We start from the raw sequence: 42,726 nt of genomic DNA, 5'->3' as shown, positions 1-42,726 counted from the left end.
TGTCACGCCGGGGGTCGCGGGTTCGAGTCCCGTCCACTCCGCCACTTATTAGAAAAGCCCTGCTAGAAATAGCAGGGCTTTTTTATATTTGAAGAAAAGAGTTTTGCTTGTAGATTGTACGAGTGCTGTAAAGGCATCGAGACCCTACACTTCACGCTATTCCGGCACATATTAGAAAGCCTAGTCTGACGACTAGGCTTTCGTCGTTTCCGGCATCTGAGTTTATTATTCGTCTCCGACTTTTGTTGAAGCGTTTTTCGTTGCTCACGAACTCTGATATTCCAACACTTATTATAAAAGTCCTGCTCTTTCTAGAAGCGCTTGATTACGTTAGTTGATATTTGTGGCTATCGATTCAATGATTAACCTTTAGAGAATGTCTTAGTGAGGTTGACTTCCTACTAATTTGAACTGGTTGATAAAGATGTCTCGTCTTTAGTCACAAGGTTTTGCTGGTTCGGCAACTCTTGCTATATCTCTACTGCTTAATAGATGAACCTATTAAGCAGTTACGTGAAACCCGCGGATTTAGCGTTTTATAGTTGGAATATTGATGGCCATTTAATTGCTAATTCAGCGTGATTTAACGTGGCTTTCGGTCTGTTGGTGAATATCTTTAAATGTCTTCTCTCAAAGTGAGCTCCTTTTACTCTTCAGCTTAGAGGCGTCACTTTTCTTTATGATTCCTCTCGAGCCTCTTCTTAGGGCTTGTTTATAAAAATCGCAAAACTACATACAGACACAATTAAAGTAGTTCTCTGTGTGTTTGAGAGGCTCCATTGCGTAATTTAATAGTTAGTTTGGTGGCGTAGCGTTGGACGCGTAGGGTTCGATGAGATGTGTTGTAGAAGTTATCTAGGGGTAAATAACAGATACAAAAAAGCCGATGCTAGACATCGGCTTAGTTTGAGTCGTTTTGAATTACGCTGGTTGAACGAGAGCGAGTGCTTTACGAGAAACCTCGTGAGCTGCTTTCGTTAAGTTTTGCTTCTCTAGGGCATCAGATAGGTATCCGTAATCTGAAACATTTGAGCGAAGTGCTAGTGCTTTTTCAAAGTGACTTTGTGCTTCTGCCCACTTCTGTTCTCTTAGGTAGAATTGAGCCAATGCGCTGTGTGCTTCGGCATTGCCACCATCTTTACTGATAGCACGCTCTAGCATCACAACTACTGGGTGGTGATCGGCAAGATTTAGCTCAGGAAGCAACATATAGAGCTCATTTGAACCACTCTTCGCAATGTTTTCTTTAATCACTGTGAAGGCTTCTGAATCAGCTTTACGAGCGATCAGTTGCTTCACAAAACAAGAAACAAGGTGAGAGCTTTGTTTTTGCTTTCTTGAAAGCTTATTCCAATGACTGATTAAACCTTCGCTACCTTGCTGCTGTGCCACATCGTGAAGCAAACCACATTGAGCTTTCTGTTCCAGCTCAACTTGTTCATCAGGTGTAAGAAGCTTGTTCTTAGCCAGCTTAGGCGTTAGCTCTAACAGTGGCTGCCACAGCTTAAGCTGCATGTAAGTGGCTTTTAGCAGGCCAAGTACGGCGGTGTTATTCGGGTACGAACCTTTCAATGTTGAAAGTGTATCGAATGCGGCTTCGTAGTTCGACTCACTGATCTGTTGTTTTGCTTTCGTTAGCTCAACGGCCAATAGAGAGTCCTCTTGTTGGCTAGCAAGCTCAATGTACTTATCACGCTCACTTGTATTGCCTTGTTCGTGAGCAGCTTGAGAAGCGACTAAATAACAAAGTAGCGGCATGTCGTGGTGGTTAGCCCAACGAGTTACCTTCTTCTCTGCGCCTTTCCAGTCACCTTCAAGAAGCTTGATGATGCCTTCATTGGTATAACGACGAGAGCGCTTTAGTTTACGAACACTGAACCAGTTCCAAGTTGTCGAGCTTGCGTACATAAGCTTTTTAAATAGGTACTCTAAGCCGAATAGAGCCGCTAGAAGAGCAATGACAAAGATAACCAGTGTTGTCACGCTCATCTCAATGGTTTTATTCGCAATTGAGATCAGAACGTAGCCTTGTTGACCAGAGAACTGAGTACCAACAATTAACCCAGCACCTAGAACGAGAAGAAGAAAAATCCAACGAATCATTATTTTTCCTCCGTGGTCATAACGGTGACTTCACGACGTAGGCGTTCACGTATCACGTCTGATAACTCATTTTGAGACTCAAGTTTCACAGGGTATTTCACAGAAATATTCTGCTCGCTCAGCTGCTTAATTGCCTTCTCAAACTCAATCACTGAGTTGTTATCTTGGTTTAGGTACGACTTCGACCACTCGTTAGCTGTTTGTAGTGCAGCACTGTAGACATCACCTTGTTCTTTGTAGATAGCGCGAATTGCGGTCTCTAGTTTGCCCTTGATATTCTCACGCAGGTAAAAGTGTTGCTCAGGAGAGAGTAGAGGAATAACTTCACCATCACGACTGCGGAATGTGATGAAGTTTTCTGAAAAGTCTTTCATCGACGTCATCAGGTTGTTCTGCCAGTCATTAATATCTTGAGATACGGCTTTTTTCTCAACAACGGCAGCCTCAGGCAGGATTGCATTGGCAAGCGGCAGCGTATCGACTTGTTGTTGTAGGCTTGTGATGCGTAGAACTAAGCCATCACGGTCGATAAGAGGAATAGTGCGAAGCTTAGTAATGTCATTGGTCATTGATTGACGAAGAGAGACCAAGCTTGGGTCATTCAGTGCGGCGATACGTTGATCGGCGCTTTCCATTAGTTTGGTTGCACTAACGGCATCATGCTCTAGGAACAGTTTACGTCCTGCTAGTTTCACAAGGTAATCAGCTTCAGCAAGCAACCAGTCATTTGGACGGCGACCTTTAACATCAGCAACCGCTAGCTGTAGGCTTTGAATGCTCTTCTGTTGCTGAGATTGCACGACTTGAGTTTTCTCCACCGCATGTGATGCTTCTTGGATAGTCTCTTGCTTGATGGTTTGTAGATCTTTATTTACCGCAGATTGGGTATTTTGCAGTTGTGCTTGAAGAGCAGCGATTTGAGCCGAGTATTCAGCGCTCTTTTGCTGCATTTGAAATGCGATACCGCCACTGAAGATAATTGAAATCGCGATCGCAATAGCGCCTAGTTTTACACCGCGCTTACCTTGCTTTTCTGCTCTCTCTATTTGCTCTTTATGCTCAGCTTGAGGCTGTTCATTTTGAGCGGTATTTGACGCAGAGGCATCAAGTTTTTGTTCAGGCTGTTTTGTCTCTGTAGAGTCAGCTTTTTCGTTTTCAACAACTACTGGCTGAGTGTCTTGTTTCTTTTCAGGTTCAATATGCTCATTATTTTTTTTGCTTGTCATGCTTATTTCCTGTTCTAGCTAGGGCCGGAGAGCAGCCAGTAATATTTGGTTCGTAGCACTGTGAGTATTGGTCACGTTTGAGAAGCCGAGTTGTTGTGCTCGTTCTACAATGCGCTGGCTTGGGACAAATAAATGTCTTGTTGAAAGCCAAGCCAAATACTCATCAGGGGTAATTGAGCAGAGATACTCCAATTGTTCCTGACTAGTGATGACAACTTTGGACGTTTTTTTGTTTATCCATGTTTGATAGGTATTGTGGTCGCTAATAGGAATATATTCTCTACGGTAGGTCTCACAATAAGAGACTTTTGCACCTCGATTGAGTAGAGAATCTCTAATGAGCTCACGCCCACCATTTCCACGCAGTATCAAAATGGATTTATTATCTACGCCATTAAGTTCAGTAAGTTTGAGAAGATGTTCACTATCACTCACTTTGGGATAGTTTACTTTTTGTTTACTAACTTTGCTTAAAACGTGCGCAGTTTTTTGACCAACGCCAAGATAAAGCGGCGAAGTTGGCCAAATAGATGAAGTTTTCGAAAGGATGTTTTGGGCAGCGGTCACGGCGTGGTGACTGACTGCAATAATGATATCGCTGTTATTAAGCTGGGTGCTTAAATCCGATGAGTGTGGATTATCAACGATACGAATAAGCGGATGATGGATTGCTTGAATCCCTTCATCCGCTAGTTGTTGGCAAAGCGATTGTCCCTCTGAACCGGGACGAGTCACCAACACTGTCATAGTTATTCTTGGTCTGCGTATAGCTTGGTTAAGATTTCTCTCGCGCCATCATCCAGCAATTGATTTGCCAGAGTAACGCCAAGTGCTTCTGCATCTTTGCGAAGGCCAGAGATCTCACCACGAACCATTTTAGAACCATCTGGTTCGCCTACTAATGCACGTAGCCAGATATTATCGCCATCTAATAATGAGTAGCTACCGATAGGAACCTGACAACCACCTTCTAGAGTTAGGTTCATTGCACGTTCGCATAGCACACGATCGGCTGTGTCTTTGTGGTTCAGTGGCTCAAGAAGCTTGATTAGACGTTCATCATCTAGACGACACTCAATACCAACAGCGCCTTGCCCTACAGCAGGTAGAGACTGTTCAGGTTCGATAAAGCTACGGATACGCTCTTCTAGCTCTAATCGCTTAAGGCCAGCTGCTGCCAACACGATAGCATCGTATTGACCATCATCGAGTTTACCTAGACGAGTACCAACGTTGCCACGCAGTTCTTTGATGATGAGATCTGGGCGGTATTCTAGCAACTGACATTGACGACGCAGGCTGCAGGTACCTACGACAGCACCTTGTGGTAACTCATCGATGTTGTTGTAAGTATTTGATACGAAAGCATCACGAGGATCTTCGCGCTCACAAATAGTTACTAGACCTAGACCTTCAGGGAAGTCGACTGGTACGTCTTTCATTGAGTGAACCGCTAGGTCAGCACGACCTTCTAGCATTGCTACTTCAAGTTCTTTAACGAATAGCCCTTTACCGCCTACTTTAGCAAGTGGCGTGTCTAGGATGATGTCACCTTTGGTCACCATAGTTACCAACTCAACCTCTAAACCAGGGTGAGCAGCTTGCAGTGCATCCCTTACAAAGTATGCCTGCCAAAGGGCAAGAGGGCTTTTTCTGGTCGCGATACGGATTGGTGCTGAATTTGTCATGGTGTTTCCGATATAGGTTCTGTAATAGGCTAATCCTACCATTGTGAGGCGAAAATTCTTACTGTTTGATCATTCGATACTTTGATAGCAGAGGGAATTTCATGAGTTCACCAAAATAGTGTGATTGGTATCTCATTTGAAACATGGGCTATTATTAGAAATAGTCAATAAAGAGGACACTACGGCGCCGCGAGTTTTACTTTCAGTCATCAAGGGATTCGTAAGTATGACGGCGTCCTTTGCTTTACCGATAAGGGTAAAAGTGTTAAATTGATCACGTTTTGTTGCTGCTTTCGTTCAGTAACTAAACAGAAGTACACTTAATCTCAAACCAAGGACTTACCTTGCAGGCTTACACTCAAACTTTGATTCAACGATTAGACAATCTAAATCAGCAGCGCATTGATCGTGCGTTGGCGTTGATGAATGTGCAGGGCCAGCGAGTTTTTAACCTTATCCCCGCGCTGCTTCACTTCAATCACCCGATGATGCCTGGTTATTATGACCAACAAGTTCCTTTTGGAATTCGTAGCTTCACGCTCAATGAATTCCAAAAGCAATTTGTCTCTGATACTGAATTAACTCTGGGCGGAAAACTTACCGAGGCCGCTGAACCAGCAATCTTGGGTTTGTACACCATGGGTAGTACTTCGTCTATTGGTCAAAGTACCTCAAGTGATCTTGATATCTGGGTGTGTGTATCTCCAGATATGGATGGCGCATCTCGCGATAGCCTGACCAATAAATGCCTGCTTATTACTGATTGGGCTGAAACCTTAGGGGTTGAAGCGAACTTCTTTTTGATGGATGAAGAGCGTTTCCGCTCGAATCATTCTGAAGAGATGACCGGTGATAACTGTGGTTCTTCACAGCACTTACTACTGCTTGATGAGTTCTACCGCTCAGCCGTTCGTTTGGCTGGCCAGCGTTTGTTGTGGCAAATCATCCCGCCAGAAATGGAGGAGTGCTACGACGAGTATGTCCAAGGTTTATGTAATGATGGTTATCTTGATTGCTCGCAGTGGATCGATTTCGGCAAGCTGAACAGTATTCCTGCTGAAGAGTACTTTGGTTCAAACCTATGGCAGCTCTATAAGAGTATCGACTCACCGTATAAATCGGTGTTGAAGGCGATCCTGTTAGAAGCTTATTCATGGGAATACCCAAACACCCAGCTTCTTAGTATTGACACCAAGCGTCGTTTCTTCGCAGATGAACCTGATCTGTATGGCATGGATAGCTACTATCTGATGCTTGAAAAGGTCACTCGCTACCTAGAACGTATCAACGACCATACTCGATTGGATTTGGTGAGACGCTGCTTCTATCTTAAAACCCACGAGAAGTTGTCACGAGATGCGGGTATTGGTTCTGTCGCATGGCGTCGTGAAGCCTTAACCGAGATGACTAAATCTTGGAACTGGGGACATGAAACCATTGCTGAGCTCGACAACCGCCGTAACTGGAAGGTTGAGCAGGTTAAAGTGGTACACCATGCGCTGCTTGATGCCTTGATGCTGAGCTATCGTAATTTGATTCAATTTGCACGTCGCAACGACATCACTTCAGCTATCAGCCCGCAAGATATCAGTATCTTGGCACGTAAGCTTTATGCTGCGTTTGAGGTGTTACCAGGCAAAGTGACGTTACTGAATCCACAAATATCCCCGGATCTCCATGAGCCAGATTTGAGCTTTATCGAAGTCCGTCAGGGTCAGTCAAATAAAGCGGGTTGGTACTTGTACAAACAGCCTTTGATTGCACATCGCATTCTCGGTCAGCCTTCACTTGAGCACCATGAGTACTTGAGTAAGTTGGTTGCTTGGTCGTTCTTTAATGGTTTGATTACTGAGTCGACGCGTTTGCACTCTGTGGTTCGAGATGCTCATATTGATATCGATAAATTTTATCAAATGGTGAGCGATCTACGTAATACCTTCTCTTTGCGTAAGCGTCGTCCGAGTATGCAGGCACTGGCGAGCCCGTGTGAGATAAGCCAACTGGCGATGTTCATCAACTTTGAAAATGACCCGACGTCTGAATTAAGTGGTCGCGCATTAAAAGTGGATCTTAAGAATGCCGATATTTTCAGTTTTGGTGAAGAAGGTAAGAGCTTAGTCGGTAGTGTTGATCTGGTTTATCGGAACTCTTGGCATGAAGTTCGTACACTTCATTTCCAAGGCGAAACCGCGATGTTGGACGCGCTGAAGACGGTACTGGGTAAAATGCACCAGGATGCGTTGCCGCCAGAGTCGGTCGATGTGTTCTGTTACAGCAAAAACCTACGCGGTGTGATGCGTAATATGGTGTATCAACTGCTTGCCGAGTGTATCGACTTGCGATTAAAACCGATTGAGCCAGAGAAACGCCGCCGATTTAAGGCTATTCGCCTGGCAAACAAAATGTTTGGTCTGTTCTTTGAACGTCGTGGTGTATCGGTACAGATGTTGGAAAACTCGGTCGATTTCTATCGTAGTATCTCGACGAATAAGCTGAAGGGCTCACCTTTACTGATGCTCGATAAAGAGCAAGAGTATCAGCTACCAGAAGTGGTTGATGGTTTTGCGAGTGAAGGTTTAATTCAATTTTTCTTTGAGGATACCGACAAAGGTTTCAATATTTATGTATTGGACGAGTCGAATCAGGTTGAGGTGTATCACCAGTACAGCGGTGAAAAAGATGAGATGATCGCAAGCGTGAATTCTTTCTACACTTCAGTAAAAGATGAGTCGAAGGTGTCGTCTAAGTTGATTAACTTTAACCTACCTCAGTACTACCAAATTGTTCACCCTGAAGAAGGTAACTCTTATGTGGTGCCATATCGTAACGATGCGACTTTAGCTTCTCGGAGCTCAAAGATAGTCAATATCTAGTCTTACCAAGACTGATTGATATTAAAAAAGGAGTGATTGATTCACTCCTTTTTAGTTTTGCTTACAAATGATTAGACCCAATTAATCTCTTCATCTGCGTGCTTTTCGCACTCTTCTTTGACCATCTCAAACAACGCCATGCCCGTCTTTGAACATGTCCACTTGTCGTCAACTAGCTTGAAGTGAAAGCCGCCAGATTTAGACGCTAACCAGATCTCACGCATTGGTTCTTGGCGATTGATGATAATTTGGCTGCGGTTTTCAAACTCCAACGTCATTACGTTACCAGTCACTTCATAATCAATATCTGCCTCTGATTCATCGATCGCTTCTTCGATGTTTTGCATCTGTATATCGACCAGCTTATGAAATTCAGTCTCGTTCATCCTTTCTATCCTATTGCTTTTCCTGAGTGTGGTGCGATTATAGGGGGCATTGAGTTAATAATCACGATGTGCAAAATGAAAAAACTAATTACCGCTTTGTTTATGGTGTCCGTTATTGGACTTTCTGGTTGTGGTCAAACGGGTCCTTTGTATGATCCTGATGAAGTTCAACAGACTGAACAATCACAATAAGTGAAACACGCAGAAATCGTTATTTATAAGGGATAAGAACTTTGGATTACTTCAACTATCAGGAAGATGGCCAGCTTTGGGCTGAGGACGTCGCACTTTCACAACTAGCAGAGCAATATGGTACACCGCTGTATGTATATTCTCGTGCCACATTAGAACGTCACTGGAACGCATTTGACTCATCGGTAGGTGAGCACCCGCATTTGGTGTGTTACGCCGTTAAAGCTAACTCGAATCTAGGCGTGTTGAATACCTTAGCTCGTTTGGGTTCTGGTTTTGACATCGTTTCTGGTGGTGAGCTAGAGCGTGTGGTTGCTGCAGGTGGCGATCCGGCGAAAGTTGTTTTCTCTGGTGTCGGCAAAACAGCCGCAGAAATGAAGCGAGCGCTTGAGTTGAACATTAAATGTTTCAACGTAGAGTCTGAGCCAGAACTGGAGCGACTGAATAAAGTGGCCGGTGAACTTGGAGTTAAAGCGCCGATTTCACTGAGAATCAACCCTGATGTTGATGCCAATACTCACCCTTATATCTCTACGGGTCTGCGTGATAACAAGTTTGGTATCGCCTTCGATCGTGCTCCTGCTGTTTATGCGTTTGCTAAAACACTCGATAACTTGTCTATCCATGGTATTGATTGCCATATCGGCTCTCAGTTAACGGATATCGAACCTTTCATCGATGCCACTGATCGCTTGCTTGCGTTGATCGATCAACTACGAGCTAACGATATCAACATCAAGCATCTTGATGTTGGCGGAGGTTTGGGGGTGGTTTATCGTGATGAATTACCACCACAGCCCTCTGACTACGCGAAAGCCTTGTTGGCTCGCCTAGACAATCATTCTGATCTAGAGCTGATTTTCGAGCCAGGAAGAGCGATTGCGGCTAACGCTGGTGTATTATTAACAAAAGTCGAGTTCCTTAAGCCAACAGAGCATAAGAACTTTGCCATTATCGATGCGGCAATGAACGACCTGATGCGCCCTGCACTTTACCAAGCTTGGCAAGATATTGTTCCAGTTAGCCCGCGTCAGGGTGAAGCTGTGACTTACGATTTAGTTGGCCCTATATGTGAAACGGGTGACTTCCTAGGTAAAGATCGTGACCTTGTTCTTGAAGAGGGCGATTTATTGGCTGTTCGTTCAGCAGGTGCTTATGGCTTCGCTATGTCATCTAACTACAACACTCGTTCGCGTGCGGCAGAAGTGATGGTTGATGGCGATAAAACTCATTTGGTTCGTCAGCGTGAAGAGCTTACGAGTCTGTGGGAACTTGAAAACATTCTTCCGGAGTAATTTTAAGCGTTATGCACTTCCACTTTTCTAAAATGCATGGTTTGGGCAATGATTTCATGGTCGTGGACTGCATTACTCAAAATATTTTCTTTTCTCCAGATTTGATCCGTCGTTTGGCGGATCGTCACACTGGTGTGGGTTTTGACCAGCTACTTGTAGTTGAAGCTCCCTATGATCCTGAAACTGACTTCCATTATCGCATATTTAATGCAGATGGCAGTGAAGTTGAGCAGTGTGGCAATGGTGCACGTTGTTTTGCTCGATTCGTTCGCATGAAAGGCTTAACGAATAAGTACAGCATCAACGTGAGCACCAAGAAAGGGAAAATGGTTCTTAAGATTGAAGACAATGATTTAATCACTGTCAACATGGGTATTCCTGAGTTCGAACCGGGCAAGATTCCATTTAAGGCGAAGCAGCCAGAAAAGACGTATATCCTAAGAACGGATGTACACACCTTGTTCTGTGGTGCTGTTAGCATGGGTAACCCACATGTGGTTACCGTAGTTGATGACGTCGATACAGCAGATGTGGATACCTTAGGTCCGCTGCTTGAATCTCACGAACGTTTTCCTGAGCGTGTTAATGCTGGCTTTATGCAAGTGGTTAACCGTGAAGAGGTTCGCTTGCGCGTCTACGAACGTGGTGCGGGTGAAACTCAGGCGTGTGGCAGTGGCGCATGTGGTGCAGTTGCTGTTGGTATAACACAAGGCTTACTGGCTGAGAATGTGAAGGTTCGTCTACCTGGTGGTGACTTACACATTAGCTGGCAAGGCCCTGGGAAACCTCTGTTGATGACTGGCCCAGCAACGCATGTGTTTGATGGTCAGCTTTCTTGCTAATAACGATATAACAAATAGATTTATAAAAAATAAAGGATAGGTTTTGTCTTACGTTGAAGGCGACACTCTGACTGCAGAGGTGGTTGCGGAATATTTACGTGATAACCCAGATTTCTTTCAAAACAGGAAAGATTTGGTTGATCGCCTTGCTATTAATAATGTTGAGCAGGGCGCTGTTTCTCTGGTTGAGATTCAGCTTAAACGTCAGCGTCATAGAATCGAAGAGCTGGAAGAAGAGATCACTGGCCTGATGTCACTAGCGGCGAATAACGATAAAACTTTCTATGAATTCATGGATCTGCAAACTCAAGTGTTGAAATGCAGTGACTTCATTCAGGTTATCAAGGCTGTTGAACAAAAAGCGTTGGAACTAGGGCTTAAGGCTCATGTACGAGTTCTCTCACAATTAGGTTTTTATCAGCTGAATGAAGAGCGTTACTCGAAATTTTCACTTAACCATTTCAATGGCAAAGATGCTTATCTAGGGCGATTGAGAAAGGCAGACAGACACGATTTGTTTGGTGATTATCCAGTTCCAGAGCTAGGCTCTTATGTAGTGCTACCCCTTGCTAAGCGATCTCCACTGGGTGTACTCGCTTTTTCTAGTGAAGATGGCGGACACTTCCAGCCTCATATGGACACGCTCTTTTTACGCCATTTAGCACTTGTTGTCGCTCATTTGGCGGACACCTTACCTTGGCAGATAAATAATGAGCCTAGAGCCCAAAATACCTCTTCCTAATAGCCTTCAAAAGCCGCTCTCTCGCTTCTATGAATATCTTAGAAGTGAGAAGGGACTCAGCTTACACACCCAACGTAACTACAAACAACAACTTGAAACCATGGCCGCTCATTTAGTCACTCTTGGACTAAAGGATTGGTCTCAAGTCGATGCGGCGTGGGTAAGACAACTTGCAAGTAAAGGCATGCGCGAAGGAATGAAAGCGAGCAGTATTGCGACTCGCTTATCGTCACTACGCAGCTTCTTTGATTTCCTTGTCTTGCGTGGCGAAATGACCGCCAATCCTGCTAAAGGGGTTTCAGCACCTCGCAAACAGCGTCCTTTGCCTAAAAACCTCGATGTTGATGAAGTCGGGCAGCTGCTTGACGTAAACGAGGATGACCCGCTATCGATTCGTGACCGAGCGATGATGGAAGTGATGTATGGTGCTGGACTACGACTGGCCGAGCTGGTCGGTATCAATCTTAAAGATGTGTTGGGTCGACAAGGCGAAATCCGAGTGATTGGTAAAGGCGACAAAGAACGCAAAGCGCCTTTTTCTGGTTTAGCGAAAGAGTGGGTTGATAAATGGCTCAAAGTTCGTGGTGCACTAGCTTCGCCGGGTGAGCCTGCACTGTTTGTCTCGAAGTTAGGGACTCGTATCTCTCATCGCAGCGTGCAAAAGCGCATGGAAGAGTGGGGCAAGAAGCAATCTGTCGCGAGTCACATCAGCCCGCATAAACTGCGTCACTCCTTTGCAACGCATGTACTGGAGTCGAGCCAAAACCTTCGTGCGGTTCAAGAGTTGCTCGGGCATGAAAACATCTCGACAACCCAAGTGTACACTCACTTAGATTTCCAACATTTAGCACAAGCTTATGACCAAGCTCATCCAAGAGCTCGTAAGAAGAATAAAGATTAGATTAAAGGTTTAACTATGCGAATTTATCGAGGGTTAAAGCCCATCAAAGCCATGACCTTTGATTTGGATGATACCTTGTACGACAACTGGCCTGTGATCATGAAGGTTGAGAAAGAGATGGCGCAGTGGCTTTATCAAAAGCATCCTGTGTCTGCTTCTCTTTCATTAGAAGAGTGGCAAGGTATCAAACAACAAGTCGCCTCTGAAAACCCAGCGTTAAAGCATGATGTCACCGTGTGGCGAGAAACACAGATTAAGCGTGGTTTGTTACAACTGGGGTATTCTCAGCAGCAAGCAGAACAAGCGGCTCGTGAAGGCATAGAACACGCTTTGTGGCTGCGTAATCAGGTGGATGTGCCACAAGAAACGCATCGAGTGATGGCTGAGCTGAGCCAACGTATTCCTTTAGTTGCGATTACTAATGGCAATGTCGACCCACATAAAATTGGCTTGGGGCAGTACTTCCAATTAATCCTTAAAGCCGGTCCTGACGGCAGAGCAAAACCCTACCCAGATATGTTTGATAAAGCTCAGCAATACCTAAACTGTGACGCTGAGAATATTCTCCATGTTGGTGACCACCTTATAACCGATGTCTATGGAGCTAAGACAAATGGTTTCCAAGCATGCTGGTTTAATGATACGGGTTCCAATTTATATTCTTCCCCGAAGGCAACAGTGTTGCCTGATGTTGAAATAGAGCAACTTAGTGATCTTATGCGATTAATTTAATGGCCGTAGTAAGCTTATTGTGTCGCATTTATGATATTGAATTGTTACATTAGTCACAATTCAATGCCTGTTTAGGCTAGGATAATTGGCGACTACTTTTTATCGATTTATTTCAGTCATAGCAGTGGTTGCGGGTTCTCATTTCACTCGATTTCGAACAAGGGTTGGCATGCAAACATTTACATTTCTCGCAAATACTGAGGAGTTATTTAAGTCTCAATTTGATCAGCGAGAGTGGTGTGACAGCAAACAGTACCTTATTCAAATTTTCTCTGCTCAGTCCTCTGATATCGCTCGTCGAATTGCCAATGCAGCCCTCAATCGCATAGGGCATGCGACGTTAATCGGTCAGAGCGCCCGTTATGTTATCTGTGATAACAGCCTGAAGCATGAATGTACCTTAGTCGTCGTCAGTGAATTTAACGATACCCATTTAACGTCTACAGTTCAGACGTTTACCGGAAACCCCAATCAAGATAGCCAAGATCTCGCTTCTCAATTAAACCTTACAGAAGAAACCAAAACGGTTATCAGCTTGTGCGATCAGGTTGAAGGGCGTGACTATCCTATTTATAGCGCCTTTGAGAGTCTACCTTACGCATTACCAGTTGCTGGTGGGCTGTGCCACGAGAATGAATATGGCCGTTGGGTCATGCATAATGAGCAAACCTACCAACATGCTTGTGTTGCGGTTGCATTGACTAACCCTAGCTTAAAGGTTTGGTCGGACGCGTATTCTGAGTGGAATCCTATTGGGATGAAATTGCGAGTGACACACGCAGTTGGAAAGCGTTTATATGCGTTGAATGACAAGCCGGCTATAGAGGTGTTCAAACATTACCTTGCTGATGGTAAAGATCTCCCTTTTAGTCAGTTGATGAGCTTCCCTCTGTATCGAGAGCTCGGCAGAAAGAAGTGCATCTCGACGCCTCTACGTATTAATGATGATGGTAGTATTGAGTTTGATAGCCCTTGGCATGTCGGCGAAGAGGCCCAATTTTGTTATAACCATCCTTCTTTGACCGCAGAAAAAGTGCGTCACGGCGCTGAGATGCTTGCCGTACATCAGCCTGAATCTGTGATCATCTATAACTGTGTATCTCGACTAGAATTTATCGACAGTAAACTTGAGCTCAAACCATTTGAAGGGATAGTAAACGCGTGTGGTGCATACTGCATGGGAGAACTATATCGCAACGACGATCGCCAAGAGATACTGCATCACAGCCTTACCTATATTGCGATGAGAGAGTCGGACGAGATTAATGAGTTTCGTTGCGAAGATTTCAAGCGAGACTCAACGGTATCGCCACTACTCAACTTAGTCAGAAATGCGGTCGCAGACCTCGACAGTATGAACACTCAGATGGAGAACAAACTCCATCAACAAGCACGTCGCTTAACTGAAAGCTACCGTATTGACTCTCGCACTGGGCTACCTAACCGTATTGTATTAAAGGAACGCCTCAATACGATTTTATTCAATGAACATCTGTTGACGCTGAAGCTGACTAATTTTCATCAAGTTAACGAAAAATACGGTTATCAAGTGGGTGACCAATTACTGCTTGATCTGTCGAATCATTTTGTCGACCGATTGCACCTTAGTGTGGCTAAGGAATCCAAGGTAAAGGTTGAACTGTTCAGTATTGGTGTCGGTGAGTGGGCAATTATCTTTAACGCGAGTGTCGATAGCGTGAAGATAGAGCAACGTTTCGTCGAGTTTGCTGATGGTATTGAGCATATTAATTTTGAGCCATATGGATTAACCGACATAGACTACCTTTCGGTTTCTCTGTGTGGTGGTTTCGCTAGTCGCTGTGATTTCTTAGCTGATAGCGGTGATGAGATCTTGTTGAAAGCGATTGAAGCTCGACGCTACGGGGTGCGGAACAATACTCACATCACTAATGCCAAAAACATTCAGGTGAGTGAGGAAGATCGTAAAGAACAACTAGGCTGGCTGAGCTGTGTAAGCCGCGCAATCTTAGATCAGAACATTATCACCTACTCACAGCCGATTGTAGCGTCTGGTACTCACGAAATGATTGGCCAAGAGTGCTTGGTCAGAATCATGGAGTCGGATGGTACCATTGTACTCCCTGGTAAGTTCTTACCCATTATTGCTGACACGCATCTCTATACTCGCCTTAGCCGGCACATGATTCGAAACACCATTGGCTACATGGCAAATAAGCAGAGTTCTTTTTCAATCAACCTATCCCCACAAGACTTACTGAGCGATAAGACGCTTGAGGTTCTCGAGTCAGCGATTAGTGGTATGAACGACCCCACTAGACTTGGTCTAGAGGTTCTCGAGTCTGAACAGATCAAAGATTATGGCCGCATGATAGAAGTGTGTGATCACTTCCGTGCTCTTGGGGCGAGAATCATTGTTGATGACTTTGGTTCTGGTTATTCCAATATTGATGAGATCATTAAACTTGAGCCGCAGATCATTAAGCTCGACGGTAGCTTGATTCGCAATATCGACAAAGACCCAAAGCAAAGGAATATCGCCTCTCAATTAGTACGCTTGTGTCAGGTGTTTAACGCCAAAACAGTTGCCGAATTTGTCCATAACCAACAGGTTTGTGAAATTGCAGAGCAAATGGGTGTCGATTATCTGCAAGGTTATTACTTTGGTGAGCCTAAGCGACTGTTTTAGTTGTTAAAGCCCTCAACGTCCTAATGTGACTTGCTTTTAAAGCACTGCACGGGCACAGATGATGGCTCTTTAGTGGAATGAATGATGTCTAACTAGCGTCACATTATTTATAAGACGATTGTAAGTATTCCGTGCAAGCTTTATCTATAATAAGCACAATAACAAATCATTAACGTAACGATTAATGTGAATATGCAATCGACCTCTTTCCAGATACAAGACATTAAGTGCACCCAGCGTGAATTGCAAAAGATAGATTTTCATCAACATGACAATCTACTGATTCAGGTGTTTTCTTCTTTCGAGAAAGATTCGGTGTTGGCTGCCTGCCAAGTAATTCAGTCGACTTTCCCCAACGCCAAATTGATTGGTTGTAGCGCTAATCACTACATCAGCCAAGGTGTGATCCTGCATAAAGGTCTCTATGTTATTGTTACTCGCTTTGAGGCGATGTCTTACACTTGTGGTGTTGTCGAATATAGCGAGCAGCCTCGACGGGATAGCCAAGCGATGTGGCAGCAGCTTGAATGTAATGCTGATACTCAAAGCATTATCTGTTTCGCCGATCGCTTGCAGATAAATAACCAAGATCTATTTTCAGCGTTTGAGCAGTCGATATATTCATTACCTATTTGTGGCGGTGCATCGACCATTACAGAGCATGGACGATGGGTGATGCTCGATGGTATTTGCTATGAAAATGCCTATGTCATGTTAGCACTGCACAGTGTTGAACTCGCAATTACTAAGGGGTATTACTGCGAATGGAACCCCATTGGTCGTACCTTCCGAGTGACTGGCGCTCAAGATAATCGGCTAGCTGAATTGGACGGTATACCTGTCCGAGAAGTCTATAATCGTTACCTCGCTGACGGTCTCGAAATCCCTTTTGAGCAACTGTATAACTTCCCCTTGATGGTCGGTGAACCCAAAGACCAGAACACTCACTTACCGCTCAAGGTAACAGAGGGTGGAGAGATAGAATTCAGTGGGTCGTTTCAAGTTGGTGATGAGGTGCGGTTTTGTTATGACCATCCTTCATTGACCCTAGAGCAAATCCGATTGGGCGTTCAACAGATTGCTTCCCATAAACCAGAACAGTTTTTTATCTACAACTGTACCTCTCGCATTGATTTCATTGATGGCAACCAAGAGGTTGAGGTTTTCCAAGCATTAGCGGACACCTATGGCGTGTACTGCATGGGAGAGCTCTATCAAGATAATGGCCAGCAACGAATTTTGCATCATAGCCTCACTTATCTTGCGCTTAGGGAAGGTGAAGGCAAGGCGGTATTACCATTAGAGACACAACCCGCGACCAATATTTCCCCTTTGTTTTCATTGATACGAAATGCTCTGCTTGATGTCGATGACATGAACAACAGCATGGCGAGTAAGATTCAACAGCAAGCGACCGCATTGACCGCGAGCTACCGAATTGATCGCCGTACAGGTTTACCTAACCGAAGCGTACTGCGTGAAAAACTGTCAAAAATGAGTACCGATAGTCATTTGTTGGCTTTGAAAGTCACGACATTTGGCCAAATCAATGAGAAGTATGGCTATCGAGTAGGTGACAAGCTTCTGCATGATTTAAGCGAGTATTTTCAAAAGGCGCTGTGGCAGTTCTTTGATGAGGGGTGTCAGCTCTATAGCATTGGTATTGGTGAGTGGGCGGTGGTGTTTGATAGCTGGGTGGGGCAAGAACATATTCATCAGCGTTTTTCTGAATTTGCAGACCAAACGGAACATGTGAATTTTGAACCAACGGGGTTGCCTGATATTGATTACCTGTCGGTATCCATCTGTGCGGGCATAGCCAGCCGTCGAGATTTTCCTACGACCTCGATTGATGATTTGTTGTTGAAGGCGATTGATGCTAGGCGCAGCGCCGTGAGTCAGAACAAGCATCTAGTGAGCGCCAAGACGCTCATTCAATTGGAGAAGCATCGCCAAGAGCAGCTTGGCTGGCTGTCGTGTGTCAGTCGCGCGGTGCTTAATCAGAATATTGTGGCGTGCTCCCAACCTATTGTCTCGGCGCACAGCCATCAGGTAGAAAGCTACGAGTGCTTGGTTCGAATTGAAGAAGATGGACAACTGATTGTGCCGGGTAAGTTCTTGCCAATCATAGAAGGAACTCATCTCTATACACGTTTGAGTCGCCAGATGATAACGCGTACCTTTGATTTTATGAGTCAGCGAACCGATTCGTTCTCAATTAACTTGGCGCCACAAGATTTTAGCAATGAGAAAACCATTCTTCACCTTGAGCAAGCCATCAAGAAAATCAGTCACCCACAGCGTATTGGCTTAGAGGTGTTAGAAACGGAACAAATTCAGGATTACGGTCGCTTGATCGAGGTGTGTAATCACTTCCGCGACCTTGGTGTGAATATTATTGTTGATGACTTTGGTTCCGGCTATTCGAACATTGATGAGATATTGAAGTTAGAACCACAAGTCATAAAGCTTGATGGCAGTTTAATTCGGAATATTGATAAAGATAAGAAACAGCGCAAGATCGCTCAGCAACTGGTGAGTTTGTGCCAGATACTGAACGCTAAAACAGTTGCGGAGTTCGTACATAATGAACCGGTGTGTCGAATCGCAGAGGATATGGGTGTCGATTACCTTCAGGGTTACTACTTTGGTCAACCGCAGCGTTTGTTCTAATCGAACGAGTTAAATTTCTTTCAAAGAGCAGCCAGAGTGTCGGTTTCACGTGAAACACCGATCGGTTCAATAGATTAACGTTAGATGTAAAAAGGGTGAGCTTATGGCTCACCCTTTTTGTTTCAGTTTTACGTTACTTACCGCAAGCCTCTACGTGGCTTCCTCTATTTGAGTGAATGACCACATTTATCCGCTTGAAACACCTTTAGGTAGTGTTGGTAGTAATCGTTAATCAACTTAGCCGGTTCGATTTCACCTAACGTTTTTAGCAACTCAACGCCAACTTCACAGGTACACAGGTGCCCGCTGTCTTGATTGCGGCGTAAGGTGTATGACGATTCAGTCGTGATATCGAGATGGATTTGAGGAATGGTGTTTAACCACGCGCTCTTGTTGAGCATTTTCTTCGCTTCCTGCCATGTGCCATCCAAGATGATGAATAACGGCTTACGGTCTCCAGCTACAGATGACACGGCTTGCTGGCACTCAATACTGCTGTCACTTGGAAACAGCAAAAAAGGCTGCAATGTTTTGTCTTCGAGTAAGGCAATCAACTCTTCTGGTGGTGTTTTTCGTTGCCATACGAAGGACTGACATTGCTGAATAGATTGCTCAAGTAACTTTCCGGTATTGGTGTCTCTCGACAGTTCATTCTCATGAGTGAGCAGTACAAGATCAGTTTGGCTTTCAACACTTGGTATGCGATGACAAATACATTGATGAGTGAAGCCACAACCACCGCAAGCTTGTTGATTACTCATAGTTATAGCTTAACTCCGCTTTGTGCGGGTGATACGCCATCAGCAAATAGAACCACATCACTGATATCAGCATCATTTGCAACTGGAGCAACACTTGGATTCAGTGGGTAGCTAACACCGGTGTAAGACAGTGTGTGTTTCGCAGGTGTTGCTCCACCGCCGCTGACATTGAAGATCAGATCCTGCCAGCCATGACTTTGCGATTTACCTAAGCGTATATCGCCCTTAACCAGTGTCACTCGGCTATTGAATCGCCAGTTGTCTTGGTGGTTTTCAAAGATAAGCAACGTACAGCCACCTGAACCACACCAATCGAGTTGAGCAAACAACTCTTCCTTACCATCACCGTTCAGATCGTAGGTCAGCCAACGGTACTGAGTGTTGTCTGGATCGGTATTGTTGATCTTAAAATACTCGCGGATCGCTTGGTCGACTTTTGGATCAAGTTGATCACTGGAGTTGACCTGCTTAGCGGTTAGATCAACGTTAGCGGGGGTGTTTGCTTGCGCTTGCGCACTCTTAGCTTCGAATAGCACCAGACCGCCATTGGCAATCGGATAGACCACGTTGCCCACTTTCTCTTTTTCAGCGATTAGCTTGCCATTATCGAGTGTGAAGATACGCTCGGAGATCAAATACTGTTGCTGGTGGCGAGTCATAACCACTTGTACCTGATTTTGGTTCAGTTGCTGCCAGAAGCCCTGCTCAACAATAGAAGGGTCTCCATTGCTGTATGAATAAGTCGTGATAGCACTGTGGTCATTGTTGAGTTCAAGGTTGATAGAGAACCCTGAGTTTTGCGTTGAGCTAGCGAAGTAGAGTCCGCTCCAGTCCAATGTTGGATCTTGGTTTGAGACCGTTGCACAGCCATTATAGTTACTGTCATTGAGGTTAAGCTTGGCATGCCATCCATAGATAGAATCACTCATGCCGTCGCTGCAACTCTCTTTTGTAAGGTTGAGTTTGCCTTGCGCTGCTTTACCCTCTAATTGGTAATCACGACTGCTTGGTGTGGTGTGGCTTGATTCAATATCGAGGAGCTGTGGTTGTTCGCCCATCTTGGTGTATTTGAGCTGGTCTTTATCGAAGGTTGCTGACCAGAAGGGTTCATTACCGAATACTCGTGTTGAACGCAGTGGTTGGTCACAACGATTAGGGTTTTCTGCGGTTAGGATATTCACTTGATCAACCACGAAACGTGCCGTGAAATCTGCGTTATACCCTGTTTGGCTCGGTACGGTTAGATGACCAATCAGCTCGCCGTATAAGGCTTGGTAAGGTCTCGTTGAGAGCCCTTGCGCTTCTAATGCGAGTTCTGGTGTTAAATCTAACCAGTATTGTTGTTGGCTACCGCAAGGGGTGAAGGTTCGGCTTTCATGACCTACCACAACTTGACCACGCATGATGAAGGTTTGCGGTTGAATGCTCAGTGGTTCATCCAAGGTTGCTGGTGGTAATTCAGGTTGTTGCGGCGTATCTGGTGCCGTTACACAGCCTTGCAAAGCGAATGCGACTAGCCATGTCACTGGGTTTTTCATTACCTTCATGTTATATCTTCCTCGGAGCAACCGTTAATTGGATTTATTATGGCATATTGGTTATTTAAAACAGAACCCGACACCTTCTCTATTCAGACTCTAAGAGTACAAAAAACCTCTTGTTGGGAGGGTGTACGCAACTATCAGGCTCGAAACATGATGCGTGATGACGTCAAGCTTGGAGACTTGGTGATGATATACCATTCATCATGTAAAAAAGTTGGCGTGGCGGGGATCGCGAAAGTAACCAGAGAAGCCTACCCAGACCACTTTCAGTTCGACCCAGAGAGTAATTACTACGACCCTAAGTCTTCGCCAGACAATCCGCGCTGGATAATGGTTGATGTTGAGTTTGTGCGAGTGACTGAACGCTTGATTCCTTTGGCAACACTTAAAGCCATGCCTGAACTGTCAGAAATGCCACTGGTTAAACGGGGCAACCGATTATCGATCATGCCGGTTACCGAACAAGAGTGGCAGGCAATATTAAGCAAAGAAATACTGGGTTCTCGATAGCGTTAGAGAGAGCTTTTTACGTAAGGTTCAAAAAAGGCAGCCAGTTGGCTGCCTTTTTATTTATACAGATCTCTTCGACGAGACGATATTAGAGTAGGTGCTTTTTTAGATAGTGAGCAACGGCGTCGTCTGTGTTGCTGCCAATCACTTCATTGTCTGGTAGAGCTTTCATCACTTTTTCATGTGATGTGCCCATGATTAGACCTTTACCCGCCATCGCCAGCATCTCTGCGTCATTCATGCCATCACCAAAGGCAACACAGTTATCCAGTGTCAGGTTCAATGATTTCGCAACAGCGTCTAAGGCGTGGCCTTTAGATACTTCAGCGGCCATCACTTCTAAACACCAAGGTGTTGAGAAGGCGATGTTCAGTTTGTCTCCAAACGCACCTTTTAGCTTTTGCTCAAACGTGACCAGATATTCGTGGTCTTGCTCTGGATGTGTGAAGAAGACTTTGGCAATGCCATCACTTGGGGCATTATCAGCTTCAAATCGTTTGTAGCTAAAGCCAGACTCACTATGGAACTTAGCGAGCATTTCGTCTTCACGGTCGAGTAGCCAATCTTCATTCTGGTACATATGAATAAAGATATTTGGATCTTGGCGAACAATATCAATAACCGGTTGAACTAATTTCTGAGGGACGTCCTGGCTATACATCAGTTGATCGTTCTGGTCGTGTACGCGAGCACCGTTTGACGTGATCATATATGCCGGAATCCCTGCGATTTGACGAATCCCTGCTACGTCGACGTGATGGCGACCCGTAGCGAAGATAAAGGTGTAACCTTGCTCGTGTAACTTCTTAAGCGTTAGTTTGGTAAAGTCGCTTAGCTGATGGTTGGGAGCCAAAAGCGTACCATCTAAATCAGAAGCAACAATTTTCACGGAATCTTTAAGTGCAGGAATAGTCATTTAACCCTCATTGCAAAATGCTTAGCAAATATCAATACTAGCCAACGCTAGCATCGTTTTAACTACAATATCTCTAGGTGGAAATTGTATGCCAATTTCATGCAAGAAAAGAGGGCAAAGCTCACTTACTTCTCTTCCTCTTTAGCGCTTATCTTCTTGGTCGGTTACTTAGCCTATTAGCCTATTAGCTTATTAGCTTATTAGCTTATTAGCTTATTAGCTTATTCGATCTAGGCAAAAAACTGATTGATAGCATCCAGTGTGTGATTACGGTATTCATCTTGCTCAAACAGCACCTCATGCCTAGAACCCTCAATCACCTTAAACTGGCAATCAGAGTTGGTTTTTTTTAGCTTATTGATGAACTTAACTTGAGCTTCGTTACTCACAATCTTCTCTTCCCCTGCCTGAATCAATAGCAGTGGGATCTTGATTTGACGAGTTTGTTGTATTGCCTGCTTGGCTGCCATTAACCCTTGCCATACCCAGCGAGTACTAGGTCCGCCAACCTGCAAAGAAGGGGAGCCGTCATACAGGCAACGGAACCACTGATAGCGCACCTTACTGTGGCTTAATAAGTTATTTTCGAAGGGCTTAGAGTAATATGCCTGTTGCCCGGGGGCATAAGTCGGCTTGGCATAAAAAGCGGTGAGAGCTTGTCCAACAAGCATTGCGATAGGCTTGAAGTACCATTCAGTATTGATCCCAAACATCGGAGCGCACAGAGTGACTTTGTCAAACGGGTGGTTGGGATGAGTTTGCAAGTAGCGAGTGGCGATTGTGCTGCCCATCGAATGTGCGAGCAGGTAGCGATTGGAATACTTGCTAAGATCAAAACTGGCAATAATGTCAGACATATCTGATACGTAATCATCAAACTCGTGAATGTGACCAATGTCAGAGTCTGTTACCATACGTTCCGACTGACCTTGACCTTGGTGGTCAAATGAATAAACGTCATAACCTTGCTGATAGAAATCATAAAAGAGCTCTTGGTATTTTAAGCAGCACTCGATGCGACCATTTGAAATAACAATAGCTTTGGTGTGTGTCGGAGAAGTTAAGCTACACCAGTACAACCTTTTTTTACCAGATGATGTAACATAACCATCCTTTCGTTGTTGCCAAAGGGTGGAGATCGGGTGTTTAATCGCTTGCTCGAACTCAGGTTCTTGCGTGTATGAAAACAGGGTGGCACTGTGGTTTTCCATGGGAAATTACCTGAACTGATGCATGTGAGAGCGTCATCGCTACTAATGTTGTTAGATTAAAGAACTAGTAAGGAAATGCAAATGGATACTCATGTTTGGCTTGCTTATGTCGTCACGGCGATTTTGTTTAGTTTGGCACCGGGCTCAGGTACCGTTAACTCAATCAGCAATGGGCTCAGCTATGGAACCAAGAAGTCACTTGCGTCGATCGTAGGCTTACAGCTCGGTCTTGCATTTCATATTATGCTGGTGGGAGCGGGTATTGGTGCACTAGTGGCAAAATCCGCCTTGGCATTTACCATCATCAAATGGGTGGGCGTGGTTTATCTTCTATGGTTAGGCATTCAAAAGTGGCGTGATAAGTCTAGCTTGGTGGCTTCAGAAGAAAAATCAACGCTATCGAGTGGCAAGCTGCTCAGAAATGCAGTGCTTATCAATTTGACTAACCCAAAATCTATCGTGTTCTTAGTTGCTCTGTTTCCGCAATTTATCGATCCGACACAACCGCAAGCACCGCAGTTGTTGGTGCTCGGAGTGACCACTGTATTTATTGATAGCGTGGTTATGTTGGGTTACACCTCATTAGCTTCACAAATGGGACGTTTTATTCGCTCAGATCGCATAATGGGTAAGATAAATAAAATATTTGGTGGTATGTTCATGGGCTGCGGCGCTTTGCTGGCTGCTGCCAAAGCTTAATGAAAGTAACAGAGTTATAGTTAAATTAATTAGAGTTATCAATAAATGACCGCTACGTACGTTGCTCGACAACCTATCTTAAACCGTAACAAGAACACGCTTGGTTATGAGCTGCTGTTTCGTGACGGTGATAGGAATGCCTACCCCGCGCATATTGAGTCTAATCGAGCAACGTATCGCCTGATCGTTGAAAACTTCTTGTCCGTTGGGCTTAACCCTTCGATCCCATCTTCACGCTGCTTTATTAATTTTCCGTATCAGAGCTTGATTCGCCGTCTTCCAATGAGCTTACCGAAAGATAAGGTCGTAGTTGAGATTCTTGAAACCTGCCAACCGACCGATGAGCTATTAGAGGTAATCAAAGGGCTTTATCAAGCAGGGTATATGATTGCCCTAGATGACTTTACTTCGACACCTGAGTGGGAACGTTTCCTTCAATATACGCATATTGTTAAGCTTGATATCATGCAGATGGGGTTGGATGCGGCGTGTGAGTTAGTCAAAAAGCACGAAGGGAAGAAGTATAGTTTTCTTGCTGAGCGGGTTGAAACGGAACAAGAGTTCCAACAAGCGAAAGAAGCAGGGTTTAAGTTTTTCCAAGGCTATTTCTTTAGTAAGCCCGAAATCATAAAGACTAAGTATATTAGCCCAGAGCAAGTGATAGCGATGGAGCTATTCCAAGAGGTCTGTAAGCCGGATGTCGACTTCCAACGTGTTGAAAGCATCGTCGCGAAAGATATTGCCTTATCCTATAAGCTTCTGCGCTTTGTGAACACTATGTCACCCCGTCTTGAGGTCACCATCTCTTCATTTCGTCAGGCCTTGGTTTATTTAGGGCAAGAGAAACTGAAAATGTTTGTCTCGCTAGCAGTAGCGTCTTATGTCTCTGATAAAAAGCCCAAAGAGCTGTATGGCTTGTCTTTGCAGCGTGCGCAGTTTTGCCAACGGATGTCTCGTTACCAAGTATTTAAAGGGCATACTGAACAAGCCTTTATGATTGGTTTGTTCTCATTACTTGATGCGTTGCTCGATCTGTCGTTAGAGAACTTAATTGAACAATTACCGTTATGCACAAGTATTAAGGTCGCCTTGCTGCGCAGAGAAGGTCCATATGGCGCATTATTAGCGCTTGAAGAAAGTTTCGAACATGCTGATTGGCAAAAGATTGATGATCACTGTGCTGATCTAGGGCTGAACGTGGAACAAGTGAAAACAGAACTCACTGAAGCTCGACGCTGGAGCCATATTGTTACCAACAAACTCTGATATTCTTCGTTAAACTTTTATGACAATGAAAACGCACGCCTTGACGTGCGTTTTTTTACAACTAACATATATGTATATCCATATATGAGTATGTAGTTATGCTTCCTCACCAATTTTTTAAATTACTGTCTGATGAAACGCGAGTGCGTTGCTTAATGTTGATTGTGCGCCAAGAGTGCCTATCTGTTGGTGAGTTGACTCAGGCATTACAAGAAAGTCAGCCAAAGATTTCCCGCCATCTTGCGCAGTTGCGTTCAAACGGAATTTTAACTGACGTTCGCCAAGGGCAGTGGGTGTTCTACCGTCTGTCACAAGATTTACCGGGTTGGATGCTAAAGTTAATTGATGACCTTATAGCATCGAACTGTTTGAAAACTGAATACCAACAGGATATTGAGCGCCTAGAAGCCATGACTTCACGCCCTCAATGTTGCGTTTAAATACATTTAAATTTATTGCCAAAATCGTTGAGATTGCAGCTAGGCATAGTCAACAACACTGCGGCTTCAAATATGAAGGCAATTAACTGAGAGAAAAGAGTATGACAGTCAAAGTAGGTATTAATGGTTTTGGCCGTATCGGCCGTCTAGCACTTCGCGCAGCATTCGATTGGGCTGAGCTAGAGTTTGTTCAAATTAACGATGTAGCAGGCGATACAGCAACACTGGCGCACCTTCTTGAGTTCGATTCGGTTCAAGGTCGCTGGAACCACGAAGTCACGGTTGAAGGCGATGAGATGATCATCAACGGCCAACGCATTAGAACTACGCAAGAGCGCGATATCGATGCAATCGACTGGTCTGGTTGCGATGTTGTCCTTGAAGCGACGGGTGTTCACCGTAAGACATCTTTCCTAAACAAATACCTTGAGCAAGGTGTGAAGCGTGTTGTGGTATCGGCACCAGTAAAGGAAGAAGGCATTGCAAACATCGTAGTTGGTGTGAATGACGCTATCTTCGATCCAGCGGTACATAAGATTGTGACTGCGGCATCTTGTACGACTAACTGTCTTGCGCCTGTTGTGAAGGTGATTAACGAGAAGTTGGGTATCGAAAACGCAGCTTTCACCACTATTCACGATCTCACCAATACACAAACTATATTAGATGCGCCGCACAAAGACCTACGTCGTGCTCGTGCATGTGGTATGAGTCTTATCCCGACAACGACAGGCAGCGCTAAAGCGATTGTTGAGATTTTCCCGGAGCTTGAAAATCGTATTAATGGCCACGCGGTTCGTGTACCACTAGCGAACGCTTCTCTGACCGACATCATCTTCGAAGTGAAGCAAGACACCACTGCTGAAGAGGTCAACGCGATGCTGAAAGAAGCGTCTGAGAATGAACTGAAAGGCATTCTTGGCTTTGAAGAGCGTCCCCTGGTTTCTATCGATTACAAAGGCGACCAACGCTCAACGATCGTAGATGCGCTATCAACCATGCTAGTCGGTAAGCGCATGGTTAAGATCTACGCTTGGTACGACAACGAGATGGGCTACGCAACACGTACCGCTGAGCTAGTACGTACAGTTGGCCTAGCTTAATACTCTTCATACTTGAAGCTGCAAGCGTTGTTAACTGCGTAAGTTCACCGGAGCGCCGGCCGCCCTAATCACATAGAACCCCTATGCTCATAGGGCTGAACTTCATTCCTTTGTAGGAAAAAGGTTGCCTAGCTGCAACTCCAATTATTTTGAGTATTGGTTCTATAAGAATTAAAGAGAAGACACAATGACACATCCAACATGGCAACTAGATCTAGAAACTGGTGCGTTAGTGCTTACTCCGTGCCCAGGCACTAAAGACGCTGACCTAGATGCATCGTTAACGCAACTGAAAGCACAAGGCGTTGAAGCTATCGTGACAGCACTTGATGACCATGAGCTTGCAAGCAAAGACGTTGCGGCACTTGGTGAGAAGACACGTGCGCTAGGCATGCAATGGTTCCAAATAGAAATCGAAGACGATTGTGCACCGGGTACCGATTTTGCTGCGAAATGGCAGGCGGCGAGCCCTGCGCTACACCAAGTCGTGGATAACGGCGGCAAGGTAGCAATGCACTGCATGGGCGGCTCTGGCCGGACTGGCTTGCTGGCTGCACACCTGCTGTTAGAGAAGAGTTGGGATCTGAGTAAGATTGTTCAAGAAGTACAATCACTGCGTCCGGGCGCGTTTACTAAGTCAATTCAGGTTGACTATATTCAAGGTGTTGCTGCTCAGTAACATCTCACTCAGCAGTTACAAGAGCTTTTGGAACATCATGATCCAAAAGCTCTATCTACTCTTCTTACTTCGCTTTTCTCCGTTTTTATAGGTGTGATGTTATGTTCGCAAACCTAAGCAAAAGCGTTCGCCAATACATGTTGGTGACCTTCAACTACTGGAACTTCACCATTACTGATGGTGCACTTCGCATGCTGGTGGTTCTGTATTTTTACGACCTTGGTTACAGTTCGTTAGAAATCGCCTCACTGTTCCTTTTCTATGAATTCTTTGGTGTGGTGACTAACCTAATCGGTGGTTGGTTAGGGGCGCGTCTTGGCCTCAATAAGACCATGAATATCGGCTTAGGGATGCAAGTTGTCGCTTTGGGCATGCTCGCGGTGCCAACCGCAATGTTGACCATTCCTTGGGTAATGGCGGCGCAGGCCTTGTCTGGTATCGCTAAAGATCTCAATAAGATGAGTGCTAAAAGCTCGATTAAAACCTTAGTCCCAGATGAGCAGCAAGGTGCGCTTTATAAGTGGATTGCGATTCTAACCGGATCTAAGAATGCACTGAAAGGTGCCGGGTTCTTTATCGGTGGCTTACTGCTTTCGACGATTGGTTTCCAATACGCAGTGCTCGCGATGGCTGCTGTGCTGACCTTGGTCTTCATTGGCAGTTTAGTGAGCTTAGAAGCAGACATGGGCAAAGCGAAAACCAAACCGAAGTTTAAACAAATCTTCTCTAAGTCTGAATCCATCAATATCTTGTCGGCTGCGCGTATGTTCCTGTTTGGTGCTCGTGATGTGTGGTTTGTGATTGCTTTGCCGATTTATCTAGGCAGTGTGTTTGGTTGGGACCACTCATGGGTGGGTGGCTTCTTAGCGGCTTGGACCATCGCATACGGTTTTGTGCAGGGCATTGCACCTAAGATTACTGGTAAAGCACAAGGCAAGGTGCCTGATGGACATGCAGCGCTACTGTGGGCGGGTGCATTGGCTATTGTGACTGCCGGTATTGCCTATGCGGTGCAAATTGGCTGGCAACCCGAGTTCGTTATTGTCGGTGGATTGATGGTATTTGGTGCCATCTTTGCGGTGAACTCATCACTTCACTCATACCTGATTGTGAGTTACGCGAAAGGCGATGGGGTTTCTCTTGATGTTGGTTTCTACTACATGGCAAACGCGATGGGTCGCTTGATTGGCACGATATTGTCGGGCTTGGTATTCCAGATGGCCGGTTTGTCTGCGTGTCTGTGGGTATCCTTCGCATTCTTAGCGATAACGACGGTGATCTCTCTGCGTTTACCTAAAGTGCCGCAAATCTCAGCGGCATAAGCTTCAGCCGCATGAGCCTCATTTGTAAGAGTGAAAGTCGCATTGCTTAGGTCGGGTAACCTAGAGTCGAATAAGTTAAATTCGCGATAAGTATCTTCTTTAACACTAAGCTGACTTGGTATTTATTCCGGTCAGCTTTTTTATTGCTATAGTAGAATGATTGAATATTAATCAGGCATTTACATGAAGCAGCGAATTCTCTTTTTTGATTTAGCACGATGTGTCGCGGCCATAGCTGTTATCGCGATTCATGTTTTGGCGCCTTATCGTAATGAATTAAGCACCATTCCTTTCGGTGAGTGGCTGACTGCCATTACGGTGAATGGTTTCAGCCGCTGGGCAGTGCCTGTGTTCATCTTGATTTCTGGTGCATTGATGCTGAGTGATCAGCGCCCGTTTGACGCCAAATACTACCTCAAGCGCCGTCTGGGTAAGGTACTGATCCCATTCATTGTTTGGTCGCTTTTCTATACCTACCTATCAGGTTGGTCGCTAATGGGTTTTGATGCGGACGTCAGTTGGGAGGTTTTGCTCAATAGTTATCATCACTACACGTACTATCACCTTGGTTTCTTCTATTACTTCATCCCACTCTACTTTGTGATTCCTTTTTTACAGATCATGGTCAGAAAGTACGGTGATAGATCTGTCTATGCCTTTACGGCGGTATGGTTGTTCACAACGTTATTGTTCTTATTGAAAATCGATGGCCCTTGGAGTCACGAGTTGTGGTTGTACACCGGGTACTTACCGTTGGGTTACCTGCTGTATAAGATGGTTCCACTTAACAAGATGACTGTCGGCGTGAGTGTGTTACTTGGTGGATTAGCGTTACTGACCACGGTTTATATGGTGGTTGATGCAAGTTTGGTCGCAGAAGAATACACGGTAGGGCGTTGGTTATCTTACAAGACGTTGAACACCGTATTAGCGGCGAGCATGGTGTTCATGGTGTGCCGTTACTATGGTGAAGGCTTGTCTGAGAAGAGCAATCAAGTGGTTGGTTTTATCAGTAAACACAGCTTAGGTATTTATCTGCTGCACCCGATTTTCTTATGGCCAATGAAAGAGTTCGGTTGGTACCAAGGACACCCTGCTTGGGTTATTCCATTATGGATCGTGATCAGCGGAGCTGGCGCGTTATGGATGAGCTGGTTGGTCTCTAAGTCAGAGAAAACACGTTGGCTATTGCCTTAGCGGTGGGTGCTAAGGCTTTCTGATGGATTGCTTAGAAGATACAGTTGAAGTACCTAATGTTTAGCGCTTCAATGCAAAGTGTAAGAACTTATCGCCTTGGTAGGTTAAGGTACCTTTGTCGCCAGGGTTCAGGGCGTGGAAGTAGTGGATGCCGACTTGGAACTCTCGTTTTGGACCAACCACACCACGTTGAACGTAAATCCAATACTCTTGATCTTCTTGGCCAGGTTCTGCATCAGGAAGGTCGATGGATTGTTTGTCCAACACAGTGACGTTCACTTTCTTTTCTGGCGCATTTTCACCTTGTGAGTGCTTTCGATAGAAACCAAGAAATACCCAAGCCGCTAGACCTGCGAGTGCAAAGATGGCAAAAAAGAGTGAATTAGGCATGTAACCTCCATGTAGTCGTGATGGTTATTCTAATCTTTCAAGCAATAGGGATATGTGTTTCAAGCCGTTATTCGTGAACTGTTGTAAGCCAAGCTGATTATTTTTCGGCAGACATCACATTTAGAGGCCAGTTTGGGATAAAGCATTGTTATTTATTGTCTCTTTCTCTCGTAAATAACAGTGATTTTGTATAAGAATAGGGAAATGCTCGACTAGAATTATAGTGTGGAGTGGGAGGGCTAATATGACCGATATTGAAAAAGTGGTGACAAGAACTCGTAATATAGAGAAATTATTGAGGCTTCAATATCATGCCGAAGGCGAAGGATTGCATGAGCTTGTGTCAAGCTGTGAAGAAAGGCTACCGCACGATACGGTGAGTAAGCTGCGTTATATCGCAACGTGTCGTAATAAGGTAGTCAATGAGCATGAGGCTAAGTTGGAAGACCAGCATAAGTTCATCATGATGTGTAACGACTGTGAGAAGGAGTTGACTCCACGTAGTGGTCGTTTTATTTGGCGAGTTGCAATCTTACTGATGATGGCAATGACTTTAGCTGCCGCTGGTTTCTATTATGCGAACTGGGATGTGTTAACACTGCATCTGTTTTCGAAGTGAAAAAATTGAACAAAAAAAGGGACGCTAATGGCGTCCCTTTTTTTATCTGTAACTTGCTTAGTACATCATCGGTAGTGTCATTAGACCTACAACTACCGCGATCATTACAAGTCCTTGTCTTTGCGAAGATGAAATCATAACACTACTCCTAAATTTGGTTGTCTCTCGCTATGTTTTAAAGAATAGCACTACTTATAGCTTTAGATCAAGAATTACTTTCGAAGCCTTTAAAAGTGATAGAAAACTATTGGGTTTTCTATCACTTTTGCTATGTTTTACTGTGTATTTTGGGGTGCTATTATTTTGTTCGTTATGATTTTTTTTTGTTCTCATTTGGTTTAAGTGATTGTTTTGTAATGGTCATTTTGTGTAATTTATATTGTTAAAGGTTGTTAAACTGTATTAATAGGGCTTGGTGGTGTCTAGGTTTGTTTAATTAAGATTTATAGGTTTTAGGTTTGATTTTTGTGATGGTTTTTTGACAGGAAGCTTAGCGAAACCTGACAAAGTGGTTTTTATAAAGGTAATTTACGCACTTTGTAAGTCTAGGTTTGTATAGTGTTGGAAAGTTCTATGTAAGTCTGTTTTTTTGATTTTAACTGTTTGTTTTTAATGTGTTTGTGTATTTGATTTTGAACTTTTAGTTATGTGGTATTTGCAATGTATAGCGATATATTGTGGCGTTGGCATGATAGAAGTCATTGGAATTTAAGTTTGGGTTCTCTAGCGTCAATTTATATGAGCTTTCCGAACAATGAGTCTATTTTAAAAGGAATAATCACTATCGCTGCGGGTATTGTGACGACTTCAATCTAAAGATGCTCTTTTTAGTGGAAGCGTAATCAAGATCCAATTTTGAAGGGCTGAGGCTTTACATCAACACCCGTGTGCCTAGACTGGCGACGATTAAAAGCAATAGGGCAAATGATATGTGGAGTTGGTTGGCGGTTTCCTTGTCTGGTATTGGAGCAATAACAGGAACGAAACATGGGCATATCGGTCAGGCTTTATTGTATAAGGTCTTTACGTTTGTATTATTGGCGACTATTGCTCTAACTCAATCTGTTGTCGTTGATTTTACCTATTGGGTAGTCGCTGGGTTAGCGATATCCGCGATCGCAGATGTGCTTCATACTGTTACTCAAAAACGTCTTCTGCATTTTGTGTGTTTCCTGTTGGCTCAACTTTGTTACAGCAAAGCATTTTGGTTACAGCTATCAGGAGAAATGGTCTGGTGGTTGTTCGCGCTGCTGTTAGCTGCATGTATCGTTGCTTTCTTCCTATTACTCCCTCGCTTAGACAAACTCGTTTTTCCAGTGGTTATCATGGGTATTGTGCTCATTCAGCTTGCTTGGGCCTCTGGTGAAGTCTGGTTACTTGAGCCTCAGCTATCACATGCTGTTGGTTTTGTTGGTTGCTGCGTGCTGCTGCTTTCCGCATTGGCGTACGCCCTAAATTTCTATCGCAGCCCAATTAAGGGCGCTTATTTTTGGGTAACGGGCAGTTACTTTCTTGCACACGCTCTCATCGTTGCTTCCCTCACCATTTAGGGTCGAGCTAGCTTAACTCTGAGCTACATCAAGGCAGCTCAGATGAAAGTAGGTACTCTACGTCTACTTCATTAAACATGAGATAGACTTATGACTACCGAAATTCATGCACACAACGTTTTAAACTTACTGAGTGAAAAGCCACTGACTCGTGAAGAGTTGACGAAAGAGCTCGCTCAAACCTATGGCGCTGAAGCTCGCTTTCATACGTGTAAGCTGAACGGTCTGGATTTAGATGGATTGCTGAAATTTTTCCTGAAAATGGAAAAGGTCGTGATCATTGATGACAAGCTTTGCACTAATCGCGAACGTGTTTGTAATCACTGATTTTGAATGACCATCAGTTCTTGTCGCCAGTGAACTGTGATTAGCGAGTGGATGCGATATTCTTGGCTCCACTCCGACCATTTCTCCCTCGTTTGGCTCTCATAAATACCCTTCCAATAACGTAAATTCCTAAGTTTGTTACTGTGTTCGAAAATCAATCTTGAGGCTGCTATACTCCGCGCACTTACGCTTTCGAGACAAACTTATGGAAATTTTATCTGCAGCGACCATGCTGTTTCTTATTATGGATCCGCTTGGCAACTTACCAATCGTGCTTTCTATCCTTAAGCATATTGATCCGAAGCGTCGCCGTATTGTTCTTGTTCGTGAACTAATGTTTGCGCTGATTATCCTGCTGCTGTTCTTGTTTGCTGGTCAAAGCATCATGAACTTCCTGCATGTGCAGCCTGAAACCTTGAGTATATCTGGCGGTATTATTCTGTTTATCATCGCGATTAAGATGATTTTCCCAAGTGCGGGTAGTATTACTGGCCTCGCGGCGGGTGAAGAACCGTTTATTGTGCCGATGGCGATCCCTATGATTGCTGGCCCTTCAGTGATTGCGGCATTGATTCTTTTGTCGACCCAGCATCCTGACAACATGTTAGAGCTTTCAGGCGCAGTGATGCTGGCTTGGGGCGCGACTTTCTTTATTCTGATGTTTAATGGCTTCTTCCTACGAGTACTAGGTGAGAGAGGCCTTAAAGCCATCGAACGCTTGATGGGCTTGTTGTTGGTTATGCTGTCGACGCAAATGTTCCTAGATGGTGTAAAGGGCTACATGGGCTAACATCAGTATCATCGCTGAATAAAAAAACGCCGCTCAAATGAGCGGCGTTTCTGTATCAACTGTTTCTGTCATGATGTTTTCTGTCGTTAAGCGTTTTATATCTGAGCTTAAGCTTTATTACATCATGTGTTTGCGTCGGATATCGAGTAGGGCAAAGACGCCGAAAATCAATATTGACCACTTCTCCCAACGTGACATTTCGATCTTATCGCCAAAAGCACCGATGAAAATCAGCATCTGCAGGCCGTGCATGAAGAATAAGAATGCTGTCATGATATAAAGCGCAATCGCAGCATTACCCGGGAATGGGTAGAAAATATTGGCGATTAAGATAAACCAAACAAAGGCTATGGCTGCTTTTGCTAGTGGAAGCAAGAACTTCATTCAATAACTCCTATTCTTCAGTGATTCGATTGAACAGTCGGTAGCTCGACTGGCCCGTGGTCTTATCGCGATGTAATTCCCAGTTTTCTGGCATAGCTTCGAGTTTTAGCTCTTTCTCTGTCTCGACGTAAATGATGGCGTTGTCTGCAAGCCAACCGTTGCTCTCAAGCAGTTGTACTGTTTCTGCGAGTAAGCCTTTACGAAATGGAGGATCGAGAAAGACCATATCGTAAGGAGTGCCTGGCTTCTTAAGAAAAGAGATAGCATCAGTGTTGAACACATTGATGTTGTCTGCTTTGAGCTCTTTCGCGTTATCAGAAAGCTGTTTGGCCGCTTTTTGATTCATTTCGAGCAGTGTCACCATTTTTGCTTGGCGAGAAGCGGCTTCAAAACCTAGACCACCAGAACCGGCGAATACATCCAAGCAGGTCGAATGTGGGATATCTTGTGCCACCCAGTTAAAGAGTGTTTCTTTGACTCGGTCAATGGTTGGGCGTAATCCTTCTAAATCATGAACAGGCAGCTTTCTACCTCTCCATGAGCCACTAATAATTCGAACAAAGCCTCCGGATGGCTTTTTTTGTGATGTGTTTTGCTGGCGACGTCTTACCATAGATTTTTTGACCGCTAATAAAGTGATACTATACCGAGCCCAATTTAAGTGGGTTCGAGTATTAAATAAATTTACAATGACAAAGTGTATCAAGCTAAAAGCAAACTTATCACTGCTTTGTCATTTTTCTTTACTATTCGTTTGTACAAGCTTGTATTGTATAACAATAGCAAAGAGTCGACGTGTATTAAGTCAATACAGCTAATTAGTAGATCTAGGAAACTCCTCTGATGACGGAAAAAAAGAAGCGCGGATTATTATCGTGGCTTGGTTTTGGTGAAGAAGAACAAAGCCCAAAAACTCAGAATGAAGCGAACGTAGAAAACGTTGAAGATCAAACTGAAGTTGAATCACAAGTTGAGGCTGAACAGGTCGCACCTGAAGTTGAAGACGCTAAATCAACGGAACCTAAGTCTGTTGAATCTGAACTTACGGAGTCAGAGCAAACGCTTGAAGAGGCTCAACAAGATCAGCAGCCTGTCGCAGCAGAAGCAGAAGCAGAAGCAGAAGCAGAAGCAGAAGCAGAAGCAGAAGCAGAACAGGAAGAAGTGATTGCTCCTCAATCTAAGGTTGAAGAAGTTCAAGAGAAGCCGACAGAAAGCTTCTTTGCACGACTTAAGCGTAGCCTCAGCCGTACTAAAGCAAACATTGGTGCTGGCTTCTTTGGTTTGTTCAAAGGCAAGCAAATCGATGAAGACCTGTTTGAAGAATTAGAAGAGCAACTTCTGATCGCCGACGTGGGTATGAATACCACCGTGAAGATCATTGAAAACCTAACAGAAAAAGCATCCCGTAATGACCTAAAAGACGGTGAAGCGCTTTATGGTCTGCTTAAAGAAGAGATGTCAGAAATCTTGAGCCAAGTGGAACAGCCACTGGTTGTTGATACCACTAAAACACCTTACGTTATCTTAATGGTGGGTGTGAATGGCGTGGGTAAAACAACCACTATCGGTAAGCTGGCGAAACAATTCCAAAGTGAAGGCAAGAAAGTGATGCTGGCGGCGGGTGATACCTTCCGTGCGGCAGCGGTTGAACAACTTCAGGTTTGGGGGCAGCGTAATGATGTTCCGGTTATCGCTCAGCACACTGGTGCCGATAGCGCGTCTGTTATCTACGATGCGATTGAAGCGGCGAAAGCGCGTGGTGTTGATGTTGTGATTGCAGATACTGCAGGCCGTTTGCAGAACAAGAGCAACTTGATGGAAGAGCTACGCAAGATTGTTCGTGTAATGAAGAAGATCGATGATTCTGCACCGCACGAAATCATGTTAACGCTAGATGCAGGTACCGGTCAGAATGCGATTAGCCAAGCGAAGTTGTTTAGTGACGTGGCACCAGTAACGGGTATTACGCTAACTAAGCTAGATGGTACAGCGAAAGGTGGCGTAATTTTCTCAATTGCTGACCAGTTCCAGATTCCAATCCGCTACATTGGCGTGGGTGAAGGCATTGACGACCTGCGTCCATTTGAGTCGAAAGACTTTATTGAAGCACTATTTAGCCGCGAAGAGTAACGCGTGTAGCAAAGTGGTTTATCCTTAACCTGCTACCGTTTTAAATTTGATATGAGTGATCGTAAGAGGAATTTTCGGTGATCAAATTTCAGCAAGTGAGCAAAGCCTACCGAGGCGGACGACAAGCGCTCCAAAAAGTGGACTTTCATCTCAAACGAGGAGAGATGGCATTTTTAGGCGGGCACTCTGGTGCTGGTAAAAGTACCTTGCTGAAGTTGATCTGCGCGATAGAGCGCCCAACTGACGGACGTGTTTGGTTTAACGATCACGATATTACTCGTATCCCAGCCAAAGACATTCCCTTTTTACGCCGTAATATCGGGATTGTCTTTCAAGATCACCGTCTACTTATGGATCGCTCGATCTTCGATAACGTCGCTCTGCCTATGCGTATTGAATCTATTTCTGAAAACGAAATTAAACGTCGAGTTAGCGCCGCGTTGGACAAAACCGGTTTATTAGATAAAGCCCGTTGTTTGCCAAGCCAGCTCTCTGGAGGTGAACAACAACGGGTCGGTATTGCTCGCGCTGTGGTTAACCGTCCAACTCTGCTTTTAGCGGATGAACCAACTGGTAATCTAGATCCTGAACTATCGAGTCGTGTATTACGCTTGTTTGAAGAGTTTAACCGTGCGGGTGTCACGATCATGCTAGCGACGCACGATATCGGGTTAGTGAACACTCGCCCTCAATATCGTCATCTGGAATTAAACCAAGGCTTTTTGAGTGAGGTTGAAGATTATGGCCGCGAATAAGCGCATTAAGAAACCTCAATCCAATCGAGCAGCAAACCGGGCTTCAAGCGACGGTTTCTTTGTTGTTCATTGGAAACAAGCCAAGTCATCGTTCTCGCAAATGTGGCAGCGTCCGTTGGGTAACTTGCTGACGCTTGCGGTGATTTCAATGGCTTTAGCTATGCCCGCTTGTTTGTACCTACTGGGCAAGAACGTTGGTGAAGTGGCGCAAGATGTCACCAGCCCGTCACAAATTAGTGCCTATGTAGAGGATGGTATCCCTGAGCCGAGAGTCATGGTGCTTAAGGATGAAATTGAAAGTTGGGACCAAGTCGATCTGGTTGAGTACATTTCTCCGCAGCAAGGTCTTGAAGATCTTAGCCAGTATTCTGGTTTTGAGGACGCCCTAACTATCCTAGATGATTATTCATTGCCAGGTGTTTTGGTGATTACGCCAAGCGTACACAGCGACACGTTAATTAAAGAACTGGCAGGCAAGGTTAAGAAGCAAGAGTTAGTCACCGATGTTCGTTTAGATGAAGACTGGTTAGCTCGACTGGATGCTATCAAAGCACTTGCGGCTGTCATCGTGATTACCTTAACTGTGTTGATGCTGGGCGCAGTATTTCTGATTATCGGCAACACATTACGATTTAATGTGTTGGCGCATAAAGAAGAGATTCAAACCATGAAGCTGATTGGTGCTACCGACAGCTACATTCTTCGACCATACCTCTATGCTGGAATGTGGTTTGGTGTTTTAGGTTCGATTAGCGCGTGGGTAATGACGGCATTGATTACCGTATTACTGAACAGTGCAGTGGATGACTTGGCTCAGCTGTACGATAGCCACTTCCGCTTAATTGGCCTGAGTTGGGATGAATCTTTATTGCTTTTGATCGTCGGAACCTTGCTTGGTAGTGTAGCTGCGAAGCTTTCTGCACAGCGTCATCTAAAAGAAATTGAACCAGTTTAGGTGAATAGAGTCATATTTATACGAAAAATAGGCAGTTCTTAACCAGTTTTTGCCTTGTATAGACGAATTGATTATGCATAATTACTTCCCCCTCCTTGAAACCTGTTCATTTTAGGTTCAAGATTGTCGGGTTTTAATAGATGTATTACTCCAGATCAGAGATTGATGAGGAACCGAATGGCAAACCAAGCGTATCAAATGGCTTTAGTCACACAAGATAGTTTAGATAGCTATATCCGCTCAGCGAACAGTTACCCAATGCTGACGCCTGACGAGGAACGTGGACTTGCAGAGCGATTACATTACAAAGGTGAGATCGACGCTGCGAAAGGCTTGATCCTTTCACACCTACGATTCGTGGTGCACGTTGCAAGAGGCTACTCTGGCTACGGGCTGCCAATGGCTGATCTTGTCCAAGAAGGTAACATCGGCTTGATGAAGGCTGTTAAGCGCTTTAATCCAGAAGTTGGTGTCCGTCTAGTCTCTTTTGCTGTTCACTGGATCAAAGCTGAAATTCATGAATACGTATTGCGTAACTGGCGTATTGTTAAGATCGCAACGACTAAAGCGCAGCGTAAATTGTTCTTTAACCTTCGTAAGTCTAAAAAGCGTTTAGGTTGGTTCAATAACGGTGAAGTTGAGACGGTTGCGCGTGAACTGGGTGTTGAGCCTTCAGAAGTTCGTGAAATGGAATCTCGCTTAGCGGCACAAGACGCGACGTTTGAAGCGCCTATGGACGACGACGACGGTGGTTCTGCTTACACAGCTCCAGTTTATTACCTAGAAGATAAAGCGTCAGACGTTGCTGAGACGGTTGAAGCAGCTAACTGGGAATCTCATACTAATAATCGCTTAGGTCTCGCATTGAAGAGCTTAGACGAGCGTAGTCAACACATTGTTCGCTCACGTTGGTTAGACGACAACAAAGCAACACTGCAAGACTTAGCGGATACCTATAGCATTTCTGCAGAGCGTGTCCGCCAGTTAGAAAAGAATGCGATGAAGAAATTGAAGCAAGCCGTTGGCGACTTCTAATAGCATTTAATTTTTAATAGTATTTGGTTTCTCATAGTAGCAAGCAAATAGCTTAATTTTGAAAAGGCCGAGATCGAGAGATCTCGGCCTTTTTGTTTTGGATCGATTTCTCAACTTTTGCGATCGAAATTTGCAAATTGATTTTGTGGATAACTCTGTGAGGAATTTATTCGTCAGCTGTCTAAAAGCAGGGTGTAGTAAGGCTTTGGCGGGGTTTTTCGCGTGGGGATATGTTTAAGTTAACCCACAGTTAGATCAGGATCATTACTACATGTTGTGGATCTATTTTTAAAAAGGCACTTTATTCACGCAATTCACAGATTTATCCACAAATGGTGTAAAAGTGATCGCTGGTGGATAACCTTATTAAGTGGGTGTGATTGTTAGCCTTGGGATAGGTTACAATGGCAGCAAAGTAAATCAGTATAAAAAGAGAAAGTCATGGACCAGTTTAAACATATCGACGTTAAAGGCGCTCAAGCCCTTATTGAACAAAATGAAGCTCGACTTGTCGATATACGAGATCCGCAATCTTTTGCGGTAGCCCATTCAGAAACCGCCTACCACCTGACTAACGATACCATGGTGTCGTTTATGGATGAGGTTGAGTTCGAACAGCCTATCTTAGTGATGTGTTACCACGGTATTAGTAGCCAAGGCGCGGCACAATATTTAGTGAACCAAGGCTTTGAAGAGGTATATAGTGTTGATGGCGGTTTCGAAGCTTGGCATCGTGCTGAACTTCCGGTGATTGCGGGTTAATAGCTTTATCACTTAAACGCTTCAAGCATCTCCATAGTATGAATAGGAAGTAACAATGATTAGATTGATGGTGTTAGACAACCCACGTCTTGCTCAAGCATTTATTGATTATATGGCCTCTCGTCAGATCCCTATTCAGATGTCTCCAGAGGGAGAAGGGCGTTTTGCTTTGTGGCTTCTTGATGGTCAATTTCAGGTTGAAACCGAAGCTGAGCTGAATCGTTTTCTTGCTGAACCCAATCATAAACGCTATCAAGCGGCGTCTTGGGATATGGCTGAGACTAGAAAGAGTAATTTCCATTACCACACGCCAAGCTTTTTGGGCATGATTAAAGCAAAAGCAGGTCCTGTGACACTGAGCCTAATGTTGGTGTGTGTGGTGATTTTTGCGCTGCAACAGATTGGTTTTGGCCAAGCTATTTTCAATGCCCTGCATTTCCCAGCAGTTGATGGACAGCAATGGCAGCTGTGGCGTTGGTTGAGCCATGCTGTTCTGCATTTCTCTGTTATGCACATCGCATTCAATATTTTGTGGTGGTGGCAGCTAGGTGGGGATATTGAGAAGAAACTAGGCAGCCTCAAGCTACTTCAGATCTTTGCTGTCTCTTCTGCGCTTTCAGGTGCTGGTCAGTATTGGGTTGAAGGGGCGAACTTCGGTGGTTTGTCTGGTGTTGTGTACGCTTTGGTTGGTTACTTATGGGTTGTCGGTGCGAAGGCGCCACAACTTGGTTTAGGTATCCCAAGACAGATTGTCGGCTTTATGTTGGTGTGGTTAGTGCTTGGGTACATGCAGCCATTTATGGCGATCGCCAATACAGCGCATTTAGCTGGCCTAGCCGCTGGTGTCATTATTGGCTTTATCGATGCGATGAAAGCACCGAGCTCGGCAAGAAGCTAACTCATTTTTTCTAGTGAGTAGCCAAACGATAGAGACAAAAAAGCGGCCAGATGAGCCGCTTTTTTATTGGGATTCGTTTTTACATCATTACTGATAAAGATATTTGGTAAACAATAAGTCAGCAATGAGAGTTTTACCTGTTTCTGGAAGTAAAATCTTATTGAGGTGCTCAACTAAGGACTTTCTCAAATCTTCACGACCGGATAGAGACTTAATTGTCTCTTCATTTTGTTTGCCGAGTAATTCAATCACCGCATCACGAATCAATGGCTGATGATGCTCAATGGCTTCTAAGTCATTACTATTTGCGACCATTATGTCGAGACGGACCTGAATATAGCCCAGTTTTTTACCTTTAGTGTAAAAATTGGTGGTGAGATCGGGCTCTAGCGTGAAGTAGGCTAGTTTGGGTGTCGATTCTTCTTCAGCGAAACTTGATGCTGAAAACAGTAGATTAATCGCAATAAATAGTTGGGCTACATAACGTTTGTGCATATTTGAGACTTTTCTTTAGTTTATTCGCGATATTCGAAACGCATTAGTCTTGTTACAATGAGCGGTCTAAATCTAAATACGTTTACAATTCGAAGAACGCTTTAATTTTATTCGAAAGTTGAAGCTTTATTGTACGTGTAAAGTCACCTATTGAATACTAGTATGAATCAGTCAATATCATTGTATCTAAATTCATTAATGAATGTAGATTGGCAAAGCACAGAAAAATTTAATTTTCCTAATGAAACCACCAAAGAGTGGCTTATGGAACAAGGATCGCTTTCCCGTAAGTTGGGCAAGTGCTGCAAGCACCTGTCTGTTGAGTTGCTTCATAATCAAGTTGTGGAACGATCAATTCTGCAACAGGACGAAGAACGCCTTTTATCATCACATGATTGCTTACTGCGTAAAGTGATTTTAAAGGGTGATGATGAGCCGTGGGTGTTAGGTCGAACCTTAATACCTCGAATTACCCTAGAAGATCATCAGCACTCTGACCTTTCTCAACAAGGGGATGTCCCGCTTGGATTAACGGTTTTCAGTGCTGAGAACGTGGAGCGAGATGCGCTTCAAGTCGGTTGGGTTATCGCTGGCGATGAGCGATTACTCGCGCGTCGTTCTCGATTATGGATGAATCATAAACCGATGCTTGTGGCCGAACTTTTTTTACCAACATCCCCCATTTACTCTAAGGAGAGTGTGTAAATGCTTGCCACCAAAGCGAAGGCGTACTGGCAATTGACGCGAATGAATCGCCCGATTGGTACTCTGTTACTCCTTTGGCCGACCTTGTGGTCGCTGATTATTGCTGCGAAAGGCATGCCTGATTTTGATGTCTTGGTTGTTTTCATACTCGGTGTGGTGTTAATGCGATCGGCTGGCTGTGTGATTAATGACTTTGCTGACCGTAAAGTTGATGGTCATGTCAAACGCACCAAGCAACGTCCATTACCTTCAGGTTTGGTTTCCAGCAAGGAAGCCATTGTGCTCTTTCTAGTGTTAGCTGTGGTTTCTTTTTTGTTGGTACTCACCATGAACCCGCTGACCATTAAGCTCTCTTTTATTGGGGTTGGTCTCGCGTTCATTTATCCTTTCATGAAGCGTTTTACACACCTTCCACAGTTGTTTCTCGGATTGGCTTTCAGTTGGGCAATACCAATGGCTTGGGCGGCGCAAACCAATGAACTGCCAAGCATTGTGTGGTTTATCTTCGTGATTAATGCGTTGTGGACGATAGCCTACGACACGCAATATGCGATGGTTGACCGAGATGATGACTTGAAGATTGGCATCAAGTCGACGGCTATTCTGTTTGGTCGTTTTGATAAGCTTATGGTTGGCGCGCTGCAGTTAGTTACACTGGCGATGTTGATTGCATTGGGCATGCACTACCAACTCGGTGATACTTTCTACTGGGCACTGTTAGTTTCGGGAAGCTTGTTCGTGTATCAACAGCATCTGATGCGTCACCGCGATCGAGACCTTTGCTTCCAAGCCTTCTTGAACAATAACTATGTTGGAATGGCGGTGACTGTAGGCTTGTTCATTACCTTCTGGTAAGCATCCGCTTTACAAGTAAACGAACGCTAAAGAAAAAGGCACCCATTGGGTGTAATGCCGTTCGGATAAGCATTATTGCTTGAACCTGAACGGATATTTGGCTGGGA

General features: G+C 44.5%; 42 protein-coding genes. 29 read left to right on the top strand and 13 right to left on the bottom strand.

Features of this window, described 5'->3' with window-relative positions:
* Positions 1–921: 921 nt before the first annotated feature.
* The 4 genes from ACED42_RS16410 to hemC are packed head-to-tail and all read right to left on the bottom strand — an operon-like array spanning position 922 to position 5,017.
* Positions 922–2,103: a heme biosynthesis protein HemY gene (locus tag ACED42_RS16410; RefSeq protein WP_009848202.1), complete on the bottom strand. Its 1,182-nt coding sequence runs from the start codon at positions 2,101–2,103 to the stop codon at positions 922–924.
* Positions 2,103–3,329: a uroporphyrinogen-III C-methyltransferase gene (locus tag ACED42_RS16405; protein WP_009848203.1), complete on the bottom strand. Its 1,227-nt coding sequence runs from the start codon at positions 3,327–3,329 to the stop codon at positions 2,103–2,105. Before ACED42_RS16405 ends, ACED42_RS16410 begins: the two co-directional genes overlap by 1 nt.
* 18 nt (positions 3,330–3,347) lie before the next feature.
* On the bottom strand, positions 3,348–4,076 hold the full coding sequence (locus ACED42_RS16400; protein WP_009848204.1) for a uroporphyrinogen-III synthase: 729 nt from the start codon (positions 4,074–4,076) through the stop codon (positions 3,348–3,350).
* 2 nt (positions 4,077–4,078) lie between these two features.
* Positions 4,079–5,017 carry a hydroxymethylbilane synthase gene (hemC, locus tag ACED42_RS16395; RefSeq protein WP_009848205.1) on the bottom strand — a complete coding sequence of 313 codons (939 nt, stop codon included), beginning with the start codon at positions 5,015–5,017 and terminating at the stop codon, positions 4,079–4,081.
* A 344-nt stretch (positions 5,018–5,361) separates the two neighbouring features.
* On the opposite strand from hemC, the gene ACED42_RS16390 reads away from it, so the two are divergent.
* Complete coding sequence (locus ACED42_RS16390) at positions 5,362–7,890, top strand: class I adenylate cyclase (protein ID WP_009848206.1); 2,529 nt, start codon at positions 5,362–5,364, stop codon at positions 7,888–7,890.
* A 71-nt stretch (positions 7,891–7,961) separates the two neighbouring features.
* On the opposite strand, the gene cyaY is transcribed toward ACED42_RS16390, so the two are convergent.
* Positions 7,962–8,276, bottom strand: a complete 315-nt coding sequence (cyaY, locus tag ACED42_RS16385) for an iron donor protein CyaY (protein ID WP_009848207.1) — start codon at positions 8,274–8,276, stop codon at positions 7,962–7,964.
* Here cyaY and ACED42_RS16380 point away from each other — a divergent pair.
* From ACED42_RS16380 to ACED42_RS16345, 8 genes are all read left to right on the top strand, one after another.
* The gene (locus tag ACED42_RS16380) at positions 8,256–8,468 is read left to right on the top strand and encodes a lipoprotein (protein WP_009848208.1); all 213 of its coding nucleotides are present in this window, start codon (positions 8,256–8,258) and stop codon (positions 8,466–8,468) included. The genes cyaY and ACED42_RS16380 overlap by 21 nt on opposite strands.
* Positions 8,469–8,509: 41 nt before the next feature.
* Entirely contained in the window at positions 8,510–9,763 is a 1,254-nt protein-coding gene (gene lysA, locus ACED42_RS16375) for a diaminopimelate decarboxylase (RefSeq protein WP_009848209.1), read from the top strand.
* Positions 9,764–9,774: 11 nt separating this feature from the next.
* The gene (gene dapF / locus ACED42_RS16370) at positions 9,775–10,605 is read left to right on the top strand and encodes a diaminopimelate epimerase (RefSeq protein ID WP_009848210.1); all 831 of its coding nucleotides are present in this window, start codon (positions 9,775–9,777) and stop codon (positions 10,603–10,605) included.
* Between the two features lie 43 nt (positions 10,606–10,648).
* Positions 10,649–11,347: a DUF484 family protein gene (locus ACED42_RS16365; RefSeq protein WP_012605049.1), complete on the top strand. Its 699-nt coding sequence runs from the start codon at positions 10,649–10,651 to the stop codon at positions 11,345–11,347.
* Positions 11,316–12,248: a tyrosine recombinase XerC gene (gene xerC, locus ACED42_RS16360; protein WP_122047531.1), complete on the top strand. Its 933-nt coding sequence runs from the start codon at positions 11,316–11,318 to the stop codon at positions 12,246–12,248. Before ACED42_RS16365 ends, xerC begins: the two co-directional genes overlap by 32 nt.
* 15 nt (positions 12,249–12,263) lie before the next feature.
* Entirely contained in the window at positions 12,264–12,980 is a 717-nt protein-coding gene (gene yigB / locus ACED42_RS16355; protein ID WP_371703367.1) for a 5-amino-6-(5-phospho-D-ribitylamino)uracil phosphatase YigB, read from the top strand.
* A gap of 169 nt (positions 12,981–13,149) precedes the next feature.
* Complete coding sequence (locus ACED42_RS16350; protein ID WP_371703365.1) at positions 13,150–15,648, top strand: EAL domain-containing protein; 2,499 nt, start codon at positions 13,150–13,152, stop codon at positions 15,646–15,648.
* A 192-nt stretch (positions 15,649–15,840) separates the two neighbouring features.
* The gene (locus tag ACED42_RS16345) at positions 15,841–18,321 is read left to right on the top strand and encodes an EAL domain-containing protein (protein WP_371703363.1); all 2,481 of its coding nucleotides are present in this window, start codon (positions 15,841–15,843) and stop codon (positions 18,319–18,321) included.
* 164 nt (positions 18,322–18,485) lie between these two features.
* Here ACED42_RS16345 and ACED42_RS16340 read toward each other — a convergent pair whose 3' ends face one another.
* Both ACED42_RS16340 and ACED42_RS16335 read right to left on the bottom strand, forming a co-directional pair.
* Complete coding sequence (locus tag ACED42_RS16340) at positions 18,486–19,082, bottom strand: tRNA-uridine aminocarboxypropyltransferase (protein ID WP_017100564.1); 597 nt, start codon at positions 19,080–19,082, stop codon at positions 18,486–18,488.
* A gap of 2 nt (positions 19,083–19,084) precedes the next feature.
* A complete protein-coding gene (locus ACED42_RS16335) occupies positions 19,085–20,629 on the bottom strand; it encodes a COG3650 family protein (RefSeq protein ID WP_371703361.1) in 1,545 nt (514 codons plus the stop codon).
* 39 nt (positions 20,630–20,668) lie between these two features.
* Between ACED42_RS16335 and ACED42_RS16330 the strand changes: the two genes are divergently transcribed.
* Entirely contained in the window at positions 20,669–21,136 is a 468-nt protein-coding gene (locus ACED42_RS16330; RefSeq protein WP_017100566.1) for an EVE domain-containing protein, read from the top strand.
* 88 nt (positions 21,137–21,224) lie between these two features.
* On the opposite strand, the gene ACED42_RS16325 is transcribed toward ACED42_RS16330, so the two are convergent.
* Both ACED42_RS16325 and ACED42_RS16320 read right to left on the bottom strand, forming a co-directional pair.
* Positions 21,225–22,052: a Cof-type HAD-IIB family hydrolase gene (locus tag ACED42_RS16325; RefSeq protein WP_371703359.1), complete on the bottom strand. Its 828-nt coding sequence runs from the start codon at positions 22,050–22,052 to the stop codon at positions 21,225–21,227.
* Positions 22,053–22,282: 230 nt separating this feature from the next.
* A complete protein-coding gene (locus ACED42_RS16320; RefSeq protein ID WP_371703357.1) occupies positions 22,283–23,263 on the bottom strand; it encodes an alpha/beta fold hydrolase in 981 nt (326 codons plus the stop codon).
* 81 nt (positions 23,264–23,344) lie between these two features.
* Here ACED42_RS16320 and rhtB point away from each other — a divergent pair, with 81 nt between their 5' ends.
* The 7 genes from rhtB to ACED42_RS16285 all read left to right on the top strand — a co-directional run bounded on the left by rhtB (position 23,345) and on the right by ACED42_RS16285 (position 29,969).
* Positions 23,345–23,962, top strand: coding sequence for a homoserine/homoserine lactone efflux protein (gene rhtB, locus ACED42_RS16315; protein ID WP_009848221.1), 618 nt, complete (start codon positions 23,345–23,347; stop codon positions 23,960–23,962).
* A 45-nt stretch (positions 23,963–24,007) separates the two neighbouring features.
* Positions 24,008–25,228: an EAL and HDOD domain-containing protein gene (locus ACED42_RS16310; RefSeq protein WP_371703355.1), complete on the top strand. Its 1,221-nt coding sequence runs from the start codon at positions 24,008–24,010 to the stop codon at positions 25,226–25,228.
* Positions 25,229–25,326: 98 nt separating this feature from the next.
* Positions 25,327–25,668 carry a metalloregulator ArsR/SmtB family transcription factor gene (locus ACED42_RS16305; RefSeq protein ID WP_009848223.1) on the top strand — a complete coding sequence of 114 codons (342 nt, stop codon included), beginning with the start codon at positions 25,327–25,329 and terminating at the stop codon, positions 25,666–25,668.
* A gap of 101 nt (positions 25,669–25,769) precedes the next feature.
* Positions 25,770–26,771 carry an ArsJ-associated glyceraldehyde-3-phosphate dehydrogenase gene (locus tag ACED42_RS16300; protein ID WP_371703353.1) on the top strand — a complete coding sequence of 334 codons (1,002 nt, stop codon included), beginning with the start codon at positions 25,770–25,772 and terminating at the stop codon, positions 26,769–26,771.
* Positions 26,772–26,958: 187 nt separating this feature from the next.
* The gene (locus tag ACED42_RS16295) at positions 26,959–27,450 is read left to right on the top strand and encodes a cyclin-dependent kinase inhibitor 3 family protein (protein ID WP_371703351.1); all 492 of its coding nucleotides are present in this window, start codon (positions 26,959–26,961) and stop codon (positions 27,448–27,450) included.
* A 101-nt stretch (positions 27,451–27,551) separates the two neighbouring features.
* The gene (gene arsJ, locus ACED42_RS16290) at positions 27,552–28,772 is read left to right on the top strand and encodes an organoarsenical effux MFS transporter ArsJ (RefSeq protein WP_371703349.1); all 1,221 of its coding nucleotides are present in this window, start codon (positions 27,552–27,554) and stop codon (positions 28,770–28,772) included.
* Between the two features lie 183 nt (positions 28,773–28,955).
* On the top strand, positions 28,956–29,969 hold the full coding sequence (locus ACED42_RS16285; RefSeq protein ID WP_017097108.1) for an acyltransferase: 1,014 nt from the start codon (positions 28,956–28,958) through the stop codon (positions 29,967–29,969).
* 60 nt (positions 29,970–30,029) lie between these two features.
* Here the strand turns inward: ACED42_RS16285 and ACED42_RS16280 are convergent, their stop codons facing one another.
* Positions 30,030–30,359 (bottom strand): DUF2500 domain-containing protein, encoded by a 330-nt coding sequence (locus tag ACED42_RS16280; protein WP_009848228.1) that lies wholly within the window; start codon positions 30,357–30,359, stop codon positions 30,030–30,032.
* Positions 30,360–30,603: 244 nt separating this feature from the next.
* On the opposite strand from ACED42_RS16280, the gene ACED42_RS16275 reads away from it, so the two are divergent.
* The 4 genes from ACED42_RS16275 (at position 30,604) to ACED42_RS16260 (ending at position 33,645) form a co-directional block, all read left to right on the top strand.
* A complete protein-coding gene (locus tag ACED42_RS16275; RefSeq protein WP_009848229.1) occupies positions 30,604–30,978 on the top strand; it encodes a hypothetical protein in 375 nt (124 codons plus the stop codon).
* Between the two features lie 929 nt (positions 30,979–31,907).
* Positions 31,908–32,528, top strand: a complete 621-nt coding sequence (locus tag ACED42_RS16270) for a lysoplasmalogenase (RefSeq protein ID WP_029223157.1) — start codon at positions 31,908–31,910, stop codon at positions 32,526–32,528.
* Between the two features lie 90 nt (positions 32,529–32,618).
* Positions 32,619–32,855 (top strand): YecH family metal-binding protein, encoded by a 237-nt coding sequence (locus ACED42_RS16265; RefSeq protein WP_371703347.1) that lies wholly within the window; start codon positions 32,619–32,621, stop codon positions 32,853–32,855.
* Between the two features lie 205 nt (positions 32,856–33,060).
* The gene (locus ACED42_RS16260; RefSeq protein WP_009848232.1) at positions 33,061–33,645 is read left to right on the top strand and encodes a YhgN family NAAT transporter; all 585 of its coding nucleotides are present in this window, start codon (positions 33,061–33,063) and stop codon (positions 33,643–33,645) included.
* 117 nt (positions 33,646–33,762) lie between these two features.
* Here ACED42_RS16260 and ACED42_RS16255 read toward each other — a convergent pair whose 3' ends face one another.
* Both ACED42_RS16255 and rsmD read right to left on the bottom strand, forming a co-directional pair.
* Positions 33,763–34,029, bottom strand: coding sequence for a DUF1145 domain-containing protein (locus ACED42_RS16255; RefSeq protein WP_009848233.1), 267 nt, complete (start codon positions 34,027–34,029; stop codon positions 33,763–33,765).
* 10 nt (positions 34,030–34,039) lie between these two features.
* A complete protein-coding gene (rsmD, locus tag ACED42_RS16250) occupies positions 34,040–34,642 on the bottom strand; it encodes a 16S rRNA (guanine(966)-N(2))-methyltransferase RsmD (protein WP_371703345.1) in 603 nt (200 codons plus the stop codon).
* Positions 34,643–34,872: 230 nt separating this feature from the next.
* On the opposite strand from rsmD, the gene ftsY reads away from it, so the two are divergent.
* The 6 genes from ftsY (at position 34,873) to glpG (ending at position 40,564) form a co-directional block, all read left to right on the top strand.
* The gene (ftsY, locus tag ACED42_RS16245) at positions 34,873–36,159 is read left to right on the top strand and encodes a signal recognition particle-docking protein FtsY (RefSeq protein WP_371703343.1); all 1,287 of its coding nucleotides are present in this window, start codon (positions 34,873–34,875) and stop codon (positions 36,157–36,159) included.
* Positions 36,160–36,236: 77 nt separating this feature from the next.
* Complete coding sequence (ftsE, locus tag ACED42_RS16240) at positions 36,237–36,914, top strand: cell division ATP-binding protein FtsE (RefSeq protein ID WP_009848236.1); 678 nt, start codon at positions 36,237–36,239, stop codon at positions 36,912–36,914.
* Positions 36,901–37,869, top strand: a complete 969-nt coding sequence (ftsX, locus tag ACED42_RS16235) for a permease-like cell division protein FtsX (protein WP_029223158.1) — start codon at positions 36,901–36,903, stop codon at positions 37,867–37,869. The genes ftsE and ftsX overlap by 14 nt, the downstream gene beginning before the upstream one ends.
* A gap of 177 nt (positions 37,870–38,046) precedes the next feature.
* Entirely contained in the window at positions 38,047–38,904 is an 858-nt protein-coding gene (rpoH, locus tag ACED42_RS16230) for an RNA polymerase sigma factor RpoH (protein WP_029223159.1), read from the top strand.
* 441 nt (positions 38,905–39,345) lie between these two features.
* Complete coding sequence (glpE, locus tag ACED42_RS16225) at positions 39,346–39,666, top strand: thiosulfate sulfurtransferase GlpE (protein WP_371703341.1); 321 nt, start codon at positions 39,346–39,348, stop codon at positions 39,664–39,666.
* 55 nt (positions 39,667–39,721) lie between these two features.
* Positions 39,722–40,564, top strand: coding sequence for a rhomboid family intramembrane serine protease GlpG (glpG, locus tag ACED42_RS16220; protein ID WP_012605025.1), 843 nt, complete (start codon positions 39,722–39,724; stop codon positions 40,562–40,564).
* Positions 40,565–40,651: 87 nt separating this feature from the next.
* On the opposite strand, the gene ACED42_RS16215 is transcribed toward glpG, so the two are convergent.
* The gene (locus tag ACED42_RS16215) at positions 40,652–41,059 is read right to left on the bottom strand and encodes a flagellar basal body-associated protein FliL (protein ID WP_009848242.1); all 408 of its coding nucleotides are present in this window, start codon (positions 41,057–41,059) and stop codon (positions 40,652–40,654) included.
* Positions 41,060–41,221: 162 nt separating this feature from the next.
* Between ACED42_RS16215 and ACED42_RS16210 the strand changes: the two genes are divergently transcribed.
* Together ACED42_RS16210 and ubiA are read left to right on the top strand one after the other, a co-directional pair.
* Positions 41,222–41,764: a chorismate lyase gene (locus tag ACED42_RS16210; protein ID WP_162924288.1), complete on the top strand. Its 543-nt coding sequence runs from the start codon at positions 41,222–41,224 to the stop codon at positions 41,762–41,764.
* A complete protein-coding gene (gene ubiA, locus ACED42_RS16205) occupies positions 41,765–42,619 on the top strand; it encodes a 4-hydroxybenzoate octaprenyltransferase (protein ID WP_009848245.1) in 855 nt (284 codons plus the stop codon).
* The last annotated feature ends 107 nt before the right edge of the window (positions 42,620–42,726 follow it).

The organism is Vibrio sp. FF145 (assembly GCF_041439075.1).
GTDB lineage: Bacteria > Pseudomonadota > Gammaproteobacteria > Enterobacterales > Vibrionaceae > Vibrio > Vibrio tasmaniensis_A.
The sequence above is the reverse complement of the archived record's forward strand: the minus strand, read 5'-3'. Positions and strand labels throughout refer to the sequence as shown.

Excerpts from the sequence above, each read along its gene's own strand:
- ACED42_RS16300 (WP_371703353.1), top strand. The coding sequence starts at position 25,770 with ATGACAGTCAAAGTAGGTATTAATGGTTTTGGCCGTATCGGCCGTCTA.
- ftsY (WP_371703343.1), top strand. The coding sequence starts at position 34,873 with ATGACGGAAAAAAAGAAGCGCGGATTATTATCGTGGCTTGGTTTTGGT.
- ACED42_RS16280 (WP_009848228.1), bottom strand. The coding sequence starts at position 30,359 with ATGCCTAATTCACTCTTTTTTGCCATCTTTGCACTCGCAGGTCTAGCG.
- ACED42_RS16260 (WP_009848232.1), top strand. The coding sequence starts at position 33,061 with ATGGAAATTTTATCTGCAGCGACCATGCTGTTTCTTATTATGGATCCG.
- ACED42_RS16210 (WP_162924288.1), top strand. The coding sequence starts at position 41,222 with ATGAATCAGTCAATATCATTGTATCTAAATTCATTAATGAATGTAGAT.
- ACED42_RS16335 (WP_371703361.1), bottom strand. The coding sequence starts at position 20,629 with ATGAAGGTAATGAAAAACCCAGTGACATGGCTAGTCGCATTCGCTTTG.
- ACED42_RS16255 (WP_009848233.1), bottom strand. The coding sequence starts at position 34,029 with ATGAAGTTCTTGCTTCCACTAGCAAAAGCAGCCATAGCCTTTGTTTGG.
- xerC (WP_122047531.1), top strand. The coding sequence starts at position 11,316 with ATGAGCCTAGAGCCCAAAATACCTCTTCCTAATAGCCTTCAAAAGCCG.
- ACED42_RS16400 (WP_009848204.1), bottom strand. The coding sequence starts at position 4,076 with ATGACAGTGTTGGTGACTCGTCCCGGTTCAGAGGGACAATCGCTTTGC.
- ACED42_RS16350 (WP_371703365.1), top strand. The coding sequence starts at position 13,150 with ATGCAAACATTTACATTTCTCGCAAATACTGAGGAGTTATTTAAGTCT.
- ACED42_RS16345 (WP_371703363.1), top strand. The coding sequence starts at position 15,841 with ATGCAATCGACCTCTTTCCAGATACAAGACATTAAGTGCACCCAGCGT.
- ACED42_RS16285 (WP_017097108.1), top strand. The coding sequence starts at position 28,956 with ATGAAGCAGCGAATTCTCTTTTTTGATTTAGCACGATGTGTCGCGGCC.
- ACED42_RS16325 (WP_371703359.1), bottom strand. The coding sequence starts at position 22,052 with ATGACTATTCCTGCACTTAAAGATTCCGTGAAAATTGTTGCTTCTGAT.
- rsmD (WP_371703345.1), bottom strand. The coding sequence starts at position 34,642 with ATGGTAAGACGTCGCCAGCAAAACACATCACAAAAAAAGCCATCCGGA.
- arsJ (WP_371703349.1), top strand. The coding sequence starts at position 27,552 with ATGTTCGCAAACCTAAGCAAAAGCGTTCGCCAATACATGTTGGTGACC.
- yigB (WP_371703367.1), top strand. The coding sequence starts at position 12,264 with ATGCGAATTTATCGAGGGTTAAAGCCCATCAAAGCCATGACCTTTGAT.
- hemC (WP_009848205.1), bottom strand. The coding sequence starts at position 5,017 with ATGACAAATTCAGCACCAATCCGTATCGCGACCAGAAAAAGCCCTCTT.
- ACED42_RS16295 (WP_371703351.1), top strand. The coding sequence starts at position 26,959 with ATGACACATCCAACATGGCAACTAGATCTAGAAACTGGTGCGTTAGTG.
- ACED42_RS16405 (WP_009848203.1), bottom strand. The coding sequence starts at position 3,329 with ATGACAAGCAAAAAAAATAATGAGCATATTGAACCTGAAAAGAAACAA.
- rpoH (WP_029223159.1), top strand. The coding sequence starts at position 38,047 with ATGGCAAACCAAGCGTATCAAATGGCTTTAGTCACACAAGATAGTTTA.
- glpE (WP_371703341.1), top strand. The coding sequence starts at position 39,346 with ATGGACCAGTTTAAACATATCGACGTTAAAGGCGCTCAAGCCCTTATT.
- ACED42_RS16320 (WP_371703357.1), bottom strand. The coding sequence starts at position 23,263 with ATGGAAAACCACAGTGCCACCCTGTTTTCATACACGCAAGAACCTGAG.
- glpG (WP_012605025.1), top strand. The coding sequence starts at position 39,722 with ATGATTAGATTGATGGTGTTAGACAACCCACGTCTTGCTCAAGCATTT.
- ACED42_RS16340 (WP_017100564.1), bottom strand. The coding sequence starts at position 19,082 with ATGAGTAATCAACAAGCTTGCGGTGGTTGTGGCTTCACTCATCAATGT.
- ubiA (WP_009848245.1), top strand. The coding sequence starts at position 41,765 with ATGCTTGCCACCAAAGCGAAGGCGTACTGGCAATTGACGCGAATGAAT.
- cyaY (WP_009848207.1), bottom strand. The coding sequence starts at position 8,276 with ATGAACGAGACTGAATTTCATAAGCTGGTCGATATACAGATGCAAAAC.
- ACED42_RS16410 (WP_009848202.1), bottom strand. The coding sequence starts at position 2,103 with ATGATTCGTTGGATTTTTCTTCTTCTCGTTCTAGGTGCTGGGTTAATT.
- ACED42_RS16305 (WP_009848223.1), top strand. The coding sequence starts at position 25,327 with ATGCTTCCTCACCAATTTTTTAAATTACTGTCTGATGAAACGCGAGTG.
- dapF (WP_009848210.1), top strand. The coding sequence starts at position 9,775 with ATGCACTTCCACTTTTCTAAAATGCATGGTTTGGGCAATGATTTCATG.
- ACED42_RS16275 (WP_009848229.1), top strand. The coding sequence starts at position 30,604 with ATGACCGATATTGAAAAAGTGGTGACAAGAACTCGTAATATAGAGAAA.
- ACED42_RS16310 (WP_371703355.1), top strand. The coding sequence starts at position 24,008 with ATGACCGCTACGTACGTTGCTCGACAACCTATCTTAAACCGTAACAAG.
- rhtB (WP_009848221.1), top strand. The coding sequence starts at position 23,345 with ATGGATACTCATGTTTGGCTTGCTTATGTCGTCACGGCGATTTTGTTT.
- ACED42_RS16330 (WP_017100566.1), top strand. The coding sequence starts at position 20,669 with ATGGCATATTGGTTATTTAAAACAGAACCCGACACCTTCTCTATTCAG.
- ACED42_RS16270 (WP_029223157.1), top strand. The coding sequence starts at position 31,908 with ATGTGGAGTTGGTTGGCGGTTTCCTTGTCTGGTATTGGAGCAATAACA.
- ACED42_RS16215 (WP_009848242.1), bottom strand. The coding sequence starts at position 41,059 with ATGCACAAACGTTATGTAGCCCAACTATTTATTGCGATTAATCTACTG.
- ACED42_RS16265 (WP_371703347.1), top strand. The coding sequence starts at position 32,619 with ATGACTACCGAAATTCATGCACACAACGTTTTAAACTTACTGAGTGAA.
- ACED42_RS16380 (WP_009848208.1), top strand. The coding sequence starts at position 8,256 with ATGAAATTCAGTCTCGTTCATCCTTTCTATCCTATTGCTTTTCCTGAG.
- ftsX (WP_029223158.1), top strand. The coding sequence starts at position 36,901 with ATGGCCGCGAATAAGCGCATTAAGAAACCTCAATCCAATCGAGCAGCA.